The 56,331-nt window shown below is 62.5% G+C and carries 53 protein-coding genes and 2 pseudogenes (2 of these 55 cut by a window edge); 26 read left to right on the plus strand and 29 right to left on the minus strand.

Annotated elements, in window-relative coordinates; genetic code table 11:
• On the plus strand, nt 1–403 hold the end of the coding sequence (locus RVAN_RS03825) for a hypothetical protein (RefSeq protein WP_013418447.1). Its footprint begins 1,991 nt before the window's first position; 403 of the gene's 2,394 nt are visible here — the last part of the coding sequence; its start codon lies off the left edge, out of view; its stop codon occupies nt 401–403.
• Here RVAN_RS03825 and RVAN_RS03830 read toward each other — a convergent pair.
• The 5 genes from RVAN_RS03830 to RVAN_RS03850 form a co-directional block, all read right to left on the minus strand.
• Nucleotides 357–1,160: a ChbG/HpnK family deacetylase gene (locus RVAN_RS03830; RefSeq protein ID WP_013418448.1), complete on the minus strand. Its 804-nt coding sequence runs from the start codon at nt 1,158–1,160 to the stop codon at nt 357–359. The genes RVAN_RS03825 and RVAN_RS03830 overlap by 47 nt on opposite strands.
• A 5-nt stretch (nt 1,161–1,165) precedes the next feature.
• On the minus strand, nt 1,166–1,549 hold the full coding sequence (locus tag RVAN_RS03835; protein WP_013418449.1) for a GtrA family protein: 384 nt from the start codon (nt 1,547–1,549) through the stop codon (nt 1,166–1,168).
• Nucleotides 1,549–2,580 (minus strand): glycosyltransferase family 2 protein, encoded by a 1,032-nt coding sequence (locus RVAN_RS03840; protein ID WP_013418450.1) that lies wholly within the window; start codon nt 2,578–2,580, stop codon nt 1,549–1,551. Before RVAN_RS03840 ends, RVAN_RS03835 begins: the two co-directional genes overlap by 1 nt.
• 87 nt (nt 2,581–2,667) lie before the next feature.
• Nucleotides 2,668–3,792: a YceI family protein gene (locus tag RVAN_RS03845; protein WP_013418451.1), complete on the minus strand. Its 1,125-nt coding sequence runs from the start codon at nt 3,790–3,792 to the stop codon at nt 2,668–2,670.
• Nucleotides 3,793–3,807: 15 nt separating this feature from the next.
• Nucleotides 3,808–4,227: a VOC family protein gene (locus tag RVAN_RS03850; RefSeq protein WP_013418452.1), complete on the minus strand. Its 420-nt coding sequence runs from the start codon at nt 4,225–4,227 to the stop codon at nt 3,808–3,810.
• Nucleotides 4,228–4,705: 478 nt separating this feature from the next.
• On the opposite strand from RVAN_RS03850, the gene RVAN_RS03855 reads away from it, so the two are divergent.
• From RVAN_RS03855 to aguB, 5 genes are all read left to right on the plus strand, one after another.
• On the plus strand, nt 4,706–5,281 hold the full coding sequence (locus tag RVAN_RS03855) for a cold-shock protein (RefSeq protein WP_013418453.1): 576 nt from the start codon (nt 4,706–4,708) through the stop codon (nt 5,279–5,281).
• Between the two features lie 100 nt (nt 5,282–5,381).
• A complete protein-coding gene (locus tag RVAN_RS03860) occupies nt 5,382–5,780 on the plus strand; it encodes a DUF192 domain-containing protein (protein WP_169309513.1) in 399 nt (132 codons plus the stop codon).
• 4 nt (nt 5,781–5,784) lie between these two features.
• Entirely contained in the window at nt 5,785–6,057 is a 273-nt protein-coding gene (locus RVAN_RS03865; protein WP_155942341.1) for a hypothetical protein, read from the plus strand.
• Between the two features lie 136 nt (nt 6,058–6,193).
• Nucleotides 6,194–7,219: an agmatine deiminase family protein gene (locus tag RVAN_RS03870; RefSeq protein WP_013418456.1), complete on the plus strand. Its 1,026-nt coding sequence runs from the start codon at nt 6,194–6,196 to the stop codon at nt 7,217–7,219.
• Nucleotides 7,219–8,073 (plus strand): N-carbamoylputrescine amidase, encoded by an 855-nt coding sequence (gene aguB / locus RVAN_RS03875; RefSeq protein ID WP_013418457.1) that lies wholly within the window; start codon nt 7,219–7,221, stop codon nt 8,071–8,073. Before RVAN_RS03870 ends, aguB begins: the two co-directional genes overlap by 1 nt.
• 71 nt (nt 8,074–8,144) lie before the next feature.
• On the opposite strand, the gene RVAN_RS03880 is transcribed toward aguB, so the two are convergent.
• Nucleotides 8,145–8,450, minus strand: a complete 306-nt coding sequence (locus RVAN_RS03880) for a glycine zipper domain-containing protein (RefSeq protein ID WP_013418458.1) — start codon at nt 8,448–8,450, stop codon at nt 8,145–8,147.
• A 406-nt stretch (nt 8,451–8,856) separates the two neighbouring features.
• Here RVAN_RS03880 and RVAN_RS03885 point away from each other — a divergent pair, with 406 nt between their 5' ends.
• Nucleotides 8,857–9,483 carry a hypothetical protein gene (locus RVAN_RS03885; RefSeq protein ID WP_013418459.1) on the plus strand — a complete coding sequence of 209 codons (627 nt, stop codon included), beginning with the start codon at nt 8,857–8,859 and terminating at the stop codon, nt 9,481–9,483.
• Nucleotides 9,484–9,487: 4 nt separating this feature from the next.
• Here RVAN_RS03885 and RVAN_RS03890 read toward each other — a convergent pair whose 3' ends face one another.
• The 5 genes from RVAN_RS03890 to RVAN_RS03910 all read right to left on the minus strand — a co-directional run bounded on the left by RVAN_RS03890 (nt 9,488) and on the right by RVAN_RS03910 (nt 14,130).
• Nucleotides 9,488–10,939, minus strand: coding sequence for an FAD-binding oxidoreductase (locus RVAN_RS03890; protein ID WP_013418460.1), 1,452 nt, complete (start codon nt 10,937–10,939; stop codon nt 9,488–9,490).
• The gene (locus tag RVAN_RS20665; RefSeq protein ID WP_013418461.1) at nt 10,929–11,609 is read right to left on the minus strand and encodes an HD domain-containing protein; all 681 of its coding nucleotides are present in this window, start codon (nt 11,607–11,609) and stop codon (nt 10,929–10,931) included. Before RVAN_RS20665 ends, RVAN_RS03890 begins: the two co-directional genes overlap by 11 nt.
• A 27-nt stretch (nt 11,610–11,636) precedes the next feature.
• Nucleotides 11,637–12,260, minus strand: coding sequence for a DNA-3-methyladenine glycosylase I (locus RVAN_RS03900; RefSeq protein ID WP_013418462.1), 624 nt, complete (start codon nt 12,258–12,260; stop codon nt 11,637–11,639).
• Complete coding sequence (locus RVAN_RS03905; protein ID WP_013418463.1) at nt 12,257–13,129, minus strand: YgfZ/GcvT domain-containing protein; 873 nt, start codon at nt 13,127–13,129, stop codon at nt 12,257–12,259. Before RVAN_RS03905 ends, RVAN_RS03900 begins: the two co-directional genes overlap by 4 nt.
• A gap of 119 nt (nt 13,130–13,248) precedes the next feature.
• Nucleotides 13,249–14,130, minus strand: coding sequence for a polysaccharide deacetylase family protein (locus RVAN_RS03910; protein ID WP_049779214.1), 882 nt, complete (start codon nt 14,128–14,130; stop codon nt 13,249–13,251).
• Between the two features lie 248 nt (nt 14,131–14,378).
• On the opposite strand from RVAN_RS03910, the gene RVAN_RS03915 reads away from it, so the two are divergent.
• Nucleotides 14,379–14,852, plus strand: coding sequence for an EF-hand domain-containing protein (locus RVAN_RS03915; protein WP_169309514.1), 474 nt, complete (start codon nt 14,379–14,381; stop codon nt 14,850–14,852).
• 170 nt (nt 14,853–15,022) lie between these two features.
• Complete coding sequence (locus RVAN_RS18675; RefSeq protein WP_013418466.1) at nt 15,023–16,147, plus strand: hypothetical protein; 1,125 nt, start codon at nt 15,023–15,025, stop codon at nt 16,145–16,147.
• A gap of 136 nt (nt 16,148–16,283) precedes the next feature.
• Here RVAN_RS18675 and RVAN_RS03925 read toward each other — a convergent pair whose 3' ends face one another.
• On the minus strand, nt 16,284–17,012 hold the full coding sequence (locus tag RVAN_RS03925) for a GntR family transcriptional regulator (protein ID WP_013418467.1): 729 nt from the start codon (nt 17,010–17,012) through the stop codon (nt 16,284–16,286).
• Between the two features lie 215 nt (nt 17,013–17,227).
• Here RVAN_RS03925 and RVAN_RS03930 point away from each other — a divergent pair, with 215 nt between their 5' ends.
• From RVAN_RS03930 to glmS, 5 genes are all read left to right on the plus strand, one after another.
• Nucleotides 17,228–18,598: a malonyl-CoA decarboxylase gene (locus RVAN_RS03930; RefSeq protein WP_013418468.1), complete on the plus strand. Its 1,371-nt coding sequence runs from the start codon at nt 17,228–17,230 to the stop codon at nt 18,596–18,598.
• Nucleotides 18,595–19,515, plus strand: coding sequence for a KPN_02809 family neutral zinc metallopeptidase (ypfJ, locus tag RVAN_RS03935; RefSeq protein WP_013418469.1), 921 nt, complete (start codon nt 18,595–18,597; stop codon nt 19,513–19,515). Before RVAN_RS03930 ends, ypfJ begins: the two co-directional genes overlap by 4 nt.
• Before the next feature lie 191 nt (nt 19,516–19,706).
• Entirely contained in the window at nt 19,707–21,050 is a 1,344-nt protein-coding gene (gene glmU, locus RVAN_RS03940; RefSeq protein ID WP_013418470.1) for a bifunctional UDP-N-acetylglucosamine diphosphorylase/glucosamine-1-phosphate N-acetyltransferase GlmU, read from the plus strand.
• Nucleotides 21,051–21,232: 182 nt separating this feature from the next.
• Nucleotides 21,233–22,462 (plus strand): GTP-binding protein, encoded by a 1,230-nt coding sequence (locus RVAN_RS03945; protein WP_013418471.1) that lies wholly within the window; start codon nt 21,233–21,235, stop codon nt 22,460–22,462.
• Between the two features lie 137 nt (nt 22,463–22,599).
• Entirely contained in the window at nt 22,600–24,420 is a 1,821-nt protein-coding gene (gene glmS, locus RVAN_RS03950) for a glutamine--fructose-6-phosphate transaminase (isomerizing) (RefSeq protein ID WP_013418472.1), read from the plus strand.
• A gap of 299 nt (nt 24,421–24,719) precedes the next feature.
• Here glmS and RVAN_RS03955 read toward each other — a convergent pair whose 3' ends face one another.
• Both RVAN_RS03955 and RVAN_RS03965 read right to left on the minus strand, forming a co-directional pair.
• Complete coding sequence (locus RVAN_RS03955) at nt 24,720–25,574, minus strand: alpha/beta fold hydrolase (RefSeq protein WP_013418473.1); 855 nt, start codon at nt 25,572–25,574, stop codon at nt 24,720–24,722.
• Nucleotides 25,575–25,906: 332 nt separating this feature from the next.
• Entirely contained in the window at nt 25,907–26,842 is a 936-nt protein-coding gene (locus RVAN_RS03965) for a LysR family transcriptional regulator (RefSeq protein ID WP_013418474.1), read from the minus strand.
• Nucleotides 26,843–26,988: 146 nt separating this feature from the next.
• Between RVAN_RS03965 and RVAN_RS03970 the strand changes: the two genes are divergently transcribed.
• A complete protein-coding gene (locus tag RVAN_RS03970) occupies nt 26,989–27,894 on the plus strand; it encodes a DMT family transporter (RefSeq protein WP_013418475.1) in 906 nt (301 codons plus the stop codon).
• Between the two features lie 45 nt (nt 27,895–27,939).
• Here the strand turns inward: RVAN_RS03970 and RVAN_RS03975 are convergent, their stop codons facing one another.
• From RVAN_RS03975 to RVAN_RS04020, 11 genes and pseudogenes are all read right to left on the minus strand, one after another.
• Complete coding sequence (locus RVAN_RS03975) at nt 27,940–29,664, minus strand: hypothetical protein (protein WP_041787265.1); 1,725 nt, start codon at nt 29,662–29,664, stop codon at nt 27,940–27,942.
• Nucleotides 29,661–30,785, minus strand: a complete 1,125-nt coding sequence (locus tag RVAN_RS03980; RefSeq protein ID WP_013418477.1) for a protein-glutamate methylesterase/protein-glutamine glutaminase — start codon at nt 30,783–30,785, stop codon at nt 29,661–29,663. Before RVAN_RS03980 ends, RVAN_RS03975 begins: the two co-directional genes overlap by 4 nt.
• Before the next feature lie 8 nt (nt 30,786–30,793).
• Nucleotides 30,794–31,675 carry a CheR family methyltransferase gene (locus RVAN_RS03985; RefSeq protein WP_013418478.1) on the minus strand — a complete coding sequence of 294 codons (882 nt, stop codon included), beginning with the start codon at nt 31,673–31,675 and terminating at the stop codon, nt 30,794–30,796.
• A gap of 46 nt (nt 31,676–31,721) precedes the next feature.
• The gene (locus RVAN_RS03990; RefSeq protein WP_013418479.1) at nt 31,722–32,204 is read right to left on the minus strand and encodes a chemotaxis protein CheW; all 483 of its coding nucleotides are present in this window, start codon (nt 32,202–32,204) and stop codon (nt 31,722–31,724) included.
• Nucleotides 32,205–32,271: 67 nt separating this feature from the next.
• Nucleotides 32,272–33,192: pseudogene (locus RVAN_RS21095) on the minus strand (methyl-accepting chemotaxis protein); the annotation flags it as partial.
• A gap of 276 nt (nt 33,193–33,468) precedes the next feature.
• Nucleotides 33,469–33,996 (minus strand): annotated as a pseudogene (locus RVAN_RS21100) (MCP four helix bundle domain-containing protein); the annotation flags it as partial.
• Nucleotides 33,997–34,506 carry a chemotaxis protein CheW gene (locus RVAN_RS04000; protein ID WP_013418481.1) on the minus strand — a complete coding sequence of 170 codons (510 nt, stop codon included), beginning with the start codon at nt 34,504–34,506 and terminating at the stop codon, nt 33,997–33,999.
• The gene (locus tag RVAN_RS04005; RefSeq protein ID WP_013418482.1) at nt 34,503–36,554 is read right to left on the minus strand and encodes a chemotaxis protein CheA; all 2,052 of its coding nucleotides are present in this window, start codon (nt 36,552–36,554) and stop codon (nt 34,503–34,505) included. The genes RVAN_RS04000 and RVAN_RS04005 overlap by 4 nt, the downstream gene beginning before the upstream one ends.
• On the minus strand, nt 36,551–36,919 hold the full coding sequence (locus tag RVAN_RS04010; RefSeq protein ID WP_013418483.1) for a response regulator: 369 nt from the start codon (nt 36,917–36,919) through the stop codon (nt 36,551–36,553). The genes RVAN_RS04005 and RVAN_RS04010 overlap by 4 nt, the downstream gene beginning before the upstream one ends.
• Nucleotides 36,920–36,931: 12 nt before the next feature.
• Nucleotides 36,932–37,258, minus strand: a complete 327-nt coding sequence (locus tag RVAN_RS04015) for an STAS domain-containing protein (protein WP_013418484.1) — start codon at nt 37,256–37,258, stop codon at nt 36,932–36,934.
• A gap of 373 nt (nt 37,259–37,631) precedes the next feature.
• A complete protein-coding gene (locus tag RVAN_RS04020; protein ID WP_013418485.1) occupies nt 37,632–38,597 on the minus strand; it encodes an IS481 family transposase in 966 nt (321 codons plus the stop codon).
• A gap of 544 nt (nt 38,598–39,141) precedes the next feature.
• Here RVAN_RS04020 and RVAN_RS04025 point away from each other — a divergent pair.
• The 9 genes from RVAN_RS04025 (at nt 39,142) to pheS (ending at nt 46,889) form a co-directional block, all read left to right on the plus strand.
• On the plus strand, nt 39,142–40,206 hold the full coding sequence (locus RVAN_RS04025; RefSeq protein WP_041787266.1) for an SPOR domain-containing protein: 1,065 nt from the start codon (nt 39,142–39,144) through the stop codon (nt 40,204–40,206).
• Nucleotides 40,207–40,318: 112 nt separating this feature from the next.
• On the plus strand, nt 40,319–41,338 hold the full coding sequence (locus RVAN_RS04030; protein ID WP_013418487.1) for a P1 family peptidase: 1,020 nt from the start codon (nt 40,319–40,321) through the stop codon (nt 41,336–41,338).
• An 88-nt stretch (nt 41,339–41,426) separates the two neighbouring features.
• The gene (murI, locus tag RVAN_RS04035; protein ID WP_013418488.1) at nt 41,427–42,275 is read left to right on the plus strand and encodes a glutamate racemase; all 849 of its coding nucleotides are present in this window, start codon (nt 41,427–41,429) and stop codon (nt 42,273–42,275) included.
• A gap of 10 nt (nt 42,276–42,285) precedes the next feature.
• Complete coding sequence (gene purB / locus RVAN_RS04040) at nt 42,286–43,581, plus strand: adenylosuccinate lyase (RefSeq protein ID WP_013418489.1); 1,296 nt, start codon at nt 42,286–42,288, stop codon at nt 43,579–43,581.
• Between the two features lie 86 nt (nt 43,582–43,667).
• The gene (locus tag RVAN_RS04045; protein ID WP_013418490.1) at nt 43,668–44,501 is read left to right on the plus strand and encodes a glycosyltransferase; all 834 of its coding nucleotides are present in this window, start codon (nt 43,668–43,670) and stop codon (nt 44,499–44,501) included.
• A 216-nt stretch (nt 44,502–44,717) separates the two neighbouring features.
• Complete coding sequence (gene rpmI, locus RVAN_RS04050; RefSeq protein WP_013418491.1) at nt 44,718–44,921, plus strand: 50S ribosomal protein L35; 204 nt, start codon at nt 44,718–44,720, stop codon at nt 44,919–44,921.
• Nucleotides 44,922–44,963: 42 nt separating this feature from the next.
• Nucleotides 44,964–45,338, plus strand: a complete 375-nt coding sequence (gene rplT / locus RVAN_RS04055) for a 50S ribosomal protein L20 (protein ID WP_013418492.1) — start codon at nt 44,964–44,966, stop codon at nt 45,336–45,338.
• Between the two features lie 13 nt (nt 45,339–45,351).
• Complete coding sequence (locus RVAN_RS04060) at nt 45,352–45,540, plus strand: hypothetical protein (protein WP_013418493.1); 189 nt, start codon at nt 45,352–45,354, stop codon at nt 45,538–45,540.
• Between the two features lie 245 nt (nt 45,541–45,785).
• A complete protein-coding gene (gene pheS, locus RVAN_RS04065; RefSeq protein ID WP_013418494.1) occupies nt 45,786–46,889 on the plus strand; it encodes a phenylalanine--tRNA ligase subunit alpha in 1,104 nt (367 codons plus the stop codon).
• Between the two features lie 51 nt (nt 46,890–46,940).
• Here the strand turns inward: pheS and RVAN_RS04070 are convergent, their stop codons facing one another.
• On the minus strand, nt 46,941–47,390 hold the full coding sequence (locus RVAN_RS04070) for a hypothetical protein (RefSeq protein WP_041787268.1): 450 nt from the start codon (nt 47,388–47,390) through the stop codon (nt 46,941–46,943).
• A gap of 9 nt (nt 47,391–47,399) precedes the next feature.
• Nucleotides 47,400–49,619 carry an ATP-dependent DNA helicase RecG gene (gene recG, locus RVAN_RS04075; protein WP_013418495.1) on the minus strand — a complete coding sequence of 740 codons (2,220 nt, stop codon included), beginning with the start codon at nt 49,617–49,619 and terminating at the stop codon, nt 47,400–47,402.
• Between the two features lie 176 nt (nt 49,620–49,795).
• Between recG and RVAN_RS04080 the strand changes: the two genes are divergently transcribed.
• Together RVAN_RS04080 and mfd are read left to right on the plus strand one after the other, a co-directional pair.
• Complete coding sequence (locus RVAN_RS04080; RefSeq protein ID WP_013418496.1) at nt 49,796–50,047, plus strand: succinate dehydrogenase assembly factor 2; 252 nt, start codon at nt 49,796–49,798, stop codon at nt 50,045–50,047.
• 110 nt (nt 50,048–50,157) lie between these two features.
• Nucleotides 50,158–53,907 carry a transcription-repair coupling factor gene (mfd, locus tag RVAN_RS04085; protein ID WP_013418497.1) on the plus strand — a complete coding sequence of 1,250 codons (3,750 nt, stop codon included), beginning with the start codon at nt 50,158–50,160 and terminating at the stop codon, nt 53,905–53,907.
• A 367-nt stretch (nt 53,908–54,274) separates the two neighbouring features.
• On the opposite strand, the gene RVAN_RS04090 is transcribed toward mfd, so the two are convergent.
• On the minus strand, nt 54,275–55,387 hold the full coding sequence (locus RVAN_RS04090) for an acyltransferase family protein (protein WP_013418498.1): 1,113 nt from the start codon (nt 55,385–55,387) through the stop codon (nt 54,275–54,277).
• Nucleotides 55,388–55,616: 229 nt separating this feature from the next.
• On the minus strand, nt 55,617–56,331 hold the 3' portion of the coding sequence (locus RVAN_RS04095; protein ID WP_013418499.1) for a branched-chain amino acid ABC transporter substrate-binding protein. 386 nt of this gene lie beyond the right edge of the window; 715 of the gene's 1,101 nt are visible here — the last part of the coding sequence; the start codon falls outside the window, past its right edge; the stop codon is at nt 55,617–55,619.

The following is a 56,331-nucleotide window of genomic DNA, read 5'->3' on the forward strand; positions in this document are numbered from 1 at the left end:
GTTCCACGCCGAACGTCCGCAAATGGTCATCCTGCCGCCGAAACCTGTGTCCATGCCGGAGGCGCGGACTGCGCTCCGGACCTATCAGAATACTATCGTCGAGGTGGAGGTCGAAACGCCTGCGGCCGGTTTCGTCGTCCTGAATGACAACTGGCATCCCTGGTGGTTTGGAACAGTTGACGGCAAGCCAGCCGACATCTACCGCGCGAACGTCCTGTTCCGTGCGATCCAGGTGCCTGCGGGCAAGCATCTCGTGCGTTTTGAATTCAAGCCGGTGGAAGGCGCGATCAGGGAAGTCCGCGCGCGCCTCGAAGGGAAATCGCTGGAGCCGGGCCTGCCGCAGCGGACGCCGCGGATCAGGCCTGAGGCCAGCCTGCCGGTTGCGCCGAGGCCCGCTGGCTAAGCGCGGCGAAGGCGGGACTGCGCAGCCAGTCATACTCCCGGATGCGGGCGGCTCTGATGGGATCGCTGTCCGCGTCGCCGCCGCCGGGCTTGGCCACATGGCACATGATGAGAGGCCATGCGCCGGCCGCGCTGTCGAGCCATCCCTGCCAGAGTTGCGGAAGGCTCGCTTTTTCTGAGAAGTCGTAAACGCCTGCGAAATCCGTGTTGGTGATGTGGCCGTGCTCCTCGGCTAGCTTCGAGAGCCGCTCGGCCCCAGTTCGGGCGATCACGGCCGCCTTCGTGCCGCGCTTGATCTTCGGCGTGCAGATGCGAAGGCCGATGAGCCGCGCATTGCCTGCGTAACGATCGGACAGCACGTCCACGAGAACTTCCGCCACGCCGGGCAGATGATGCACGTGCTGGTGGCCGTCTACGAAATGCGGCGCTGCGCCCATGCCCTCCTCATAGATAAGAAGCTGCTTCGCGATGGCCTGACGCACGAGCTTGAGATCGAGGCGGCGCGCATGGGACAAGGCGATGAGCGTCGGTAGGCGATGGTCCGCCCTCTTGCCTTCCGCGAACGGACTGGTGAGGTCGAGATGCAGGCCGCGAGACAGCGGCGCGTTCCTCAGCGAGCGCGCCGCGACCATCCATCGCGGCGAAAGCACCATGGCGCTCGCGGCGGTCACGACACCCTTGTCGGCCAGTTCGAGGATCGCGGCGTCTACGCGGTCGTCCAGCGCGTAGTCGTCCGCGTTGATAATGATGTTTTTCATGAGAGCTAGCCTTGCGGCTGAGCGAAGGCCCAGAGCTTCGAGAGGAGGAACGTGGCGACAGCGACACCCAAAATCACGGCCGCAAGCATTGGAAGATAATAGGTCGAGCCGAATACGCGCAAGAGCTCCGCGTAGGCGGCCTGATTGATCGCAAACCCGGCGAAAGCGACAGCGAAGAAGCGCCGCCTGGCCACGCCGAGGCTCTCACGTGACACGGGAAAGGTAAAGCGCGAATGACCTGCGAAACTCACAAAGAAGGCCACGCCGAAACCGATCACGTTCGCGGCGAGCGGCGGAAGGAGGAGAAGTTCAACCACCAGCGCGACGACGCCAAGATGCGTGAGCGCGGCGGCGCAGCCGACGGCGACGAAAATCGCGATCTGCCGCATTACGAATGCCTGCCCGTTTCGGTTTCGGAGGCCCGCGCGTCGGCTACGAAAGCGGACGCGTCGTAGACCGGAGAGGCCGCATGCGGTGGCGACTTCACGCGGCTGTCCTCTGCGACGATGTAGATCGGGCGCTGCTTGGCTTCCTCGAAGGTGCGTCCGAGATATTCCGCGATGACGCCGAGCGCCAGAAGTTGCACCCCCGACAGGAACATCATGCCAACGGCTAGCGTCGGCCAGCCCGGCACGCGGCCGCCCACCACATAGTGCTCGAAAAGGAGGTAGCAGCCGTAAAGGAAGGCGGTGCTCGATATGACGAGCCCGGTCAGTGAGACGAGGCGCAGCGGCACGACGCTGAACGAGGTAAGCCCCGTAAAGGCGAGCTTGAAGAGCTGCCGCCAGGTGAATTTCGTCACGCCCGCGACGCGTGGCTCCGGCTGGAACGGCACGAGAACCGTGCGGAAACCGACCCAGGCGAAAAGCCCCTTCATTTGCCGGTTCCGCTCCGGCAGCGCGTTGATGGCATCGACCACCTTGCGGTCGATGAGCCGGAAGTCGCCCGCGTCCGGTGGGATGACCACATGGCTGCCCGCCTGCATCAGCCAGTAATACCCGGCCTTGAAACGGCGTTTCGTCCAGCTTTCGAGGCGCTCGTTCTGCACGCCCGCAACGACCTCAGCGCCTTCGCGCCATTTATCGAGGAACACCGAGATGAGGGCTGGGGGATGCTGGCCGTCAGAATCCATCAGGATGACGGCATCGCCCGCCGCCGTCCTGAGCCCCGCCGACAACGCCGCCTCCTTGCCGAAATTGCGCGAAAAGCGAACGTAGCGGAGCGAGGGCTGCTTCGCGCAAAGGTCGAGCATCACTTCGCGCGTGCCGTCGGTGCTGCCGTCATCGATGACCACGATTTCATGCGCGAAGCCGGTATTTGCGAGCGCATGCAGAATGGAAGAGACGACAACGGGCAGCCCTTCGCTTTCATTATAGGCGGGAAGGACGACCGAGATCAGTGTGGGGCGACGCGTATCCATGGACACTCTGAGAAAGCGCTCTAGCGCAACTCACTTAGCTTATGACGCGCTCCACTGCAATCAATGGGCGTCGCACCGCCTCTTCGCCTAATTGGTGAGCTTCAGAGCGGCAAGGTCGATCGAAAGCTTCACGTCCTTCTCGACCGCATATCCCGCGACCGATTGCGGACCGACGCCGTATTCGAGGCGGTCGATGACCGTCTCGCCTTTGACGGATGCCGCGCCATTCGCCGCAGCAATCGAGAATGGCAGCGACACCGGCTTCGCGACACCCCTCAGTGTGAGGCGTCCGGCGAGCACATATTTGCCCTTTCCGGCGGGCTTGGCGCCGCTCGCCACGAACTCGGCCGTGGGAAAGCGCGCCGGGTCGAAGAAGTCGGGCGACAGAAGCGCCTGATCGACGTCGGCTTGACCCGTATTAACGCTTCTCACGTCGATCAGGACGCGGACCGACGTCTGCTCGGGCAAGGCCGGATCGAACTCGACTTCCGATTTGAATGCCCTGAACGTGCCTTTCGTAGTGAAGCCGCTGCCGGTCGCCTCGAAGGCAATCGCGCTCTTCTGGGGGTCGACACTCCATTCGGTCGCCCGCGCATCGTTCGCGCCAAGGAGCGCAACCGAGCCCGCAGCCATCACCGCGAAGGCCGCCGCTGCGCTACGGCCGAAAAAGCGCGGTGCCATGCGCGACCAGATGCCGTCACCCCTGATTGCGTGCCAGATCGTCGCCAGCACGTGCAAGCCGATCATCCCGGCAAGGCCGAAGGCCGCGAACTCATGCACTTCTTCAAGCGCGTGATGGATGCTCTTCTTTTCGTCCGGGCCGAGCGCCGCGAACCAAGGCAGGAGCGGGAAGGGTTGGCCGAACAGCAGCGAAGGCTTGTCCGAGGTCGAAATGAGCGCCCAGCCGGAAACCGCGATCAGGAAGATAAGGCCGTAAAGCGCGAGATGGCCCAGCGCCGCGCCGAGCTTTTCCAACCCCGACATGGTTGCTGGCTCAGGCGGCGTCGCGGTGAGCCCGCGCCACAACACGCGCAGAACCATCAGCGCGAGGATCGTGAAGCCGAGCGACTTGTGCAGATTGTAGGCCTGAATTTTTTCGACGACATTCTCGATGCCGCCCATCGTCCAGCCGAGGCCGAGCATGAATAGAATGAGGGCTGCTATCACCCAATGCAGGACTTTCAGCCCTGCGGCATAGTCTTGGCGTATCATGATGACGCTGTCTCCTTACCACTTGCCGATGTTGGGCAACGATTTCCACGGTTCGGCGGGCGCGAGAGGCGCGCCTTTCTGCAAGAGTTCAATGGAAATGCTGTCCGGCGAACGAATGAATGCCATATTCCCGTCTCGCGGCGGCCGGTTGATCGTCACGCCCGCGTCGGCGAGACGTTGGCATGTTTCGTAGATGTTTTCGACTTCGTAGGCGAGATGGCCGAAATTGCGGCCTTCGCCGTATTTTTCCGCATCCCAGTTATAAGTGAGTTCCAAGAGCGCGCTCTCGTCTCCGGGCGCGGCGAGGAACACGAGGGTGAAGCGTCCCTCCGGCCGTTCGAGGCGGCGCACCTCCCGCAGGCCGAGCTTGTTGACATAGAAGTCGAGCGACTGATCGAGGTCCGTCACGCGGACCATGGTATGCAGATATTTCATTCGAGCCTCCAACTTGACCGTCATTTAAGCATGATAGCCCGCGCCGCAACCCGTTTGAGGGCTTAGGTTACAATCATGACCGTTATGCAAATGAGTCTTTCAACAGGTGTGGATAGCGGGGGGCCGCAATCGCCATCGGAAGCCGCATGCCATTGATTCGCTGGCGGTGTCTGGGGTCAAGGATTCCTTTTCGTCATCCGCCACCTGTCAAGAAAGCTTCGCAAAAGGTCCGTCGCCGGGGGCGATGTGGATTTATGTCACATTTTTGTCAAAGTTTAACACGGAATATCAATCACTTGCAGCGGTGAGGGCCGGCTGCAGGTAAGGCAGACCGCGTCGAGCGTTGGGGAAAGAGTTAATTTTCTCTAGCCTCGGTGGCGTGGAATGTTATGTTTCGGATGTGAGTTGGCGGGCGTTGAGGTCTTGGGCGAGATCTTTGCGGTCGCCACGTATTTTCAGTGAAGCGGGGGACTACAAAATGGGGGACAATTTACCTCCAACCATTACTTCGTTTAACGACATCGCAGAGCAACCAAGCATAGACGTCTTCGTGATCGCAGGCCACATCAAGTGGTTCGACGTGTCCAAGGGCTTCGGCTTCATCGTCCCTGACGGTGGTCTGCCCGACATCCTGATTCACGTCACCGTTCTGCGGCGGGACGGATATCAGACTGCGTATGAAGGCGCCCGAATTGTCTGCGAAGTCTTGCGGCGCGACCGTGGACTTCAGGCGTTCCGTGTGATCGAGATGGACGAGAGTACCGCCATCCATCCCTCGCAACTGCCCCAGCGGACACACGTCCATGTGGTTCCGGAAAGCGATTGGCAACGGGCCATGGTGAAGTGGTTCAACCGTCTCAAGGGCTTCGGGTTTCTCACCCGCGGTGCCGGGACGGAAGACATCTTCGTCCATATGGAGACGCTCCGTCGCTTCGGGTTTGCCGAGCTTCGCCCTGGACAAATCGTTCAGGTGCGTTATGGCCATGGCGACAAGGGCCTCATGGCTGCGGAGCTTCGTCCCGACGGCACGATGGGCTACCCGTCCTCGCATTAAGGGATCATGACCCCCAATGACCAAGGGTCGACCAAATATCACGAGGGCCGCGCTTGCGGCCCTTCTCTTTTTGAGCTCTCCTGTTCTCAGCCGGGCAATCATGGCACCAGCATATGGAGACGTTCTTTTCAATCGGGCAAGCCTGACTATCGAGACTGCGAACGGGCCCGTGCTTCTGGATGTCGAAATTGCCGACACCGATCCGAAGCGCGAACAGGGACTCATGTTCCGCCGCTCGCTTTCCGAAAATCAGGGGATGATCTTCCTGTTCGGCCGGGAGCGCGAAATCACGATGTGGATGAAGAATACCTTCATTCCGCTCGACATGGTTTTCATTGGGGATGACTGGCGGGTCGTCTCCATCGCGCAGAACGCCGAGCCATTTTCAACCGACGTGATCTCCTCGCGCCGGCCCGCGTCTCGCGTGCTCGAAATCGGCGCAGGGCAGGCGAAGAAGCTCGGGCTCAAGGTTGGCGACCGCGTTTCACTGAAGAAGTGAGGCTATGATGATGCAGAACCGGCGTTTCAATCTCGAAAGAGAGAAGGCGCCTCCAATCAATTGGCGGCGTGGCATGATCCGGCTTTGGATCCTGGCGTCGGCGGCCTGGATCATGGGCTGGTCTCTCTATTTTGCCATCGAATTCATCAATGGCGAAACCCGGCAGGAACTGCTCAGCATTCCGGTCGTGCTGTTTGGGCCGCCGTTGGCGCTGTTCCTCTTCGGCCTAGCCACCAGATGGGCCTTTCGCGGCTTCGAAACCGACGAACAAGCCTGAGCTTTGAGGTGGCGGATGCCATTCCGCCGCTCGTGATTGTGCGAGTCTTGCAGACGGCCCGCTTTGACCGCTCGGCCTGTCGACTTGAACTCCTCCGCAAACGCTTTAGATGTTGGCGTCAGCGAAGGGGAGAGCAATGAGCGGCGAGACAATTTCGGTTCCGGCGGAGTGGGCGCGGCAGAAGGCGATCTGGACCGCGTGGCCCGCCGATCCGGGTGAGTGGAACGGCGACCTCGCGACGCCGCGCGCCGACGTTGCGGCCTTGGTGCGCGCGTTAGCGGATGGCAATACGGTGCGGTTGCTCGTGAACGGCGCCGAAGCCGAGGCGTCGGCACGTGCGGCGCTTGCCGGCGCGGCCGAGATCGTGCCCGCGCGCTACGGCGACATCTGGCTGCGGGACACCGGGCCGATTTTCGCGCGCCGTTCTGACCGCGCCGGGACAAGCGAAAAGATCGCGCTGCGCTTTGCGACCAACAGTTGGGGCGGCAAGTTCGACCTGCCGGACGACGCGACTGTGGGCGACGAGATCGCGCGGCTCGCGGGCACGCCTGTGCGTCGCTTCGATTTCGTCCTGGAAGGCGGCGCCATCGACCACGACGGCGAGGGCACCGTGCTCACCACGCGCCAGACAACGCTCAACCCCAACCGCAACGGCTGGACGCGACCCGAGGCCGAGGCGGCGCTCGCGACCGCCCTCGGCGCGAAAAAAATCATCTGGATCGACGAGGGTCTGGCGAACGACCACACCGATGGCCATATCGACAACATAGCGCGGTTCGCTGCGCCGGGCGTCGTCGTCTGCCAAGCGCCAGCAGGCGACGACGATCCCAACGCCGCAACGCTAGACGCCATCGCGGCGACGCTCGAAGCGGCAACGGACGCCAGCGGCGCAAAGCTCAATGTGGTGCGCGTGCCGGGCGTCGGCCGCTACCGCAACGCCATCGGCGAAATTTCGCCCGCGTCGCACATGAATTTCATCATCGCGAACGGCGTCGTCGTGGTTCCGGTTTACGGCACAGCTTCCGAGGATGCGGCGCTCGGCGCACTCCGCGAGGTGTTCCGCGGCCGCCGCGTCATAGGCGTGCCCTCGCGCGGGCTCCTCGGCTTCGGCGACGCGGGCGGCGGCTCATTCCATTGCATCACCCAACAGGAACCGGCGTAATGGCAAAGCTCACGGTTGCGGCGATCCAGACCGCCTATGGCCCGGACATCGCTGAGAACATCGCGAAGACGGAACTGTTCGTGCGCGAGGCCGCCGCGCTCGATGCGCAGATCGTGCTGCCGTCTGAGCTGTTTCAGGGCATCTATTTCTGCTCGCGGCAGGATCCGAAATGGTTCGGCACGGCCTACCCGACGCGCGAGCACCCGTGCGTCCGCGCGCTGGCTAAGCTCGCCGGTGAACTCGGCATCGTGATTCCGATCTCCTTCTTCGAGAAGGACGGCCCCGCCTATTACAACAGCGTCGCCATCGCGGACGCGGACGGCGAGGTGCTCGGCGTCTATCGTAAGAGCCACATCCCGGACGGCCCCGGCTATCAGGAAAAATATTACTTCCGGCCTGGCAACACCGGATTCAAGGCGTGGAAGACGCGCTTCGCGACCATAGGCGTCGGCATCTGCTGGGACCAGTGGTTCCCCGAGGCGGCGCGCGCCATGGCGCTACAGGGCGCGGACGTGCTGTTCTACCCCACCGCCATCGGGTCCGAGCCCTACGACACCGCGCTCGACACGCACCGCCGCTGGCAGCGCGCGATGCAGGGCCATGCCGTGTCGAACGCCATCCCCGTGGTGGCGGCGAACCGCATCGGGCTTGAGGATAACGACGGCGCGGTGCAGCGCTTCTACGGCCACAGCTTCATCGCCGACCACACGGGCGAGTTCGCCGCGGACTTCGGCGACACGGACGAGGGCGTGCTGGTGGCAAGCTTCGACCTCGCGGAGATCGAGGAATACCGAGCCGACTGGGGGTTTTTCCGGGATCGGCGCGCCGGGCTTTATGGGGGGTTGGTGGAGTAAAGAGGAGCGCCCCCTTTTTCGTCGCGCGAAACCAGGCGAAGGGGGCGACGTCCAAACCTAACGACCGGCTATCAGTAGCAATAGCGCGGATGCGCCCGGACCCAAACGCCATCGGGGCGTTGCAGATAGCAGCCTTCGCGATAGTAATAATAGCCGCTGCGGCGGCGTTCGCCTTCGGCGGCGATAGCGGCTCCGGTTCCCGCACCGACGATAGCGCCGATGGCGGCTCCGCGGCCACCGCCCACCGCACCACCCAGGATTGCGCCCGCCGCACCGCCAAACAGCGCGCCGCCGAGAGCATCCTGCGCGCTCGCTTCATGCGCCGGCATCGTTGCCGCCAACCCCAACATCGCCGCTAGTCCGATTTTCTTAAGCATTTCTGCTTCCCCTTTCCGACGTTCGCGGCTGCACACCTTGCACCCGCTCGGTGGTCGACGCCTTGAACAGAAGCGAATTCTGTTGAGATGTGCGGTTCACGTTACGTTACTGGCTACAAACCGATTTAACCAAGTGTCGCGCGAAATTTGGTCAAGAGTAAGACTTAGCGGGACGACGCTCATCGCCGAGACACGGGCGAGTTCGTCGCGGACTTCACCGACGCGGACGAGGCTTTATGGGGGGCTGGTGGAGTAGCTTGAAAAGTGCGCGTTCAGTCGTGCGCATACGCGGCCGCCATCAACTCTGCACATGCATCAGCAGCCTCGCTCATGCCGTCTTAAAAAGATGCTGAAACTGGAATGTTCGAACGTTATATTCCCTCCCGGGCTACAGGGATGGGGAATAATGCGCACTTTAGCGATGTTTTTATGTATTGCGGGGCTATGCGGATGCGCTGGCAACACGATTACGCAGCAAGGCTCTTCTTTCAATAGTTCCGAGACCGCAGCTTTGGTGCCGTTCTCGGTGGAACTCGTCGGTGTGCCTTGCAAGAATATTGTCGTCGATTTTGCCGTCAAAACCTCGACGGGGTACCGCTTTGTCCGGAATGCGGGCGTCAAGCTTTGGCTCACCGGAGTCGATGAGGACTCTCCCAGAGTTTACAATTTTGAACCCGGTGAATATTATATCGCTGCAGTTTCATGTAATTGGGATAATAAGAAGGTCGATTTATTTCCCAAAAATGGCATATGGGATGCAGAGTATCGTTATTCTTACGCTTACTTTCTTGTACCGCCGACTAATATGGTCAATATTGGGAAGCTTCGCATCTCTATTGGTTTTGATAACACGATTAAGTCGATAGATGTCGTTGATCTGTCACCTGCTATGCACACGGCCTTAAAACAACAACATCCAAATAAATATGCAAAAATGGAAACGCATTTTATGGCTCCGACTGTAGAGGCCATAGGCACAGAAGTCAAAGCAACGGAAACCGTTCTTTATTATCGAGGTCAGCGTCTCAACTAAATATCTATACCAAAACCTTCCCCGGGTTCATCACCCCCCTCGGATCAAACGCCGCCTTGATACCCCGCAGCAGCGCCATCTCGGCGGGTGATTTGATCGCCGCCAGCGCGTCGACCTTCATGCGGCCGATGCCGTGCTCGGCGCTGATCGAACCGCCATATTTCAGCGCGATACCGTGCACCATCGCCTGCATCTCGTCCCAGCGCGCGAGATAGGCCGCCCTCCGCGCATCCTTGTCCGCAGCCGTGTCGCCGCCCACGGGCTGGCTCACGTTGAAATGGATGTTGCCGTCGCCGAAATGGCCGAACGGCACGGGCCGCGCGCCGGGCACGAGCGCCTCGACGGCGGCAGTCGCCTCGGCAATGAAGGCGGGGATGAGCGCCACCGGCACGGACACATCGTGCTTGATGCTGCCGCCCTCGTATTTCTGCGCTTCGACGATGGCCTCGCGCAGCCGCCAGAAGTCGCGCGCCTGCGCTTCAGATGCGGCGACGGCGGCGTCGGCGACGGTGCCCGCTTCCATCGCAGCTTCGAGGATCGACAGCGCGGCGCGCTGGGCCACGCCGTTAGCCAGCGGCGAGGAAATTTCGACGAGCGCGTACCAGGGATAGTGCGCGGCAAGCGGGTCGCGGTGCTGCGGCAGATGGCGGAAAACGAAATCGAGGATGGCGCGCGGGATCAGCTCGAACGCGGTGAGCAGCGGCCCCGCGCCTTCGCTCGCGCGGCTGAAGAACGCGCCCGCCGCATCGAGCGAGGGCAAGCCGACGAAGGCGGTCGCGACCTCGGCAGGCTGCGGAAACAGCTTCAGCGTCGCCGCCGTGATGACAGCGAGCGTGCCTTCCGAGCCGATGAGCAGGCTTTTCAGATCGTAGCCGGTGTTGTCCTTGCGAAGCCCCTTCAGCCCGCGGATCACCGCGCCGCCGGGCAGCACCGCTTCGAGGCCGAGCACGAGATCGCGCATGTTGCCGTAGCGGAGCACATGCACGCCGCCCGCGTTCGATGCGATGTTGCCGCCGATCTGACACGAGCCTTCCGAACCGAGGCTCAGCGGAAACAGGCGCCCCGCAGCGGCGGCAGCCTCCTGAACGGCTGCGAGCGTTGCGCCCGCCTCGACGGTGAGCGTGTTGCCCGCCGCGTCCACCTCGCGGATGCGATTCATGCGCGAAAGGCTCAGGATGATTTCGCCGCCGAACGGCACCTGTCCGCCGACGAGCCCCGTATTGCCGCCCTGCGGCACGATCGCGATGCGCTCCTCATGGGCGAGATGCAGGATCGCGGAAATCTGCTCGACGGTCGCCGGGCGCAGGACCAGCGGCGACACGCCGTGATAAAGGCCGCGCGGCTCCTGCGTGTAGGGGAGGATCTCCGACGGCGCTTCCAGTGCGCCATGCGGCCCAGCCAGCGAGGCGAATTTTGCGGCGAGGCCAGCCGTCAGCGGCTTCAGATCAGGGTGCACGCGCGCCGCCTTTCGGTCGCTCCGCGCCCGCCCGTCTTTCCGCTTCGAGCGCCTCGAACTGCGCGAGGAAAGCCGCTTGCGCCGCGGATGCGTCCACGGGTTCCGGACGCCGAAGCATCGCCGGCCATTCGATGCCGAGCGTGTCCGGATCGCCGAAGCATGCGCGCGCGTCGGACGCAGCAAACCCCGCAAGCTCGGTCGCCTCGAAGAAGGCCGCGATCTTGTCGGCGCGCTTGATGGCTTGGGTGACGCCTTGGGCAAGCTCCGGCGGCAGGCCGAAACGAATGTGAACCGTTCGCTGGATGCGCAGCTCGAAGGTCTTGTAGGTCTTGCCCATCGCGGCCTTGAAGGGGCTGATGAGATCGCCGACCACATATTCCGGCGCGTCGTGCAGCAGCGCGGCCATGCGAAAATGCGGCCCGGCGGCGGGTTTGATGAGGGCTGCGATCTGTTCCACGAGCACGCAATGCTGCGCGACGGAGAAGGCATGCGCGCCCTTCGTCTGACCGTTCCAGCGGGCGACGCGGGCCAGCCCGTGCGCGATGTCGCCAATCTCGATATCGAGCGGCGAAGGGTCCAGCAGGTCGAGGCGGCGGCCCGAAAGCATGCGCTGCCAGGCGCGGCTTTGGCGGTGCACGACGAGCGGCTGGGGGGCAAGTTTTTGCTGCATCGCGAATCCTTTTCGGGAACAGCGTCTTTATGCCAGAATTTCGGGCCGAGCCAAAGCGGCGCAAGGATCGTGGCGATGGCAGGTCACGATGTGGTCGTTGACGAGGCCCGTCGCCTGCATCAGCGAATAGACCGTGGTCGGACCGCAGAAGCGGAAGCCTCGACGCTTCAGTTCCTTCGAGATCGCGGCGCTGAGCGGCGTCTGCGCGGGCACCTCGGAAATGGCGGCGAAGCGGTTCTGAAGCGCGGCACCGTCCACGAAGCCCCAGAAGAATGAGGCGAGCGATTGCTTCTGTTGCAGGTCGAGGCAGGCTTGCGCATTGGCGATGGCGGCTTCGATCTTGCCGCGATGGCGCACGATTCCCGCATTGGCGACGAGCGCTTCGACCTTTGCGGAGTCGTAGCGCGCGACCTTCTCGGGGTCGAAGCCATCGAAAGCGGCGCGAAAGCCCTCGCGTTTGCGAAGGATCGTGATCCACGACAAGCCGGATTGGAAACCTTCGAGTATGAGCTTTTCGAAGAACGCGCGGTCGCTCGTCTTCGGCACGCCCCATTCCTCATCGTGGTAGCGGACGTAAAGCGCGTTGTCGGCGTTCACCCATGCGCAACGGACCGGCACTGCTACGGCGCACGCGGCTTCGAGCGCGGTCACGCGGCGTCTCCCGCAGGTTCCGGCTCAAGCGAATAGGTTGCCCAGTGCGGCACGGTGAGATCCACGTCTGCCGCGCCGACGGTCAACGCGAGCCCTTTCGCCAGCGCGTCGCGCACGCGGTCGATGCGGGCGAGGGCCACACCGTGAGCACCGTAGACCGAGCCGAGGCGGCCGACCGGGAAACCGCCCGCCACGATATCCGCGCCACCTTCCGGCAAATCCGCCGATGCCGTCACCGACAGAACGCGCGTGCGTGCCGTACCGCGATGCTGCATGCGCGAGACGACTTCCTGCCCCACGAAGCAACCCTTCTTGAAGTCCATGCCATGGAGGAAGTCGAAGCACGCTTCGTGCGGGAAGGCATCGCTGAAGGCATAATCCGCGCCGCCCTCAGGCACGGCGAGCGCGATGCGATGGGCGGCGTAGTCCTCGGGCGTGGCTGTCACGGCAGGCGCGGCGGCGGCAGAGATGAGGATGCGGCTTCCAAGCTCCGGCAGGCGCGGATCGGCATAGGCGAGCCCGCCATTCGCCTTCGCCCACGCGGCTGCGTCCTCGCCCCAGATTGCGCCCGCCGCCGTCTTGTCCGACACATCGGCGACGTCCACCTTGGCGCGCAGCTTGTACATGGTGAGGCGCTTTAAAAGGGCGTCGGCTTGTGCTTTCGGCGCGTCAATGAAATGCGTATCGCCATGGCGAACGACGAAGAAATCGAAAAGGATCTTGCCCTGCGGCGACAGCAGACCTGAGAAGCGCGCCTCGTCATTTCCGAGATGCTCGACATCGTTCGTAATCAGGCCGTGGAGGAAGGAAACGTGGTCGTCGCCCGTAACCTTGAGGACGGCGCGATCGGGTAGAAGAGTGGACGGCATGCAGGAAACCTCGCCAGAGATGAAGCGGTGGCCGGATCATAACACCGTTTGGCGTTCCTGCCATGTTCTGCATGCCGTGGTTCGCCACGGCCGGCGGGCGCATCCGATGCCCGCAGAAACTAATGCTGCGCGGGCCAATCCTCCACCGCTCCGCCATCAAAACTTGGCGAGGCCTTCGCGCGGCTGCTGCGAAGCGGCGCCACTTTCGCGCCCCATGGGTCGATCTTCGCCGCCACCTCGAAATTCACATGAGCGCCGGGCACCGGCACCGCATGCACGATCTTGTAGCCGCGCTTCTTCAATTCCTGAAGAATGATCGGCAGGGCGAGGGCGGTGCGCTGGTGTATGTCGTGCAAAAGGAGAATGCCACGCTTCTTCTGTTCGATCTTGTCGATAGCGCGGTTTGCCAGCACTTCCGGCGTCAGCAAGGTCCAGTCGCTCGCATGGAAATCGATATTCCAGATCACGATGCCCGTCGCGGCGGCATAGGTTTCGGTCGCGCGCGTCGATTCGAGATAGGGAAAGCGGAAGAACGGCGCGACGGCAGTCTGATCGTCGAGGCTCTTGCCGGCCGTCGTGAAGCCGTCGGAGATTTCCTTCGTGGCGGCCTTGTACGGCAGCTTAGGGATATGCGCGTGATGCTCGGAATGCGTGCCGATGGTGTGCCCATCGGCAAGCACGCGCTTCAACAGCGCCGGATGCGCCCGCGCCATCGTGCCCACGGTGAAGAAGGTCGCGTGCACGCATTCGGCCGCGAGTGCGTCCAGCACCTTGCCCGTCCACGGCGGGGTAGGGCCGTCGTCGAAGGTGAGAATCACCTCATGGTCTTCAAGAATGGGCGTGCCATAATCCGGGCCGCCGCCGACGCGGCTCACCTTCGCCGGATCGAGGGTGAGCGTCCGGCTGGTGCCGAGCGCGCCCGCAGGGCATTCAGCCGCGCTGGCCGCGCCCGCTAGCGAAAGGAGTGCGACCAGACCAATGGCCGCATGTCTGTAAATCATGATCCCACCACACATGGCTCTTGCAACTCAGAACCATATTCGCCTGCACGCTTATAGCGCGGCTTAAGACGCGACCGCAAAGTCTTCTTAATCTTGGTTTCGCAGGCGTTGAGGGATTGACGCGCAAATGGCGTTCGCGAGGAAGATTTGTGGCAAAAGCGCCGGACGCGGCGTTTCGGCCTATTCGCACCACAATTCAAAGCTTTGCCTCGGAGCAACGGCGAATGAAAAGGAAGCGGTCGACAAGAATGGCACATCACAAAAAATTGCGTCTCGGGCTCATGGCTGCCAGTGCCACGCTTGCGATCCTTGCCGCCGGGTGTTCATCTCCCGCAGGCTTGAGCGACTCGGTCGAGGGGTCGTTCATCCGTGCCGCCGCGACCTGGGACATCAACCACGACGGCGTCGTTACCTGCGACGAGTGGCGCGCCTATGTCGGCCAGCTGTTCAAGGATGCGGACGTCAACCGTGACGGAAAGCTTTCGCCGGAGGAGTTCGCCCGACTCTCCAAAATGGACCGCCTGTTCGAGACCGCGGACTTCAAATATTACGATGTCGAGCGCAAGGGTTACGTGACCGAATCGGACATGGTCGACCGGCGTAATCCCGCCTTCGTGGAACTCGACAAGCAGAACACCTGCCGTCTGAACACCTACCAGCTTCGCGCGGCCACGGTTGAACAGCCGAAGAAGGAAAACCCCGCAATTCCGGGCTCGCGATAGGCGCGATGACGAGGCACGCCCGCAAGGCTTTGCGATCCGACAAGACTGGCGTCAGGTTGTACTTGTGCGCGAATGCATCCTAAGCTCGGGCTGGTGCATTCGCGCAACAGACAAAACTGCTTCGCCCTGCTAGAAAAAAAGCTGGTCTCAACGTCAGACGCGGCTTTTGCATGCATCGTCTTCTGGCTTCGCTTTTGATCTTCGCCGGGCTTCTCTCCCTTCCAGCCCGCGCCGCCAATATCACGACCGTGACCCATGATGGCGTCACGAGGGTCATCGTCATTGCGGGCGTGATTGCCCCCGGCGATGCGCAGAAATTCGCCAATATCGCGCTGATGACCGACGATGCGGTGGTTGCGCTTGCAAGCGACGGCGGGGCGTTGAAGGAAGCGCTTGAGATAGGCCGCGCGATCCGGCTCAAGGGCTTCTCGACCTATGTCACCGCAAATTCGCGCTGCGCCTCGGCATGCGCGCTGATCTGGCTCGCGGGTGTGCCACGTCTGATGGCAACTTCCGCGCGGGTCGGCTTTCACGCCGCCTATTACGATCTCGCGGGCGTGAAGGAAGTCAGCGCGTCGGGCAACGCGATCGTCGGGTCTTACCTGAACACGCTCGGGCTACCCGAGAAAGCGGTGCTAAGCCTCACCTCCGCGCCGCCGACGAGCGTGCGCTGGTTTTCGCCTGCGCAGGTCCGCGGGAACGGAATCGAGGTCACCGTGAAGGATCTCGACAGCACTTCGGAAGCGGGCGTGACCGAACAGGCCCAGACGCCCAAAACCACCGAGGTTACGAAAGACGTGTCGTCGCTTGGCATCGGTCCCGCCGCAACTCCCGCCGATGTCGAAGCGCAGGCGCGGAATTTCGCAGCGCGTTACCTCACATACGAAAACGAGGAGGCCGCTCGCTCGCTGGCTCTGATCTCGGACGTATATGACGACAAGGTTTCGCATTTTGGCAAGATCAAGACCCGGCAGGAGGTATTGGCCTCGCATGCCCGTTTCGTGACGCGGTGGCCGAACCGAAAGCAGTCTCTGAAGCCCGGTAGCGTGATCGTGCTGTGCAAGGTGCCGCAGGCGCAATGCATGGTTGACGCGCTTATCGACTGGGAAGTCGCGAGCGGCAGCACCCGCTCGAAGGGGGTTTCGACGTGGCACCTCGTGCTCAATCGCCAGTCGGATCGCTTCTCCATTGTCGCCGTGGACGGGAAGGTGATCGAACGGCGCAACCTGTCGTCGGAGCGTAATCGCGGCCCGTGCTTCCGCTCGTTCTGTCCGTTCGATCTCGCTTTGCGCTAAGAAGTGGCGCGCCACTTGGGCGCGGCGCGTTCCGATCAGAGGATGAAGAACGCCAGAATGACGGCTTCGTCGTCAGGCGCAGGGGCACCTGACGACGAGTGTGTGTTAGGCCTCACGAGCGCGGCCCCCAAGGTCCCTATCGCTTGCCCGCGCCCGCGAGGACGTGAAGCGCATCGGCTTCGTCGAACATCATCTGAGTGCGATTCGGGAACGCGTTCTCGCCCTCGGAAATGAGCGCGATCATGCGGCGCAGTTCACCGCCGATGTTGAGGATGTGAACCTGCAACAGCCTGTCGGTCTCGTCGGGAAGCCCATCGCGGATCGTGCGCAGAATGCGGTCGTGCTCCATGACGGAGGGCAGAATGCGGTTGATGTGGTCGAGTTGCAAACGCCGGTAGGCGCCGATCCGGTTGCGGATGCTGAGTGTCATCTTGACGAGGTAGTTATTACGGCTCGCCGCATAGATCGTCTCGTGGAAAACCTCATTAGCGCGCGCGTAGCTTTTCGGATCGTGCGACTCGGCAAAGCGGCGGCAATCTTCCTGCGCGGCGGCCATCGCATCGATGTCGCTGTTAAGGCAGGACTTGGCGGCCAGTCGTCCGCAGGCTCCCTCAAGCTCCGCCATCACTTCGAGCAATTCGACGAGCTCGCGGATACCGAGGCGCGCGACCATTGCGCCTTTGTGAGGCCGGATCTCGACGAGGCCGTTCGCAGAGAGTTGACGAAGTGCTTCCCGAACCGGCGTCCGCGACGTCCCGTATCGCTTCGCAAGACCGCATTCGTCCAGCTTGTCGCCGGGCTTAAGCTGAAAGGAGAGGATCTCCTCCTCAATCAACGATCGCAAGCGTTCCGCTTGGGAACTCATAGGACAGCGCTCCTCGTTTCGTGCTCTCGACGATCCTTCCGTCCATAGTCAAAGCTCGGCGCAATTTTTACCGGGCAGGAAGCCATACCCCGGATAATCCGAACAGTGAAGAACCCGAAACCGCCTTTTCGGGCGTAGACCACGAATTTCATGGTATCATCCCCCTCAGACTGGACCTTTGATCAATCGCAAGCAGCGAGGCGCGCAGCCGGAATATGGATGTTTCTTTCTTCCAGGAAATCCTGAGCAAAATTTCGGACCGAGGCAGGCAGATTCTGGATTTGTCATCCTTGATCGGAACAGACGCTGAAGAGTCATTCGAAGAATTATGTCAGGCTTTGGTTTCGAGCAGGGGCGAAGCATCCGGCGTTGCTCTTGCAAGGCGAATCCTTGACCTCTACCGTTTGACGACAGATAAGGAAAAAGACGCTTTTTTCGTGTTTTTGGCAAGACATTTTCTCCCGAGCACAGAGGCGGTCCAGCGAGCGGCGACCGCTTATCTTGAGCAGCCGGAGATCGGTCGGCTCGAAACCCTCATGGCCGCTGTCGAATCGCCGAGGCAGGAACTTTTCCGCCGCCTCAATCTCGCGCCGGGCGGCACGACGGCTCTCGTGCGCATGCGCGAAGACCTGCTGCGCCGTCTGAAGGATAATCCCCAACTCGCCGGCGTCGACCGCGATTTCGTGCATCTGTTCTCCTCGTGGTTCAATCGCGGCTTCCTCGTGCTCGCGCATCTTTCCTGGTCGAGCCCGGCGTCGATCCTCGAAAAATTGATCGCCTACGAGAAGGTGCACAAGATCCACGGTTTCGAGGATTTGCGGCGCAGGCTCGACCCCAACGACCGCCGCTGCTTCGCGTTCTTCCATCCGGCGCTCGTCGATGAACCGCTCATCTTCGTGCAGGTCGCGCTCGCGAGCGAAATTCCGTCGTCGATCCAGCTGCTCCTCGCCTCCGACGCGGAAGATTTCGACGATCCGGACCCCTCCGTGGCGGTCTTCTATTCCATCTCAAACTGTCAGGATGGCCTGCGCGGAATTTCCTTCGGCAACTTCCTCATCAAGCAGGTGGCGGAGGACATGAAGAAGGAGAAGCCTTCGCTGAAGGCCTTCGTGACGCTATCGCCCGCACCGACTTTCAGGTCGTGGCTCGAAGCGAACAAGGCCGAGCTTTCCTATCTTCCGGCGGCGCAGCGGAAGCTGATCGATGCAGCGCTCGCGGGCCAATTCGGCGAGAGCGAGGAGGAACTCGACGCGCTCGAACCCGCCATTCTCGCCGCCGCCGCTCATTATTATCTGCGCGCGAAGGACAAGAAGGGGAAACCGGTCGACCCGGTGGCGCGTTTCCACCTCGGCAACGGCGCGCGGCTGGAGCGGATCAATTGGCTCGGCGACACGTCGGAGAAGGGTATTCGCGAGTCTCTGAGCGTCATGGTCAACTATTTATACGATCTTAAGGACATCGAGCGTAATCACGAAGCTTATGTGAACCTGAGCCAAGTGGCCGCGTCGAAGGCCGTGAGATCGATCCTTCTCGCACCGGAACCGAACGCCAAGGCCGCGCAGCGTAAAAGCGAGACAATCTCATGAGATGGCAGGGACGCCGCGAAAGCGAGAACGTCGAAGACCGCCGCGATGAGAGCGGCGGGGGCGGTTTTCCGTTCCCCGGCGGCGGCGGCATACAGATCGGGCAGGGCGGCGGCCTCGGCATCGTCGGCGTGATCGTGATCGTCGGCATTGCGCTGTTGTTCGGCATCGATCCGCGCGTCATCCTGCAAGGTGGCGGCGAAGGCTTCCCCGGCGGCGGCATCCAGATCCCGCGCGAAGCTCCGCGCGCGCCCTCGCAAAGCGCGACGACGGACGATCAGGCGAAGCGGTTCGTTTCGGTCGTTCTCGGCGATACAGAAGACACATGGTCGAAGATCTTCGCGAGCCAGGGCGCACGTTATTCGCCGCCGAAACTCGTCCTTTTCCGCGACGGCATCCAGTCCGGCTGCGGACTCGCGAGCGCGCAGATGGGGCCGTTTTATTGTCCCATGAACCGCAAGGTTTATATCGACCTGTCGTTTTTCGATATGCTGAAGCGCCGCTTCCGCGCACCGGGCGAATTCGCGCAAGCCTATGTGATCGCGCATGAAATCGGCCATCACATCCAGAATTTGCAGGGGCGGCTTCAGCAGGCGCAGCGGCTTCAGGCGGCCGCCACCTCGGAAGGTCAGCGCAATGCAATTCAGGTGCGCGTCGAGCTTCAGGCCGACTGCTATGCCGGCGTTTGGGCGCATCACACGGCGAAGCTGAACAACACGCTTGAACCGGGCGACATCGAGTCGGCGCTCCGCGCGGCGGCGGCGATCGGTGACGACGCGATCCAGAAGAGCACGCGCGGCTATGCTGTGCCTGATTCGTTCACGCATGGTTCCTCGGAACAGCGGGCCCGCTGGTTCACGCGCGGTTATCAGACGGGTTCGCTGGCGTCCTGCGATACGTTCAACACCGACGCGATCTGAGGGAGGGCGAGTCCGCCCTTCGTTTTGGCAAGCTCGACACACGCTCTGTCACGCGCTCGCCACAGCTTTCCCCTATCAGCGCAGCCAATGTTTACCCCGCCCCGCTATGTTTGAAGAGCGGGGCGGGGCTTTCCATTTGATCGCCGTCAGGCATAAGAACAGCACCGGCGAAGGCAGAAAAGGATCGACCGATGGCGGGATTTAATGCGGTGGTGCTGGCGGCGGGGCAGGGGACGCGCATGAAATCGGCGCTGCCGAAGGTGCTGCACCCGGTCGGCGGCCTGCCGCTCGTCGCCCATGTCATCAAGGCCGCCGCCGACGCTGGTGCGGAGGCGTGCTCCGTGATAGTGCCGCCCGACGCGAAGGGCTTCGATGCGCTTCGCCTGCCCATCGCCGCGCGGTTCTTCGAGCAGCATGAGCGACTCGGCACGGCGCATGCCGTTTTGCAGGCGAGGCCCGCGCTCGAAACGTCGAGCCTTCCGGTCGTGGTGCTCTGTGGCGACACGCCGCTCGTCACGCCCGACAGCCTCGCCCGCCTCGCTGCGGTCATCGCGAACGGCGCCGACATGGCGGTCATGGGCTTCAATGCGCGCAATCCGAAGGGGTATGGCCGCCTTATCACCGATGCGTCGGGCGCGCTGGTCGCCATCCGCGAGGACAAGGACGCGAGCGAGGCGGAGCGGGCGATCACGCTTTGCAATTCCGGCATCCTCGCGTTTCGCGGCGACCTGATTCTTTCGCTCCTCGACCGCATCGGCAATGACAACGCCCAGCGCGAATTTTACCTCACCGACGCGGTTGAAGTTGCCCGCGCGCGGGGGCTTCACGTGGCCTGCGAGATCATCGACGAGGACGAGGTGCGCGGCGTGAACACGCGCGCCCAGCTCGCGGAGGCCGAAGCCATCTTCCAGCGGCGCGCGCGTGAGGCGGCAATGGCGGGCGGCACGACGCTCATAGCGCCCGACACCGTGACCTTCGCGCATGACACAATCATCGGGCAGGATGTCGTGATCGAGCCGAACGTGATTTTTGCAGCTGGCGTCGTCATCGAGGACGGCGTCACGATCCGCGGCTTCTCGCATCTCGAAGGCGCGCGCGTGGGGCGCGGCTCGACCATCGGCCCGTTCGCGCGGTTCCGCCCCGGTACAGTGCTGGAAGCCGGGGCGCATGTCGGCAATTTCGTGGAACTCAAGGCGTCGCATGTCGGGGAAGGCGCTAAGGTGAACCACCTCAGCTACATCGGCGACGCGAATATCGGCGCGAAAACCAACATCGGCGCGGGCACCATCACCTGCAACTACGACGGCTACAGCAAGTTCAAGACGAATATCGGCGCGGGCGCGTTTATCGGCTCCAACAGCTCGCTCGTCGCACCCGTGACCATCGGCGACGGTGCCTATATCGGCTCGGGTAGTGTAATTTCCGAGGATGTGCCGCCCCACGCATTGGCGCTGACCCGCGCGCCGCAGGTGCACAAGGACGAATGGGCGAAGAAGAAGCGCGCGCGCGCCGAGGCGGAGAAGCGGTCGAAGTGAGGCTCGCCGCTAGAAGCGTGAGGCGGTTTTCCGATAAGATCTAAAACGGAGAGATAGAGCGCGCCTTTGGCGGCTTTCGCTCGCGGCATGTTTTCCCGCCATCTGGAAGCGAGCACCTTGAATGCAGCCGATGTAATAGTATAACATTGCTAGTTGCATTCCACCCGGAGATCCTTCTTCCCATGACGCAGAAAGACAAGCGCCTGCCCGTAACCGTCCTTTCGGGCTTTCTAGGCGCGGGCAAGACCACGCTCCTGAACCACGTGCTGAACAATCGCGACGGACGGCGCGTGGCGGTGATCGTCAACGACATGTCGGAAGTGAACATCGACGCGGACCTCGTTCGGGCGGGCGGCGCGAACCTGTCTCGCATGGAGGAGACGCTCGTCGAAATGTCGAATGGCTGCATATGCTGCACGTTGCGCGATGACCTTCTGAAGGAAGTCGCCCGGCTCGCATCGGAAGGCCGCTTCGACTACCTGCTCATTGAATCGACTGGCGTGTCGGAGCCGTTGCCCGTGGCCGCCACCTTTGAATTTCGCGATGAAGAAGGCTTGAGCCTGTCCGACATCGCTCGCCTCGACACGATGGTGACGGTGGTGGACGCGGCACACCTGCTGAAGGACTACGCGAGCACCGACTTTCTGCGCGATCGGGGCGAAGTCGCGGGCGAGGAGGATAACCGTACGATCGTCAATCTCCTCGTAGAGCAGATCGAATTTGCCGATGTAGTGATCCTCAACAAGGTGTCCGAGGCAACGCCCGCGCAACTCGACGCCGCGCGCAAGATCATCCGTAGCCTCAATCCCGATGCGCGCATCATCGAGACCGATTTCGCCCGCGTCGATCCCGCGCGGATCTTCGACACAGGCCTGTTCGATTTCGACAAGGCGCATCAACACCCGCTCTGGTACAAGGAGCTGTACGGCTTCGCGGAGCATACGCCGGAAGATGTCGAATACGGCATCACGAGCTTCGTCTGGCGCGCGCGCCGACCCCTCGATCCCGCCAAATTTCAGGAGTTCATCCAGACACCGCTGCCGGGCGTCGTGCGTGCGAAGGGCCATTTCTGGCTCGCGACGCGCCCCGATTGGGTGGGCGAGTTCAGCCTTGCGGGCGCTATCGCCGCTACGGGGGGCATGGGTTATTGGTGGGCGGCCGTGCCGGAGGCGCGCCTGGCGCAGGATGAGGAAACGCTCGCGAAGGTCAAATCGCGCTGGGACCCGGTCTTCGGCGACCGGCGGCAGGAGCTCGTCTTCATCGGCGTTCTCGGCGAGATGAATCGCGGGCGCATCGAGGCGATGCTGGATCGCTGCCTTGTGGGCGACGCCGAGAAGCCGGTGTTCAGTCCCAAATCATGGGCGAGGCTGCCGGATCCGTTTCCGTCATGGGGGCTCGGCCCGAACGGGTGACGCCTGCGCGAACCTTTCCGAAGCGCAACTTAAACTTGCCTGAAACAGTCTGTAGTATTGTTTGAATTTGTGCGTTCGCGCGGCGCAGCTACCATCGCGGGCGATCACGTCGTCCGACCTTCGGAAAGGCCAAATCCATGTGCGGAATCATCGGTATCCTCGGAAAAGAACCGGCAGCGCCACGTCTCGTCGATGCGCTGCGTCGGCTTGAATATCGCGGGTACGATTCCGCAGGCGTCGCCACCCTCGAAGGCGGTGTCCTCACACGGCGGCGCGCCGAGGGCAAGCTCGCGTCGCTCGACCGGAAGCTCGGCGCGGAGCCGCTTTACGGCACGTCGGGCATCGGGCATACGCGCTGGGCGACGCATGGCGCGCCGGTCGAGAGGAACGCGCATCCGCACATGGCGGGCGCCGTCGCCATCGTCCACAACGGCATTATCGAGAATTTCCGCGAGCTTCGCGAAGAGCTTGAGAAGGAAGGCGAGACCTTCGAAAGCCAGACCGACAGCGAAGTCGTGGCCCATCTCATCAATCGCGAGCTTCAGCGTGGCGCGGACCCGGTGGCGGCCGTGCATGCGTCGCTCGCCCGTCTCACAGGCGCGTTCGCGCTGGCGATCCTGTTCTCCGGCCGCGACGATCTGATGATCGGGGCCCGGCGGGGCAGCCCGCTCGCCGTCGGTTACGGCAAGGGCGAGATGTTCCTCGGCTCTGACGCCATGGCGCTCGCGCCCTTCACCGACCGTGTGACGTTCCTCGACGAGGGCGATTGGGCCGTGCTCAGCCACGATGGCGTGACGATCCACGACGAGAGCGGCGCAGAAGTGAAGCGCCCCATCGTGCGGACCGCGGTTTCGGCGCTCCTTATCGACAAGGGCAACCACCGCCACTTCATGGCGAAAGAGATCCACGAGCAGCCGGAAGTCATCAGCCGCACGCTCGCGCATTATGTCCGCTTCGACAGTAATTCCATCGAGCTTCCGGGCGGCGGTCTGCCGTTCGACAAGCTGTCAAAGCTCACCATCACGGCCTGCGGTACGGCTTTCTATGCGGCGCTGACCGCGAAATACTGGTTCGAGCGCTATGCGAAGCTTCCGGTGGATGTCGATATCGCGTCCGAGTTCCGCTATCGCGAATCGCCGCTACCGAAGGACGGGCTCGCCGTGTTCGTCTCTCAGTCCGGCGAAACGGCGGACACACTCGCAAGCCTCCGCTATTGCCGCGATAATGGCCAGCTCATCGCCTCCGTGGTGAACGTGCCGGAATCGTCCATCGCGCGCGAATCGGACGCCGTTCTTCAGACGCTCGCCGGGCCGGAAATCGGCGTCGCCTCGACGAAGGCATTCACGTGCCAGCTTTCGGTGCTGGCCTGCATGGCGATCGCGGCGGGGCGCAAGCGCGGCGTGCTGTCGGCTGCCGACGAGGCCGAGCTTGTGAGTGCGCTCGTGCAGGTGCCGCGCCTCATGGCCGATGTACTGAAGCGCGAGGACGAATTCGACGCGCTGGCGCAGACGCTCGCCAAGGCGCCGCTCGTGCTCTATCTCGGGCGCGGATCGAGCTATCCGCTCGCCCTCGAAGGCGCGCTGAAGCTGAAGGAAATTTCCTATCTCCACGCGGAAGGCTTCGCGGCGGGCGAACTGAAGCACGGCCCCATCGCGCTCATCGACGAGACGGTGCCCGTGATCGCGCTCGCTCCCAAGGATGCGTTGTTCGAGAAGACGGTGTCGAACCTTCAGGAAGTGGCGGCGCGCGGCGGCAAGCTCGTCGTGTTCTCCGACGCGCCCGAAGCGCAAGCAGCGGTCAAGGCGCAGGCTAATTTCGTGCTGCCGATGGCGCACAGCCTCGTCAACCCGATCCTCTACGCCGTGCCGATCCAGCTTCTCGCCTATCACACGGCGGTCGCGATGGGCACCGATGTGGATCAGCCGCGGAACCTGGCGAAGTCCGTGACGGTGGAGTAGGCGCGGGCTTTTGACGGACGGAGTTGTTCGGCGACAAAAAAAGTGATCCTTCGCGACCAAAAGGCCGGTGTTCCCCCGCAGGCGCGGGGATAGACCCGCCGTATGCCGTAGTGCTGCGCTCGTTTTTTAGCCCGGCGCGTGACAGCAAACTTCACGTCCGACACGTGACAGGACGGACCGAGTCTGCGCCCCGTGTATGTGTTACAGAGTGATGGCAACGCGGCGCGTCCAGCATTTGATGTTCCCTAAAGCTGGCCACGACCGCGGCTACGACCGATGCCAGCCTTTGCTTCCGGCGCTCACGGGCGGGTGCCAGATGGCGGAGCGACGGAGGCGTTGGGCTGCGCTTTCACCGTAACGGTCTCGTCAATGTCGAAGAAGATCAGGGCGGTGGCGGCAAAGCCTTCCGGCGTCTCGTACATGAGATGGTGCGTGGCACCCTTGAACTGCACCAGCCAGGCGCCGGGAATAGACGATGCCAGCGTCTTCGAACTCTCCGCGCCAACCACATTGTCGGCGGTGCCGACTACCAGCATCACCTGGTTGGTGATCGCAGGTAACTGATCCAGCGGTGTCCTCCAATGCGTCGTGGCTTCGACCTGCCGCGCCACGATCGGATCGCTCGGCACCCGGCCGTGCAGCGCCTTGGCGACGTTGCTACCGTCGGTCGAAGTGGCGTGGATCAGCGCTTTGTTGAAGCGGTCGGGATATTGCAGCAGCAATTGCTGGGTAATGGTGCTGCCCATGGAATAACCCAGCACGTGGGTTTGCTTGACGCCGAGTGCGTCGAGTAGGCCGATCACGTCGGCGGCGAACAGCGGATAGCTGAATGGGGTGTCGTTGGCGCTGCTGTGGCCCATGCCGCGATTGTCCAGAAGGATCAACTGGTAGGTCTTCGACAGTGCCTCGACCACCTGCGGTGGCCAGTTCTCGGCCGTGCCGCCGAGTCCCATGATCATCACGAGCGGCGCGCCAGTGCCGATCAGCTTGTAGCCGATCGAGATACCATTGGCGTCGACCTGATAGATCGCACGGCCCTGCGGATCCTGGCCGATCACCTTACCGGCGGGCGCGATCGGATCGGCGACGGCGCAGCCCGCGCCGATCAGCAGCGCAACGGCGCATGAAACCAACGATGAAGCGAACCTTGCCATGCGAATCACCTTTCAACGCGTTGAATCGCCCCCGAATAACAGTGATTGCTTCAGGCGTCATTGCGTCAGAAGGCGGCGGCGCGCCGAAGGTCGAGCGCGGCGATATCGCGTCGGTCATGTTTGGCAAGAAGATGTCGCACTATGCGGCAGCACTCGCGGCACTCTGTGGCAGAGAGGAGCGGCGTTGGCAGCGTTGTCATGTCGTCTCCGAGGTGTGTGAGCACCGCTATTAGTCGGCGACGGTTTGGATGCCAGCGCTATTTTTGGATCCGGCGGTGTCGGCGCCGGGGGGTGGAGTGGCAAATTAAGCCGCTCACCCTCAAACGCATCGCTCAGGCAGCGGACGAAAGACGCCGCACCGCGTCGGCGACGCTGGGTGAGCTTTCGAGAAACGCCGCGAACTTGCGGTAGAGGTCGTCGCGGGCATTCGCGACCATGACGAGCTCCGCTTCCGGCAGCGGCGGAAAATCCTCCTCCGCGCCGAGGATCACGTGATCGCGCCCGACAGAGCCGCGCGGCAGGACCGCGATGCCGAGCCCTGCCGAGACCGCCTTGCGGATGTTCTCGTAAGACGAGCTTGTGTAGGCGAGGTAGCTCGGCTTGCCCACGCGCTGCATCGCGAGCAGCATCGTCTTGCGGTAGGTGCAGCCGCCGGGGAAGCCAACCAGCGGCACCGTTGAAAACTGCCCGAGCGCCGACTTCTCGCGACCCACCCAGAACAGCGGCTCGCTACGGAGCACCTTTCGCGGCGCGCCGCCCACGTTCGGGCTTTCGCCGCGCGCGCGGTTCAGCAGGGCCACATCGATCTCGCCCGCGTTGAACATGTCTACGATGGTGCCGGACATCGCGGATGTCACCTCGATGCGCAGCTCGGGGTTCATGTCGAGGCAGCGCGAGAGTACGCCGTGGATGTCCAACACGTCGAAATCGTCGGGCACGCCAAGCCGGATGCGTCCCGCCAGTGGCGGACGCTGGAACGAGCCGACCGCGTCGGAGAGGCGGGCGAGGATCTCTTTCGCCATCGGCAGGAAGCGCGCCCCTTCGATCGTGAGGCCGGCGAAATGGCCCTGACGACGCTCCAGGAGCACGCAATCGAGGATCTGCTCAAGCTTCTTCAAGCTTTGCGTCACGGCGGATTGCGTGCGCCCGAGATCGAGGCTCGCACCGGCAAAGCTGCCGCCTTCCGCAACCATTACGAAGGCGCGCAGTTGTTCGAGCGTGATGCGGCGGTCGGTGAGCGTCGACGCGGTGTCGGCGATGTTGGCCAAGGATGCGCTTCCTTTTGCTGCGTCTGGTGGCGACGGATTGCCCAGCCGACGGCGACAATGCCGCGACGGGAGCATATCAATCTGTCTTATTATAGAGCGCCTATTATTAATTTTGCAACGAGCGTTCGGCCTGCGATCCTTCGCTCATGACCCAGATATCGCGCCCCGCCCTTATCGCCCTCGTGCTCCTCTTCAGCCTGATCTGGAGTTCCGCGTTCGTCGCCGGCAAGATCGCCGTGCGCGACGTCGACCCAATTCTGGCGCTGGTGATCCGCTTCGCGTTGAGCGCCGCGATCATGGCGCCGTTCTGCCTCGGGAACCGGGTGGCATGGAACACCCGCATCGTGAAGACTGGTCTGCTCTTCGGCCTGCTGAACAATGCAGTCTATCTCGGCATGAACTTTTCCGCGCTCGCCTTCACCTCGGCCGCCGTGGTGGGTGTGATCGTGAGTTGCGCGCCGTTCCTCGCCATCCTTTTTTCGGTGGCGCTCGGGCAGGAGCGGTTCGATCCCGTCAAGACGCTGGGTGTGTTGATCGGCTTTGCGGGGGTGATCGTCATCATCGGCTTCGATATCGGTGCGGGCGATGCCGTGGGCGTCGCGCTCGCCATCGGCGGCACGACCGCTTTCGCGATGGCAACCGTGTTGTTTCGCGGCCGCGCGACCGGGCTCCCTGTGATCACGCTCAATTTCTGGCAATCGACTGCGGGCGCACTCGCGCTCCTGCCGGTGCTCGCGCTGAAAGGCGTTGCAGCGCCGACCTTTACGGTTTCGGCGACGCTGGCGATCCTTTATCTCACCATCGTGGTAAGCATCGGGGCGAGCGTGCTCTGGCTCCTCCTCATCCGCTGGAGCGGCGCAGCGAGCGCAGCGTCCTATCACCTGCTGAACCCGTTCTGGGTGGTGATCCTGTCCTACATCGCACTCGGCACGCCGCTCGAACCGCGCGCCTTCGTCGGCGCCGCGATTATTGGAGCCGGGCTGCTGCTGACGACCCGAAGCGCCGCCCCGGTTGCGCCGCCTGCGCTGGCGAAATCGGGCGAGCGTTGTTAGGTCTCGCCTTCCGACGCACGGCCACCCGCGAGTTTGCTCGGCAGCTTAAAACAGTAGGCTATCCAGGTCTTCTCCGGCTTCTTCGTGCGTATCGATGCAATCGGACGACACAGTTGCTTCCCCGCAAGCCTTGTCGTGGATGACCCTTTCTTTATGCATCGTGTACCGGGAGCGGATCGCGGCCAGTCTTTCGAGGTCGACGGTCAATGCCGAGAAATCCCGCTCTCCTGCCGCAGCAGTAAGCGTCGAGATGAGATCCGGCCAAACTTCCTGACCGTCAGCGCAATGGCGAACGCGCTCCGCCGCTCCATCGAGAATGCCGATGGTTTTCGGGCCAGCCCGCTTCAAAGTGACCGCCTCCTGTTTGACGCGCCCGAGAACCGCCTCAAGCAGCCTCGCCGCAGCCATGGGATCGCCATTCACCTCATGGACGTCGAAACGTGCCGCGCCCTCGCGCGCGGCCTCGACGGTGTGTTTAAGGTGGCTGAGGATCTGACGCATTCCAGTCGCCGCGCTTCGGGCGCTTTTGGCGACAGCGCCCAGTTCGGCCGCGATCACACGCAGGCCATGCGCGCTTTCTCCGAGACGCGTGCAGCGGATGGCCATGTTCAGACGCAGGAGCTGAACCACATGTTCGGTCGCCTCGATGGCATCCATCTGACCGAGCATCTCCTGCATGGCATCCGCCGTTTCCTCGCCGAGCTTGCGGCCGGCGCGACGCATCTCCGCGTCCTGCTGCAAGAGGGGAACGATGGACTGGAGATTTTTCCCCAGAGCGGTCAGGGCATGGCTGCTGTCTGCGAGGATCTCGTCCGCCCGTTCCCGGCCTTCCTCAAGCACGGCCTCGGCATCGCGGCGAGTCCCGTCGAGCGCGGACGACAAGGCTCCAACCTCGGTGACAAAGTCCTCGTTCGTCGAGGCAAGCTGCACCGCCGCCAGACGAAAAAGCATCGCTTCGGTATCGTCATCGGTGCGATCCCTGATCGAGCCCAGGATGTCCTCGACATGCTCAAGCCGCTGACGCGTGCTGTCACCAATCTGCATGGCCGCAATCGCATCGCCGATCCGCGCGCTGATCGCCGATGTCAGTTCGCCGGATCGCATTGCATGCGCAGCCGCACGACCTTGTTGAAGTTCGATGGTGGCGAGATCGGCCCTGAGCCGTTCCGAGATCGTCGCCATGATCTTCGCCTGTTCGCGGTTGAAGGCGAGGTGGCTCTGCTGCGCGCTCGCGACGGTTTGGCAGACGCGGGTGTGGATGCCGAGAATCGAGCGGACCGTCGCGCGGGCATCACGCCCGATATCGGTCATCTCGGCGACAAAGGCAGCGAGATCTTCGTGGCCTGCGTCGATTCCTGCCGCCACCACGCGTGCGTTGAGTGCGATGAGGCCCAGCATTCGGACGGCATTGCCCAGATCGTCGAGGGGATCCTTCAGCCTCTGAATCGTTTCAGCGAGCTGTTCGATGCCGGTATCGTCGGTCGCAAGATGGCCAACGATGTCGGCCACCTCGTCGCGAAGCGCACGCACGCTCCCGACGACGCTAAGGAAATCGCGGCCCTGAAACTCTGCCCCCATGGCCTCATGAGCGGCTGAAACGGTCCGCAGCAACTTCACGCCGGATATCAGACGTTCGCCCATTTCGAGGAATGTCCGCTCGATCGCCTTCCGAGGCTCGGCAATCTCGGCGATCATCTCAGAAAGATCGTCGCCATCCTGCATGAAAGACGTTCCTGGCCGCTCGATAGCCACCGCGTTCAGTGCCGTCATGACGCCTTCACCATATCGACTGTGTGGTTGCGCGCTTGCATGATCACCTGTGCCATGCGTGACAGAGGTAGAACCTTTACAGCCGCTCCTCGCTGAATCGCTTCCCTCGGCATACCGAAAACGATGCTGCTTTCCTCGTCCTGAGCGATCGTGAAGGCACCCGCCTCGCGCATCTCCAGAAGGCCCTGCGCGCCGTCGTCGCCCATGCCCGTCAACAACATGCCGAGCGCTTGCGGCCCGAGGTGCTGCGCCGCCGACCGAAAGAGCACGTCCACCGAAGGCCGGTGCCGGCAGACCGGGGGTCCGTCCTTGATGGTCACGCTGACGCGGGAGCCTGCGCGCTGGAGGAGCATGTGGCGATTCCCCGGCGCGATCAGCACACGCCCCGGAACCACTGCATCTCCGCTCTGGGCCTCCTTGACCGACACGGCGCACATGCCATCGAGGCGGCGCGCGAATGCGGCGGTGAATTTTTCCGGCATGTGCTGAACGATGACGATTGGGGGACACTCTGCGGGTAGCGCGAAAAGGATATCGCGGAGAGCTTCCGTCCCTCCGGTCGACGCGCCGATGCAGACGATCATGTCGCTGGCGCTCTCCAAGTCGGCGCGCCTTCGAGCCCAACCCTGGGGAATGATCGCGTCCGCCGTGAATTTTCCCTCCACCCGAAGCGGTTGAGCCGCTCGCGGCTTCAGCTTCGCCTGCGCAGCGGCCTTGGCGGTATCGCAGATCCGCATTCGCGAGTGCTGAAGGAACTCGACGGACCCGATGCGCGGCTTGGTCACGACGTCGACGGCCCCGGCCTCCATCGCCTCCATGAGGGTGCTCGACCCCTCTTCGGTCAGGCTCGAACAGATCACAACCGGTAGCGGGCGTTGCGCCATGATCTTGCGCAGAAAAGTCAGGCCGTCCATGCGCGGCATCTCGATATCGAGGAAGATGACGTCGGGCACCTCGCGGCGGATGCGCTCCGCGGCGACATAGGGATCGGAGGCCGTCCCCATCACCTCGAGTTCGGGGTCGCTGGAGATGATATCCGACAGGGCCTGGCGGACAGAAGCAGAGTCGTCCACGATCAGGATTCGTGGCTTCTCGCCGGAGCTTCTTGATGGAGCACGCATCGGTTGCCTCACGAGACCTGGTAGATGGATGGAGCGACCTGTCGGGCGTTCAAACTGTTGCCGACCCATGTCTCGGAATGGCCGAGAAAGAGATAGCCGTTCGGTCTCAGGTGGCTGACCAATCTGCGGGCGACTTCAATCTGTGTGTCCTTTTCGAAATAGATCAGGACGTTGCGCAGGAAGATGGCATCGAAGTTGTGGTCGAAGCGATAGGTGTCCGCCATCAGATTGATGGCGGAAAATTGCATATGCTGCCGCAACTCGGGGACGACACGCACCTCATTGGCTTCAGGATCGCGCGAACGCATGAAGTAACGCCGCTGCATCGGCTCCGGGACAGGAGACACGAAGCCCGCCGGATAAACCGCGCGCCTGGCGGAAGCCAACATTCTTGTCGAGACGTCGGTGCCAAGAATGGAGAAAAGGAAGCGGTGTTTGACGCTTGCCAGTTCGGCGAGGACCATGGCCATGGTGTAGGCCTCGGCGCCATTTGAACTGGCCGCGCTCCAGAGCTTCAGATGTGGGGTTCTCTCGCCATGACGGCGGGCGAGAAGCTCCGGCACGGCTCGATTGGCAAGAAAGCTGAAATGATCAGGCTCGCGGAAGAAGTCCGTCTTGTTTGTCGTCACGACATCGATCAGATGCGTCAACTCGGCCTCAAGAACACCCGTATCGAACAGGTAGCTGCAATAAGCGTCGAAAGTCGGCTTGGCGCAGGCGCGCATGCGCTTGCGAAGTCGCGTCTCGATCATCGTCCTCTTTGATGGCGGCAAGCGGATCCCGGTCTGCCGACTGACCAGGTTTGCGATGCGGACAAAGTCGCGGTCTCCGAGTTGATCGGGATAGGGCAAACTCTTGCGCCGGGCGTCGGCAAGCAGGGCAACGGCCATTCCAAAACTCCACTAAAACAAATCCAGTCCATCGAGTGGACAGCCGTCAGCTAATGTGTTGCGTCTCAACTGCACCGTCTGACGCAAGAGCGTCAGCCAGAAACAGCTGGTCGAGATCGAGGACCGTGACGAAAGCCCCCGCGCGCCGTCCCACGCCCGCCACGCAATCGGCTCGCCAACGCGCGCCAAGATCCGGCGGCGGCTCCAGCGCGCCCTCGTCGAGGCCGGTCACCTCGAAGACCTGGTCTGTTTTCAGAGCGAACCGACGTGTGACACCTCCGACCGCAACGTCGAGGACGATGATGCGGGTATTTTGCGTATCCGCCGCGGCAGGCAACGCGAGCTTTGCCCGCAGATCGATTACAGGTACGTTCTGGCCACGAACGTCGATCAGGCCGATAAAATCGGCCGGGGCGTTCGGCATGGCCGCGATAGGCTGGATCTCAAGAATTTGCTGAACGCTCTCGACGGGCACCGCGAAAAGACCGCCGGCGACGCCAAGCGTGACATAGTGTGTTTGGTCGGCCATCCTGTTCTCCCTGTTTCTCAATTAGGCCCCGGCGAGTCACGGCCGGGGCCAACGGGGTGGAAGAGGCTTACGCCGCTCCGTTGCGCATGAACTGCTTGTCGAGGTCGTCGCCAAGCTCATCCATGTTGAGGGCGAAGCCGTTGTGGCCCGAGGGCTTCGGCTTTCTCGGCGGGTTGTGATTCACCGCGATCGAGGGAGCGGCGTGGCGTAACGCGTCCTGCATTTGAGCGACGCTGAGGCGGCCCGTCGCTTTCGCGGGTTGTCGGCTGCGCTCGGGCCTTGAAGTGCCAGCCTCGTCCAGTTGGAAGTAGCTGACGGCCTGCTGAAGCTGCTCGGCCTGACTTGCCAGTTCTTCGGAAGTCGATGCCATCTCCTCGGAAGCGGCGGTGTTCTGCTGGGTCACCTTGTCGAGCTGCTGGATCGCGATGTTGATCTGCGCCGCGCCCGCGTTCTGCTCCCGGGTCGCGTTCGAGATTTCCAGTACGAGTTCGGCGGTGCGCTGGATGTCGGGCACGAGGCGCGTCAGCATCTCGCCTGCCTGCTGGGCCGCTTTGACCGTGTCGCCGGAAAGACCGGAGATTTCCTGAGCGGCCGCCTGGCTACGCTCGGCAAGCTTGCGGACCTCGGAAGCGACGACCGCAAACCCGCGACCATGCTCGCCAGCCCGGGCCGCTTCGACCGCCGCGTTGAGCGCGAGGAGGTCGGTCTGCCGGGCGATTTCCTGCACGATCAAAATCTTCTGGGCGATAGTCTCCATGGCCTGGACGGCATTACCCACCGCTTCGCCGCTCGTCTTGGCATCAATGGCCGACTGGCGCGCGATCTTCTCGGTTTGAGCAGCATTGTCGGCGTTCTGCTTGATGTTCGACGCCATCTGCTCGACCGAGGACGATGCTTCCTCTGTGGAGGACGCTTGCTCGGTCGCACCCTGGCTCAGTTCCTCGGCCGTCGCCGACAGTTCCTGGCTTCCGGCACCGACATTGCGGGCGGACACTGTAACCTCGGAGATGACGCCCTTGAGCTTCACGACCATATCGCTTGCGGTTGCGAGGAGGCTGTGGGTGTCGCCGTCGCGGGTCGCAACCTTGACATTGAGATTGCCGTCGGCGATTGCCTTGATCACGTCTCGCGCATAGGTCGGCTCGCCGCCGAGCGTGCGGAAGATGTCGCGGATGAGGAAAACCGCCGTGCCGATGCCGATGAGAAGTGCAATGCCTATGACGCTGAAGATGATTGTCTGGGACTGCGCGAAGACAGCGTCGGCTTCCTTGCTCGCGGCATCCGCGCCGGCGGCGTTGTGACGGATCAGTCGATCAAGCTCGGATGTCACCTCATCGAAGGCGCCCCTTGCCTCTAGCAACATATCCCGGCCTTTTTCCTTTTGATTATCTCTGTAATATCCAATCGCCGTCTGAGAAAGGCTCGTGTATTTGTCTAGCTTGCTGACGAAATTATTGTATATATCCCGCTCCTGTTGACTAGAAATCAGGGGCTGATACTTTTCTTGCGCCTTTTTGATATTGTTGCGGAAATCCTTGATGATTTCTTCGTTCTTGCGCGTTTCTTCTGCGTCATCAGACGAAAAATAACGGTATTCAGCTGTCCTGTAGCGTCCCACGGCCGCGTTGATGACGTGCGCGGCATCGACGCTCGGCAACCAGTTCTTCGCGATGTCGGTAGACTGGTCGTTGATCTTGTTCATCTGCAAGATAGCGATGCCGCCGAGGCCGCTTATCAGCAGCAGCAGGGCGCCGAAGGCGAGTGCCAGTTTCGCTTTGAGAGAGAATTGCATTTAAAGCTTCCTTTCATCCGGGGTGGAGGACAGCTCACGCTCCTCCTTCGGCCCAAAGATCCGTGCCATGTCGGGAATGATGATGAAGTCCGTGCCGCGCTTGCCGATGCCGCGGATGAATTCCGCTCGCCAGCGCATGCCCACCGCAGGCGCGTCCTCGACGGAAGCGCCTTCGATTTCCGTGACGTCGTGCACCTTGTCGGCGAGGATGCCGACCAGCGCCGGCTCACCCTCCAGATCGACCTCGATGACCACGATGCGTGTGTTGGTATCCGGTGGCGTCCGTTCCATGCCGAACATCACCCTGAGATCGGCGAGGGGCACGACCTTGCCCCGCACGTTGAGCACCCCGCCGACGAAAGCCCTGGCATTGGGCACCTCGGTGACGGGCACCATGTCGAGGATTTCTCTGACGGACTCGGCCGGAAGCGCGAATATCTCGCTGTTCAGTCCGATGGTCAGTGCCTTCATGCTCGCCGGAACGCCCGCCTTCTCGAACGCGCGGTTCATGCCACCCTCCCGAGGCCTTCGCCTCTCCCAAAGCCTTCGCCTCTCCCGAGGCCTTCGCCTCTCCATTGCCTTTCAACGCCTTGGCCGAAGGCGACGAGCGAGCCGATATCGAGGATGAGCGCCACCGTGCCGTCTCCGAGGATCGTTGCTCCAGAGAAGGTCTCGACATCGAAATGGAGCTTCGACATCGACTTGATGACCGTCTGGCTGTTGCCGATGATCTGGTCGACGACGAAGCCGACCCGGGAATCCCCCGCCGAGACGATGACGACCTTCTGATGCAGCTCCGGCGGCGCATCGACATTGAACAGCTCCCGCAGCCGCAGGAAGGGCACGATCCGATCCCGGATGTTGAGGAAGTTCTTGCCACTTCCCCCGAGTTCGGCTGCGCTCGGCAGCTCGACGCATTCTTCAACTGCCGAGAGCGGGATGGCGTAGCGTCCCCCGCCGACCCGCACGAGCATGCTTTCGATGATCGCCAAAGTCAGGGGCAGGCGGAGCGTCACGACCGTGCCCTGTCCGGGTGTGGTGGTCAGGTCTATCGTGCCGCGCAGCCCTTCGACTGCCCGTTTGACGACATCCATTCCGACGCCGCGTCCAGAGACGGACGTAACTTCGGCCGCCGTCGAGAAGCCGGGATGGAAGATGAGCTGGCAAAGATCGTGGGCGCTGATCTTTTGGTCGGGCGAAAGAATCCCCGCCTCTTCGGCCTTTGCGCGAATGCGCGCGGCGTCGAGACCGGCGCCGTCATCGGTGATCGTGATCGCAACTTCCGCGCCCGTGTGGATCGCAGCGAGGCGGACCTGTCCCCTGGCAGGCTTGCCGTTGCTGGCCCTTTTCTCCGGGCTTTCCAGCCCGTGATCGATTGAGTTGCGAATGATATGCACCAGCGGGTCCGCCAGACGCTCGATCATGGTCTTGTCGAGTTCGGTTTCACCGCCGGTCGTGACGAAATCCACCTCCTTGCCGAGGGTATTCGACAGGTCGTGAACGAGACGGCGAAAGCGCGAGAACACCGTGCCGATCGGCACCATGCGGATGCCCATGGTGGTGTCACGAAGGCCCGAAGAGAGCCTGCCGAGTTCTTCCACGACGGCCTTGAGGTTGAGATCGGCGCTCGCCCCCGCAATCTGGGAGAGACGCGACTGGACGATCACCAGTTCGCCAACCCTGTCCATCAGCTCGTCCAGCCGCTCGGCCGCGACGCGCACGGATGAGTTGGCCTTGTCGGCCTGCGGTGCGGTATCCGCTGTGCGCCGGGCAGGTTCTTGGGCATCCGGCTTCGCGGGCAGGGGAGTTTCGCTGTCTTGATCTTCTGCTGGTTCGGCAGTTGAGGACGCCTCGCCCTGATCGGTCGGCTCGATCAGAAGGTCCATTCCGTCGCGGATGAAAAGAAAGACGTCCTCGATCTTGTCGGAACTGACCTCATTTTCGAAGGTGACTTCCCAACCGAGATAGGACGCCTGAGGATTCATCGCTTCGAGCGGTGGCAACCGATCAGTCAGGGCTGTCACGGAAGAGGCTCCAAGCTCGCGCAATTCATCGAGAAGAAGCAGCGGGTTCGTGCCGAAGGCGATGGCGTCGGAGGGAAGCCAGAAGCGCACACGGCAACCCACGCCGGGCCGCTCGGAAACAGCCGCGGCGACCGCATCCGCATTGCCGGTTTCTCCGCACTCCGCGTTGTTGGCCGCCTCGCGCAGTTCGCCGAGGAGCCTGACCGTGTCGTCGGCATGAAGGGCGGGCTCGACGATGAGTTTATGGATGTGGTCCTTCGCCGCCAGAGCGATGGCCACGAGCGCGGGACTGATCGGCGCGTTGTCCTTGCGGACCCGGTCGAAGGCCGTCTCGAATTCGTGCACGAACTCGGCCATTTCGTCGAAGCCGAACATCGCGCCTGAGCCTTTCAGCGTGTGGAGAGCCCGGAAGCTCCCCGCCACGAGGGCCTTGTCGTCTGGCCTCTGCCCAAGGTCGAGCAGCGTCTCTTCAAGTATGTCCAGGAGCTCGCGCGCTTCCTGACGGAAGGTGTCTGCGGGATCGGAGGCTTTCATGCACCGAGGACCTTTTTCAGGATGGCCAGGATCTGGTCCTGCTTGAAAGGCTTGACGATCCAGCCGGTGGCTCCGGCCGCCTTTGCCTCATTCTTCGAGGTCACGTCCGATTCCGTGGAAAGAAAGATGACTGGCACGCCGGCACTTGATGGGTGGTTGCGATATTTGCGGATGAATTCGAGCCCGTTCAGGCGGGGCATGTTGAGGTCGGTGATCACTGCATCAATGGGATTGGCCACGGCTTTCGCATAGCCGTCTGCGCCATCAACTGCCTCGACCACCCGAAAGCCCGCTGACGACAAGGTGAGTGAGATCATCTGGAGAACTGAGGGTGAATCGTCGATGGCAAGGATTGTTTTCGACATGAGACTTCTCCGCTATCGTGAAAGGGCCGACTGGGTCAGCGAAAAACCGGGCGGAATGGCAAGGCCCGCCCTGGCGAAGGACGCCTCGACAGCACCTTCAGGCACCCGCAGCAGCGTGATCGTGCGCCCGAGTTTCTCGCCGGCGATATCGGCTGCGATCAGCACCTGGAGGATTGAGACGTCGAGTGATGTGACGCGCCTTGCGTCCACTAAGATTTCGTCCTCGCCGCTAAGGGCGACGAGAAGGGCTTCATGCAGTGCGCTTGCATCGCGAGGCCTCAGATCGCCTTCGAGTTCGAGCGATCTCGCTTTCGTCTGGTCGATTGCATCAGAGCTCAACTGGGAAACCTCCGCGTCACGAGCGCATGATCGAAGAAAGAACATATGCCCCCCGTTTATTGGGCTCGACCGATGTCGACACAACCTGAGGCCAAGCTTGATGGTATTACTATTTAGGCCGCTTTTATTAATAGGCACTGAAGGCGCCGCGAAACTGCGAATTTTTTACTTATGAATACTTGCGAAAAAATTTTATTTTAAATTTATATGTTATCTTACGTGCCGTTGATCAGTCGGCAGCCTGCGCTGACTGGGATCAACGAAACGGCAGCTGAAAGCGAGCCGCAGCGAGAGTGCTTGCTTCGTGGCCGCAAGCAAACTCAGCGGATGACGCTGCCGTGCGGATTTGTAAGACTTTCGCGAATGCTGCGTCCTAGCTGTTCAGTCCCGGCATTTGATGGATTGGATCGATCTTGAATCTTTCCGGCTCATTCGTCCAGCATTTACAGATGAACTCATAAGGCGTGAGGCCTTTGAGGGTCTTTAGTCGGCGAGCAAAGTTATAGGCGTTGATGAAGTCCGATAGGTGGGTTTCGAGCTGCTCGTGACGGTCGTAGTGATAGCGTTTGACCGTCGCCTCCTTGATCGTCCGGTTCATTCGCTCGACCTGGCCGTTTGTCCAGGGATGCTTGACCTTGGTGAGGCGGTGCTCAATGCCGTTCTCGCTGCATCGCATGTCGAACATGTGCGTCATGTATCTGGCCGTTGGTCCATCGGCATAACGCGGCGGAAACGTGAACTGGATGCCGTTGTCGGTGAGCACCGTGTGAATCTTGTAGGGAACTGCCTCTATCAGGGCGACGAGGAAGGCTGAAGCGGACGTCCTGCCGGTCTTTTTGACGAGTTGCACGAAGGCGAATTTGCTCGTGCGGTCAATGGCGACGTAGAGATAGAGCTTGCCTTCGGCCGTCTGCACTTCGGCTATGTCGACATGAAAATAGCCGATCGGATAGGACTTGAACTTCTTCCTGGCGGGCTTGTCGCCTTCGACGTCCGGCAGCCGAGAAATACCGTGGCGTTGAAGACAGCGATGCAGCGACGAGCGAGTCAGATGCGGTATCGTCGCCTGTAGCGCATAGAGGCAATCGTCGAGCGGCAAGAGCGTATGCTTGCGGAAGGCGACGATTATCGCCTCTTCCTCGACCGACAGAACCGTGGATTTCGGCTCTTTCGGTCCAGTCGGCACATCGGCGACGGATGAGCGCTTCTTCCATTTCGAGACCGTCTTCGTGTTGATGCCGTAGCGCTTGGCCAGGGCCCTCAAGCTCTCTTGACTATGCTGTATCGCTCGACGGACCGCCTCAGTCGTTGTGGCGCTCCCATGAAGAATTTGTCCCATAGCGCATCCTTCCAGCCGAGGGAGAATAATGCACCATCAAATGCCGGGATCAAACACCTAGCCACCAGCCCGCCAACGCGATGCGGCGGGAGGTGATCCGGGCGCATTTCTCGCGTCGCGCCATCGACGAACACAGCGGGCGCAGGTGCTGCTCAACGACGAAGCCCGCCTTGCGGCAATTCCGCTACTGGTTGGAGAGGGACGACGACTTTTTCAAAGTAGAGCGCGGAGGACGGGGCCGGATGAAACGGGGTAGGCGTGGATGAGCGCTCTGTCAGATTCTTTTTCCGCCCCAATTGCCGGTGATCGCAGCGAAGCACGCATTCGTTCCGCCCGTGATTCCTGTGCAAATCGCGACGATAGCGCCCGGCTTTTGTGGATAGCGTCCTCGCATCGGCGCTTGACCTGTCCGAATCGGGTTACACGGTTAGACATCGCTATGCCCTAATCTTGTGGTTGCGTGCACGTTCGGGTGCGTTAGCGCATGTCTTAAATCGGTGACAGAACGGGCGATTGCTTTTCCATGTGGCTTGGCTGCCTTAGATTGTTTGTCGTTGTTCTCGGCTTGTCCTTCGGTCTTTCCGCCGGACTGTCCGGGGGATCTCTTGGCGCGTTCGCGCAGAGCGGCGATAGTCGCGGGCTGGACCTTCTAAGTCGCGCAACCCGATCCTTCGACGCGGGTGCCTATTCGGACGCGTCGTCTCTGATCGACGCCGCCTTTCGCGCTGGTCTCAGCGGAGAGCTCGCGGCGCGCGCGATCCTGCTCCGTGCCCGCATCAATGAAAGAAGCGGTTCTTATGCTCGCGCGCTTCAGGACTATTCCAACGCGCTCTGGATGGAGAGCCTTCCTGCCGCCGACCGCAAGGTAGCGACGGAGGGCAAGGATCGTGTAATAGCCGCGATGGGTTTGAACCCACAGCAGCAACAGGCTGCCGCTTCACCGCAACCGGCTCAGCCCGCTCAGGGGCGCTCCCGGCAGGCGAGTGCTTCGCAGCCCGTATCGAACGCGGCGTCCGCACCGCAACTCGCGCCACAGCAGGCTGCGTCCTCATCCTCGGGCGGTATCGGCGGGTTCTTCGACAGCATTTTCGGCGGATCGTCCGGCCGTCAACAGGCTGCTCAGGTGCAGCAGCCACAGCAACAGGGCTGGCAGGCCTCCGCCTCGTCACAACAGGCTGCATCGCAACCGGCTGCCGCTGCGGTCGTCGTCAGTGCGGCGCCGACGCGACGCGCTGCGCCGATCCGCGTCGATCCCTCGCTTCAGGCCGATGCCCCCACGAAGCCCGCGCGCGTTGCGAAAGCGACGCCAGCCGCGAAAGTTTCCACGCCCCCCGTGACGCCCGTTTCGACATCGGCATCGGCCGTGGCGGCACCGGCCGATGGCTTCCTCATCGTCTTCGGCTCTGCGCCAAGTCAGCCAGCCGGGCAGGCCACCGCTCGCCAGATCAAGGCGCAGCTTGCCGACATCCTTGTGAACCGCAATCTCGATGTCGAGTCGGGCGCGGGCGGCTATCGCATTCAGGCGGGGCCGTACAAGGCGAAGACTGCGGCGATGGCGTTGTGCCGCGCCATCAAGCAGCGCGGCATCTCCTGCACCGTCACGCCCTGACACGCGTCGGGATCACATCCAATCACGAAACCTTTGCGCCGCTTGGCATTACGCTAAAGCGAGGCGTGCCCTACATTAAGCCGTAGCTTTTCACAGCGAAGGAGCGGGCGGCATGCGCAATCTCATCACCGATGTCGAAGGGCTGCGGGTCGGCAACGCCGAGGATGCGCGGATCGCGAGCGGCACGACGATCATTCTGGCCGACGCGCCGGTGGTGGCTGCGGCGACGGTGATGGGCGGCGGGCCTGGCACACGCGAGCGCGACGCCATCGGCCTCGAAGGCACGGTCGGCGCGGCGGACGCCATCGTGCTTTCCGGCGGGAGCGCCTTCGGCCTCGACGCGGCGAGCGGCGTGCAGACATGGCTTCGCGAAAACGGGCGCGGCTTTCAGGTGGGCCCCGTGCGCGTGCCCATCGTCCCGCAGGCGATCCTGTTCGATCTCATCAACGGCGGCAATAAGGACTGGGGCCGCGAGGCGCCCTATCGCGAGCTTGGCTTCAAGGCGGCCGAGGCGGCGGGCGGCGATTTCGCGCTCGGTTCGGCAGGTGCGGGCTATGGCGCGACGGTTGCACGCGGCGCCGGGCTTTCCATGCGCGGTGGCCTCGGCAGCGCGTCCGAGCGCCTGACGTTCGGCGGCGAATCGGTGGTCGTCGGCGCGCTCACGGCCGTGAATGCGGCAGGCGCGGTGACGGTCGCGGACACGCCGCATTTCTGGGCAGCCCCCTATGAGCACGGTGGCGAGTTCGGCGGGCTCGGCCTGCCATACCCGCTCCCGCCGGAAGCCGCGCGGCCGGTGCTGAAATATGGGGCGCTGGCTGGCGCAAACACGACGCTTTGTGTCGTCGCAACTGACGCTCCGCTGACGCAAACACAGGCGAAGCGCATCGCCACAATGGCGGCGGCAGGCATGGCGCGCGCGATCCATCCGGTATTCTCGCCGCTTGATGGCGACATCGTTTTCGCGCTCGCCACCGGCCGGGCCGCGCTTTCCGACCGCGACACGGCATTGCCCTACATCGGCGCGGCCGCCGCAAACTGCCTCGCCCGGGCCATCGCGCGCGGCGTCTATGAGGCTTCCGCATCCCTGCCGGACGGCACGCAGAGCTATCGCAACCTTTTCGCAAGCGCATGAATGCAGTATGAGTCGCGGACGGCGTTTCGCGAGATGCGGCGGCCTTTGGCTTGCGTCTGCGCGAACGGCTGAAAGCGATGGCGATTCCATGAGCGATAGCAAACGCGCCGCGAGGCTTCTTTTCCTCGACTCGGGCCTCGGCGGTCTCACCGTGCTGAGGGCCGCGCGCGCCGCGATCCCCGAAGCGGAAGTGCTGTTCATCGCCGATGACGCCGCCTTTCCCTACGGTTCGAAGCCGGAGGGCGAACTGGTCGAACGGCTACTCGACCTCGTCGGCGGCGCGCTCGCCGCGTTCGAACCGGATTGCGTCGTGCTCGCCTGCAACACCGCCTCGACGGTCGCGCTTTCGGCGCTGCGGGCCGCCTTTTCGGTGCCCTTTGTCGGTACTGTCCCCGCGATCAAGCCCGCCGCCGCCATCACCCGGAGCGGCCTCGTCTCGGTGCTCGCGACACCCGGAACGGTCGCGCGCGAGTACACTCATACGCTCATCGAAAAATATGCGTTGGGCGCACGCGTAGCGCTCGTCGGCGCGGCGAACCTCGCGGAGCTTGCCGAGGATTACGCCAGCGGCGAGACGGTGTCAGACGCCGCCATCGCGCGGGAGATCGCGCCCTGCTTCGTGGAGGATGCCGACGCGCGCACTGATGTCGTGGTCCTCGGCTGCACGCATTACCCGCTTTTGCTCGAACGCCTCGACGCGCTTTCGCCCTGGCCCGTGACCTGGCTCGACCCCGCGCCGGCCATAGCGCGGCGCATTGCTAACGTGCTTTCGGAGCGCGGCCACATCGTCGGCGTCGGCGCGAAACGCGGTCACGGCACCATCGCTTTCACCTCCGGGCGCACGCCTTTGCCATCGCTGCTTGCGCTTTTGCAGGCTCATCAGCTAAGCATCGCTGCAAAGATCGATGCAAAAGACGGCGCAGCCGCCGCAGCCTGAGAGTTTTTCCATGATCCCGCGCTATTCCCGCCCGCAGATGGCCTCCATCTGGTCCGACCAGTCACGTTATGAAATCTGGCTCGAAATCGAGACGCTCGCCGCTGAGGCGATGGAGCAGCTCGGCACGATCCCCGCAGGCACGTCCAAGGTGCTGCGCGACAAGGGCGCGTTCGACATCCAGCGCATCGACGAGATCGAACGCGAGGTGAAGCACGACGTCATCGCCTTCCTGACGAGCGTCAGCGAACACGCCGGCCCCGAGGCGCGCTTCATGCATCAGGGCATGACCTCGTCCGACGTGCTCGACACCTGCCTCGCCGTGCAATTGACCCGCGCGGCCGACATTCTGCTCGCCGACATCGACGCGTTGCTCGCCGCGTTGAAGCGCCGCGCGCTCGAGCACAAATACACCGTCACCGTCGGCCGCAGCCACGGCATCCACGCGGAGCCGACGACGTTCGGCCTCAAGATGGCGCTCGGCTATGCCGAATTCACCCGCGCGAAGGAGCGTCTCCTGCGCGCGAAGGAGGATGTCGGCACGGCGGCGATTTCCGGCGCAGTCGGCACCTTCGCGCATCTCGATCCGCGCGTGGAAGCTTATGTTGCCGAAAAGCTCGGCCTGAAACCGGAGCCAGTTTCGACGCAGGTCATCCCGCGCGACCGCCACGCCATGTTCTTTGCGACGCTCGGCGTCATCGCGTCGTCGGTGGAGCGGCTTGCGACCGAGATCCGCCACCTCCAGCGCACCGAAGTTGGCGAGGCGGAGGAGTTCTTCTCCGAAGGGCAGAAGGGCTCGTCGGCGATGCCGCACAAGCGCAATCCGGTGCTCACCGAAAACCTCACCGGCCTTGCGCGCCTCGTGCGCGGCTATGCGATCCCCGCGATGGAAAACGTGGCGCTCTGGCATGAACGGGACATCTCACATTCGTCGGTCGAGCGCCTGATCGGCCCGGACGCGACCGTGACGCTCGATTTCGCGCTGGCGCGGCTCGCGAGCGTGATCGACAAGCTCGTGGTCTATCCCGAGAAGATGAAAGAGAACCTCGAACGCGGCGGCGGGCTCGTGCATTCGCAGCAGGTGCTGCTTGCGCTGACCCAGGCTGGCGTCAGCCGCGAGAACGCCTATCGCCTCGTGCAGCGCAACGCCATGCGCGCGTTTCGCGGGGAGGGCGAATTCCTCGCCTTCCTCAAGGCCGACGCGGATGTGACGGCGGCTCTTGCGCCCGAAAAGATCGAGGCGCTGTTCGATCCGCAGCATCACATGCGCAACGTGGATGTGATCTTCGGAAGGGTGTTTGGCGCGTAGACTTCGGAGAGCCGGTTAGGGTTTTGAGTTTTATTGAAGAAACATTAATTGGCCGCCAGCAGAGTGCTCCAATTTAGAGGCGTTTAATGGACCAAATACATATGTTTCATCTATCACGCCGGGCGTTTTTGCAATCTCGGCTAGATATCCCCATCGCTTCGGATGTCATCGTATCGTTGACAAGTTTTCCTCAACGATTTCAGAAACTGCATCTCTGTGTCAGATCGCTTCTTCTGCAAAAAATGAGGCCGGAAAAGGTCGTTCTTTTTCTCTCGCGAGAGGATATAGAAAAAACCGGCATACCCAGGGAAACACAGTCGCTTCAGAGCGACTTATTCGAGATCATTGTCACAGAAGAGAACCTGCGGCCCTACAAAAAACTAATCCCCGCTTACGAACGATACAGTGGCAAGGTTATTATTACAGCTGACGATGACATCATTTATCCGGACGACTATGTCTCACGTCTCGTTGAGACCCGAGACAAGAACCCTGGTTGCGCCATAAGTCTTGAACCTCGTCTGATGCTGGCTAAGAATGACACTGCGTTTCTCGATTATAACCGCTGGCCAATTGTCAACGGCATCGCGGGAATGCAGGTCTTCGGTAGAGGAGGTGCGGGCGTACTGTATCCGCCTGACTGCTTTCATCAGGATATCACTAGGCGTGATCTGTTCATGACCCTTGCGCCGACGACAGATGATGTATGGTTCAAGGTAATGCTCTACTTGGCGGGCACGAGGGTCGCCTCGCCCTACCGAAAAAAGCAGGAGAGATGGAAGAGCCTGAAATACCGACAAAAAAACGCTCTTTGGGATTATAATAGGCTCGGCGTAAACGACAAAAATCTCGCGGCGATCATGCGCCACTACGGTCTTCGAACCCGCGATTTTCTCTTCGCCGAGACATCTGCTTCCTGAACCGGATCTTGAGTTTTCGAGCGCTTCGTTCTGCGCAACGCAAAATCATTGCGTTCGTCGGCGCGTCAACATATTCTCCCCGAACCGAGCCGCCCGGCGCAATTCAGGGCATGCCGTGGCGGCTTTTTCGTGCTTCTCCAAATGCGAGACGCGCAAGCGGCTTCTTCAGCCGCAATTGTCGTCTCGCGAGTGAGACTTAATAAGAAAGGAAGCAAAATGCCCAAGATGAAGACCAAGAGTGGCGTGAAGAAACGCTTCAAGATCACCGGTACCGGTAAGGTTCTCGCCGGGCAGGCCGGCAAGCGTCACGGCATGATCAAGCGGACTCCGAAGTTCATTCGCAACTCGCGCGGCAGCGTCGTCCTCGAGCCGGGCGATGCGAACCATGTGAAGAAGTGGGCTCCCTACGGGCTTGACTGATCACTAGAAAAACGCAACGATTGAGCTTGGAGACGACGAACAATGTCACGTGTGAAACGCGGTGTAGCCGCACACGCCCGTCATAAGAAGGTTCTTGAGCAGGCGAAGGGCTTTTACGGCCGCCGCAAGAACACCATCCGCATCGCGAAGCAGGCGGTCGAAAAGAGCCTGCAATACGCTTATCGCGACCGCCGGACGAAGAAGCGCAATTTCCGCTCGCTGTGGATTCAGCGCATCAACGCCGCCACGCGCGAGCATGGCCTTACCTATGGCCGTTTCATCGACGGCCTCAACAAGGCGGGCATCGAAATCGACCGCAAGGTGCTGTCCGATATGGCCATCACCGATCCGACGGGCTTCGCTGCGCTCGTCGGCAAGGCGCGCGAGGCTCTGCCCGCGGAGCTTCAGTCTGCATGAGGCAAGGGTCTGTATGAGGCTTGACGAACTGACAGTGCCCGAGTTGCTCGCGCTGGCGAACATCCTTCTTCGGATCGCCGATGAAATTCCGAAGGAGGACGCCCGCGCGACACGGGATGCGCGCGACGAAATCACCTATGTTTTGAAGCTGATTTCGGAGAAGGAGGGCAAGATTGAGCCCTCCCACGCGCTCCCCAATTGAAGCGGCGTTGCAACTCGACATTTCTGTCTGTTCCGTGAACAGCCCGTCATCCGCTTTCCCGGCGCATGGCGGGCTTTTTCATCGTCGACGCACAGTTCGCAAGCGGCGATTGTTTAGCATCGGCGGCAAAGGCGTCGCATCGGGCTTTGTCCTGCGCAAACGGCGTTCTGCGGTCTTGACCCCTCCGGCCAAAAGTGGCACGCCAATCGCACATCGCCACATCACTTCCCGAACGAGAAGCACCCATGGAAACGCTTGCGGATTCCGCACCCGATCTTGACGCCCTGTCGAACCGGCTGCTTGAGGCCGTGGGGGGCGCCAGCGACCTCGCCGCGCTCGACGCCATCCGCGTTTCGGCGCTCGGCAAGAAGGGCGAAATCTCGGAGCTGATGAAGAAGCTTGGCGCGCTCCCGGCGGAGGAACGCAAGAGCTTCGGCCAGGCGGTCAACGTCGTGAAGGACGCGGTCGCCGCCGCGCTGGAGGCGCGCAAGGCCGAACTCGAAGCCGCGGCGCTCGCCGAAAAGCTCGCCACCGACCGCGTAGACGTAACTCTGCCGGTGCGCACGAATCCCGCAGCTGAAGGCCGCAGCCATCCCATTTCCCGCGTATGGGAAGAACTGATGGTGATCTTCGCCGACATGGGGTTCTCGGTCGCGGAAGGCCCGGACATCGAGACCGACGATAACAATTTCACGCGGCTGAATTTCCCGGTCGGCCATCCGGCGCGCGAGACGCACGACACGTTTTTCTTCAATCCCGACGAGCAGGGCGAACGCCTGCTGCTGCGCACACACACTTCTCCCGTGCAGGTGCGTACCATGATGGCGAGCCAGCCGCCGATCCGCATCATCGCCCCGGGCCGCGTCTACCGCATGGACTCGGACCAGACGCACACGCCGATGTTTCACCAGGTCGAGGGCCTCGTCATCGACCGCGCCACGCATATGGGGCACCTGAAATGGGTGCTGGAGGAATTCTGCAAGGCGTTTTTCGAGGTGCCGGATGTGAACATGCGCTTCCGCATGTCGCACTTCCCGTTCACGGAGCCATCCGCCGAGGTGGATATCCAGTGCGACCGTTCCGGGCCAGAACTCAAGATCGGGCAGGGCAACGACTGGCTCGAAATCCTCGGCTGCGGCATGGTTCATCCGAACGTGCTGCGCTCCTGCGGCATCGACCCCGACGAGTGGCAGGGCTTCGCCTTCGGCATGGGCATCGACCGCATCGCCATGCTGAAATACGGCATGCCGGATCTGCGCGCGTTCTTCTCCGGCGATCTGCGCTGGCTGAAGCATTACGGCTTCTCGCCGCTCGCGGTGCCGTCGCTCGCTGGCGGCCTTTCGGGCTGACGCGCGGGCGTTCGCGATAAATCCGCAGGATTTGTGAAGCGCCGCCGTGCTTTATTCCCTGATGCTCCACGCCTCCAATTTAGAGCCGCAGGCATCAAAAGCCGTATAAATTTCCAATCCGCGGGAATAAATGTGCGTGTGGACCTCGTCACAGCTGTTTTTTTTGTCCAACGATTTTATCTCTGCTTTTTTATGTTCATCAGCGCAATACAATTTACAGCAGTTCTTATTTTCGGCCAAAAAACGCAACGGTAAATCGGTGCTTTGACCCATTACGCGGTTGGGGTCAAGCGTGCCCGCATTATACAATATTGCTTCGTCCAAGAATTCCCAGTTTCTTAAAAAACCGTTGCGTCCATAACAAAAACCCGGCTTGTGTGGCTCGAAAAATCCCAAATTCACGTTCCAAAAAATATACATTAAGAAAAGAAGAAATATTATCGTCGCAATAAACGTTGCTATGATGCTTACAAATAACATTGCGGCACGAAGTAAAATCATAATGTGCTGCTATCCCGCCTGCAACAGCCGCATTGCCTCGTCGCGCTCGAACAGAGCGAGGCAGGTGCGCGCGGCCAATCCCTGGTCCGATTTGAGGTAAGGATCGCGGCCGAGCAGATAGCGGACGGCGGTCGCGGCGCGCTCGATGAGCGGCGCTGCCTCGGGCCAGCCCGCGATGCGGAAGCCCGGATCGCCGCTCTGCTTCGCGCCCAGAACCTCGCCGCCGCCGCGAAGTCGCAAATCCTCCTCCGCGATCACGAAGCCGTCGTCCACCTGCCGCAAGATGTCGAGCCGCGATTTCGCCGTTTCAGACAGCGGCCCCTTGTAGAGCAGGATGCATGACGACTGCGCCGCGCCGCGCCCGACGCGTCCGCGTAGTTGGTGAAGTTGCGCGAGGCCGAACATCTCCGCGTTCTCGATAATCATCACGGTCGCGTTCGGCACGTTCACGCCAACTTCGATGACGGTGGTGGCGACAAGGATCGTGGTTTCGCGCGCGATGAAGGCGGCAATCGCCGCGTCTTTCTCCGCGCCGGGAAGCTTGCCATGCACAAGGCCGACCCGCTCGCCGAACACCTGGCGCAGATGCGCGGCGCGCTCAGTCACGGCGGTCATGTCGCGCGCGGTCTCGCTTTCGACGGCGGGGCACACCCAATAGACCTGCGCGCCTTCGCCGAGCGCGCGATGCAACCCCTCGATCACATCCTCAAGCCGCTCCTGCGGCACGGTGCGGGTGATGACGGGCTTGCGCCCCGCGGGCTTCTCGGTGAGTTGCGACACGTCGAGGTCGCCGTGCAGCGACAGTTGCAGCGTGCGAGGGATCGGCGTCGCGGTCATGACGAGGATGTCGGCATCGCCCGCGCGCGCCTTCTCCTGCAAGGCGAGGCGCTGCGCTACGCCGAAGCGATGCTGCTCGTCCACGATGGCGAGGCCGAAATCGCGGAAAACCACATCCGGCTGAAACAGGGCGTGGGTGCCGCAGATCGCGCGAATTTCGCCGCTCGCGAGCTTGCCGAGAAGCCGCCCGCGCGTGCGGCCCTGTTCGCGCCCCGAGAGATAGCCGAGCGGGATGCCAGCCGCCTCGCAGAGCGGCGTCAGCGTTTCGAGGTGCTGGCGGGCCAGAACGTCGGTCGGAGCCATGAGCGCGACCTGCGCGCCCGCCTCGACGGCGTTCGCCATGGCCAGCGCCGCAACGACGGTCTTGCCCGCGCCGACGTCGCCCTGAAGCAGCCGCAGCATGCGCCGCGACGACGCCATGTCGGCCTTGATCTCGGCGAGCGCCGTCTCTTGCGAACGCGTCAGCGCGAAGGGCAGGGATGCGCGCATCTTCGCGGCGAGACTGCCTTCGCCGACGAGCGAGCGCCCGGCAAGCTGGCGGTGACTGCGCCGCACCAGCGCGATGGCGAGCTGCGCGCTCGACACTTCGTCATAGGCGAGCCGCTCACGCGCCTTGTGCCACAGCGCGAGGTCGGCGTGGCTTTGCGGGCGGTGCAGCGTCACGAGCGCGTCACGGAAACCCGGCCAGCCCTGCGCTTCGACGAGCGATGCATCGAGCCATTCGGGGAATTCGGGCACTCTCGCGAGGGCGTCGCCGATGACGCGATAGAGAAATTTCTGCGTAAGGCCGAGCGTCAGGGGATAGACCGGCTCGATGGCGGGCAGGCGATGGCGCTCGTTCGGCGCGAGCACATAATCGGGGTGCGTCATCTGCAAGCGCGTGCCGTGGCGCTCGACGCGGCCGGAAACGAGGCGCGGCTCGCCCAGCGGCAGCAGGCGCTTGATCCCCGCGCGGTCGCCGTGGAAGTAGACGATGTCGAGCGCGCCGCTTTCGTCCTCGCACACGATGCGCACCGGCGCGCGCGGTGCCGAGCGCGGCGGCGCGCTGTGCTTCACCGGCGTCACGACGAGCGTGACGATGCCGCCCGGCAGCGCTTCGCTGACGGATGGCGTGAGCCTGCGGTCGAGCGTGCCCGTCGGCAGGTGCCACAGGAGATCGATCACGCGCGGCGGCGTCAGCGGCTTCGCGAGCAGCTTCGTCAGAAGCTCCGCGCCGCGCGGACCGAGGCCCTTGAGGCTCGTCAGCGGCGCCTGAAGCGCGGCAGCATCGGCGCCTTTTTCGGGGCGGTCTTTGTCCGGGGAAGCCATGCGTTCCAGAAATGTGGGCTTGCTAGCGCCCTGCCAAGGAACCGGCGCTTCGAACAACGCCATTTGCGACTGCGATTCGCTCATGCTCGGGAGTTTGGGCACGGAGCGCGCATCGCGCAATCCGCGCGGCGATTTTTGCACCGGCGCGACGGGGATAAGGCGGAAAGTGCGAAAGCCGGGGTATGAATGCGCCCGCTTCGCGACTATATTGCGGGCACGGTGCCACGCGCGCCAACATTCGCGTTCTAAAGGTTTTTTTCATGGACGGGCTTGAGCTGAGGCGCAAGCGCGCGGTTTATCGCGCGCTTCATCGCGGCACGAAGGAACTGGATCTCATTCTCGGGCGCTATGCGGAGGCGCGTGTGCCGCTCATGGAGGAGGCGCAGCTTGCGTCCTTCGAAACGGTGCTCGCCGCGCAAGACCCGGATGTGGACCTCTGGATCAGGAAGGGCGACGCGCCGGGCGAACTCTCGGCCATCGTCGCTGAAATCCGCGACTTCTACAGGCTCTGACGCTTCGAGCATCATCCGCAAAAGTGGACGCCGGTTTTGCGATGAAGATGATGCTCTAACAAAAAACACGCTCGACAGCTCTAACGCGGCGGCCCGAGGCCGCACCCGACATGGCAGGCGAAATCGATACATTGGACAAGAAGGCGGCGGGAAAGCCCACGGCGCTCGACAGGCTTGCAGGCGGCGACGGCGCGATCCGCGCCTCGGGTGTGCCGGAAGGCTACGACGCGTTCCTGATCGCGGCCATCGCGCGCCGCCTCCCGGCCGACACGGCTTTCCAGCAGGCGGTGCTGCACGTCGCGCGAGACGACCAGCGCCTCGCCGAGCTCAAGAGCCAGCTCGAATTCTTCGCACCAGGCGCGGACGTGCTCTCGTTTCCGGCGTGGGACTGCGTGCCCTATGACCGCGTTTCCCCCGACAGCGACATCGAGGCCCGGCGCATCGCAACACTCGCTCGCCTCGCCCACGCTAAGGGCGGCAAGCCTGCGATCATCGTGCTCACCACGGTCAACGCCGCGCTTCAGCGCGTTCCGCCGCTCGCCGCGATGAAAAAATCGGCCGCACGGCTCGCGGCGGGTGGGCGTGTCTCGATGGAGCAGGTGATTGTGCGGCTCGAAGGCTCGGGCTTCATGCGCACCGGCACCGTGATGGAGCCCGGCGAATACGCCGTGCGCGGCGGCATCCTCGACCTCTACGTGCCGGGGCACGCGCGGCCCGCGCGTCTCGACTTCTTCGGCGACACGCTGGAGACGATCCGCACCTTCGATCCCGTCACGCAACGCACGCAGGCCACGCGCGATGGCGTCACGCTGCTTCCCATCAGCGAAATTCCTTCCGGCGATGCTGCGGTGAAGATGTTCCGCCAGCGCTATGTCGAGTTGTTCGGGCCGGGCAAGGGCGACGACGCGCTCTACGAGGCCGTCTCGGCGGGCACGCGCTATCCCGGCGTTGAGCACTGGCTGCCGCTGTTTTATGACGGCATGGACTCGCTGTTCGATTATCTGCCGAACGCGGTCGTGACGCTCGATCATCTGGCCGATGACGCAGCCGCGCGCCGCCTCGAAACCATCGCCGACCATTATGAAGCTCGCCGCGAGGGGTTGGAGCAGCGCTCCTTTGGCGCGCCGCCTTACAAGCCGCTGAAGCCGGAGGCGCTCTATCTCGCGGCGGAAGAATGGGACGCGAAGCTCGGTGAGCGCAAGGTGCGCCGCTTTGAGCCCTTCCCGCAGCCGGATGCGAAGGCGGTCGTGCAGATCGATTTCAAGGGCAAGCAGGGGCGCAGCTTCGCCCTCGAACGCTCCGAATCCTCCGACAAGCTTATCCCCGCCGTCGCCGATCACATCCGCGTCATGCAGAGCCTCGGCAAGCGCGCCGTCATCGCCTGCTGGACGAATGGCGCGCGCGAACGCCTCGGCAACATGCTCTCGACGCACATTTCGCGCATCGAGAAGGTGGCGAACATCGCGGAGGTGCGAAAGGCCGACAAGAGCGCGGTCAGCTTCGCGCTGCTCGGCATCGAGTCGGGCTACGAGACGCCGGACCTCGCGATCATCGCCGAACAGGACATCCTCGGCGACCGCCTCATTCGCCGCCGCAAGGCCAAGAAAGCGAGCGATGTGCTGGTCGAGGCGTCGAGCCTCACGCCGGGCGACCTCATGGTGCACGCCGATCACGGCATCGGTCGGTTCATCGGGCTGAAGACCATCGACGCGGCGGGCGCGCCGCATGACTGCGTCGAACTCGAATATGCGGGCGGCGACAAGCTGTTCCTGCCTATCGAGAATATGGAACTGCTCACGCGCTACGGCTCGGACGAGGGCACGGCCCAGCTCGACAAGCTCGGCGGCGCATCATGGCAGGGCCGCAAGGCGAAGCTCAAGAAGCGCATCCGCGCGATGGCGGAAGAACTGATCAAGGTGGCGGCGCTGCGCGAGATGAAGCCCGCGCCCGTGCTTCAGGTTTCGGACGGCGCCTATAATGAGTTCGTCACGCGCTTTCCCTACGAGGAAACCGACGACCAACTCGCCAGCATCGAGGCGGTGGCGGACGATCTCGCGAAGGGCCGCCCGATGGATCGGCTCGTGTGCGGCGATGTCGGCTTCGGCAAGACCGAAGTGGCGCTCCGCGCGGCCTTCATCGCGGTGATGGAGGGCAAGCAGGTGGCAGTTGTGGTGCCGACGACGCTGCTCGCGCGCCAGCATTATCAAACTTTCGTCAATCGTTTCCAGGGCTTCCCGGTCAAGGTCGCGCAGGCTTCTCGGCTCGTCACGCCGAAGGAAATGACGCTGACGCGCGAAGGGCTGAAGGCGGGCCAGGTCGACATCGTGGTCGGCACGCATGCGCTGCTCGCGAAATCCATCGGCTTCAAGGATCTCGGTCTCCTCATCGTCGACGAGGAGCAGCATTTCGGCGTGGCGCACAAGGAGCGGCTGAAGAACCTGCGCGAGGAAGTGCACGTGCTGACGCTCACCGCGACGCCGATCCCGCGCACGCTGCAACTTGCGCTGACGGGCGTGCGCGAGATGTCGGTGATCGCGACGCCGCCGGTGGACCGGCTCGCGGTGCGCACCTTCATCACGCCGTTCGATCCCGTCACGCTGCGTGAGGCGCTGCTACGCGAGCGTTATCGCGGCGGCCAGAGCTTTTATGTCGTGCCGCGCATTTCCGATCTCGACGAGGTGGCCACGTTCCTGCGCGAACAGGTGCCGGAAATCCGCTTCATGCAGGCGCACGGGCAGATGGCCCCGACGCAGCTTGAAGACATCATGTCGGCCTTTTACGACAAGGAGTTCGACGTGCTGCTGTCCACCACCATCGTGGAATCCGGCCTCGACATTCCGAACGCGAATACGCTGATCGTGCATCGCGCCGACATGTTCGGTCTCGCCCAGCTTTACCAGCTTCGCGGGCGCGTCGGCCGCTCCAAGACGCGCGCCTATGCCATGTTCACCATTCCGCCGAACGGCAAGATCACGCCGCAGGCCGAGAAGCGGCTCAAGGTGCTGCACTCGCTCGACAGCCTTGGCGCGGGCTTTACGCTGGCGAGCCACGACCTCGACCTGCGCGGCGCGGGCAATCTGCTCGGCGATGAGCAGTCCGGCCACATCAAGGAGGTCGGCTACGAGCTTTACCAGTCGATGCTGGAAGAGGCGGTCGCCGCGCTGAAGGCCAATGGCGGCGAGGAGCGCGAGGAGGAGGAGCAGTGGTCGCCGACGATCAATGTCGGCCTGCCGGTGCTGATTCCCGAAGTTTACGTACCCGATCTTCAGGTGCGGCTGGGGCTTTATCGCCGGCTCTCGGGACTGCATGAGAGTGCCGACCTCGAAAACTTCGCGGCCGAGCTTGCGGACCGTTTCGGCCCGCCGCCGGACGAAGTGAAGCACCTTCTCACCGTGGTGCAGATCAAGAATTACTGCCGCAAGGCTGGCATCGCGCAGGTAGACGCCGGGCCGAAGGGTGCGGTGATCACCTTCCGCAACAAGAAGTTCGCCAACCCCCAGGGGCTTGTGAAATTCATGTACGAGCACGGCGTGCAGGTGAAGCTCCAGATCGATCAGAAGCTCGTCTACAAGGAAGAGTGGGACGACGGGGTGGAGCGGCTACGCGGCGCGCGCGCGCTTGTGCGGGAGCTTGCGGCCATCGCAAAGGGCGAGGCCGAAAGCACATCGGGCACGGCGGGCGAGGGGAAAGCCATCCACGAGATGCGCCTTGCGCTGCCGAAGAAGCCCGCGACACCGCCGACGCATGCGAAGCATCAGCAAAGGCCCGGCGCGGGCGCGGCGCAGTTCCGGCACGCGGCAGCGGGGAAGGGCGCACAGCCGAAGCCGCCGTCGAAGGGCGGAAAGCAGCGCTACACTTAGTGTTCTGGCGCAGATTTGCCCACGTTGCCGCACGCGTACCAGCAACCTATTCGCCTCGAACTGCGCCAATTGTTTCCAGTGTAGTTTCAAGTTTACATTTGATGGCGCTGCCACCCGCGGGTGCAAATCAAAATGTAAAATTCAACTCAAGGGAGTTGAATTGATCGGATCAGATCAATCTGATCGGGCGTGCCGCCAACGGCCATCTCGATGCGCCCCCGGAGGTTCCCCGCCGTGTCGCCGACGCCATTTTGCTCAATCGAATTGCGATGCAATCTGATCGAGACGGGCTCTACGCCGCTGTGACGTGACGCTACGCTATAAGTCTGTGTTGTTGATCAGCTTCCCCGATCAAGTCGGTTTCGATTCACGCAGGCTGATCTATGCTGCGACCTTCTCTCTTGCGGGTTCGACTGAGCGCGGCCCTGATCGCCTTTTGCGCGGGCATTTCAAAATGCCGATGCGTGTAGAGAGCCGCTAGAACGATGGCGACGATAAACGCGAGCATGAACCAGGCGCTTGTCGTCATCGAGCGATCCAGCATGCCCCAATCGAACGCAGTCAGTAGAGCGATCTGCACCGGCACATGCAGCAGATAGACGGGATAGGAGATGTCGCCGAGGCGCTTAAGCCATTCCGCCCGGTGGCTCAGCAGAAGATCGAGGCAAACGAAAACCGTAACGGCGCTGGCCGCGAAGGTCCATAGCACGACCGTCTTGTTATCGCTCATCCTTGCCGCAAAGATCGCCAGAACCGCGAGGGCGGCGACCAGCACCGGCGCGACGATCACGCGCCGCCGCATGCCCCGCCATTCCGCCACAGTATAAAGCGATGCGCCGGCGAAGAAGCACACAGCGCACTCTATAGCCACGTGCTTGAAGCCGAGGCCATAGAGCCCGACGAAAGAGAGAGCCGCGAGAAAGCGCAAGAACCGCCGCCGCGTGAGAAACGGGATCAGCGCAAAGAACACGGCATAGATGAGGACTTCCACGGATACCGACCAGATCGGCCCGTTGAAAGACCAATCGCCCCGTTGAAACCAGTTGCTCGCCATGAACAGATGCAACAGGAAATGCTGGGCGTCGTTGTTCTCGTATATCTGGAAGTGCCCCGTCGACCGAATGCTGATCGCCTGAAGGGCGGCGACGGCCAGCAGCGTCGCGAAGTGTAGCGGATAGAGCCGCGCGAAGCGCCGGAGGAAGAAGTCGGCCGCCGTCATCTTTGGCGCGCGCAAGTAGATATGGGCGAATACGAACCCCGATATGATCCAGAAGATCTGAACGCCGATCCACCCGTAGTTGTAGAACGGGTAAGCGATCGAATACAGAGGGAGCCCGTGGATCACGTCCGCCGACGGCATCTCGCCCGCTTTCGGCATGAAGAAATGCTGATAATGGAAAACGAGCACGGAGAGCGCTGCCAGGCCACGTAGCCCATCCACGAAAGCGAAGTGATGCGTCGGTGAAAATGCGGGCCGCATTGAGGCGCCTTCTCGCTGATGTCTCGCGTGAAGGTTGCAGAACGCCAACCGCAATCCAAGATTGCGTGTACCCTATTTCAACAACTATATGGCGGTAGACCGCCGTTTTGCACAGGCGTCGCTGTTTCCTCCTGCCTCGCCCTCAAAAAAAAGCGCTCCGCTGATTCGAAGCGCCGAAAGGTATGCGCCGCGGCGGCCGGTTCGACCGCCACGGGAATGACTTGCAAGGCTACTGGATCTGCTCGTAGTTCTTCTTGCCCCAGCGGTAGAACACATAGGACGGAAGGTTCGGGTCGCCCTTCGCGTCGAACTTGAACTTGCCGAGCGCGGTGTCGAACTCAAGATCCTTCATCGCGACCACGACCTTGTCGCCTTCGATCGAGCCCGCCTTTTCGGCGGCCTGCGCCCAAGTCTGGATCGCCGCATAAGTGTAGACGACATAGCCTTCCGGGTTGATGCCCTTCTTTTCGAGCGCTTCCACAACTTCCTTGGCGGCCGGGTTCTTGCGCGGATCGGGCGAGAAGGTCATCATCGTGCCTTCCACGTCGTCGCCCGCGATCGAGCCGAGTTCAGTCGAGACGAGCGCATCGCCGCCGACGAGGATCGTCTTCATGCCCTGCGCGCGCATCTGGCGGATGATCAGCCCCCCCTCGGTGTGGTAGCCGCCGAGATAAACGACGTCGACGCCGTTTTGCTTCAGCTTGGTGACCACGGCGGTGTAGTCCTTCTCGCCGGGCGTGATTGCCTCGTAGAAGACTTCCTGCTTGCCGGCTGCGTTCAGCGCCTTCTTGGTTTCGTCGGCGAGGCCCTGTCCGTAAGCCGTCTTGTCATGCAGGATCGCGATCTTCTTGTCGGCGAATTCCTTTGCGAGATAGGCACCCGCGACGCCGCCCTGCTGGTCGTCACGACCGCACATGCGATAGGTGAAATCGCCTGGGCGCTCG

This window comes from Rhodomicrobium vannielii ATCC 17100 (assembly GCF_000166055.1).
Taxonomy (GTDB): Bacteria; Pseudomonadota; Alphaproteobacteria; order Rhizobiales; family Rhodomicrobiaceae; genus Rhodomicrobium; species Rhodomicrobium vannielii.

Bases quoted from the DNA above. Each gene is read 5' to 3' on its own strand.
- pheS (WP_013418494.1), top strand. From the start codon at position 45,786: ATGGAAACGCTTGCGGATTCCGCACCCGATCTTGACGCCCTGTCGAAC.
- RVAN_RS03980 (WP_013418477.1), bottom strand. From the start codon at position 30,785: ATGCGTGCTCCATCAAGAAGCTCCGGCGAGAAGCCACGAATCCTGATC.
- RVAN_RS18675 (WP_013418466.1), top strand. From the start codon at position 15,023: ATGCATCGTCTTCTGGCTTCGCTTTTGATCTTCGCCGGGCTTCTCTCC.
- glmU (WP_013418470.1), top strand. From the start codon at position 19,707: ATGGCGGGATTTAATGCGGTGGTGCTGGCGGCGGGGCAGGGGACGCGC.
- RVAN_RS04020 (WP_013418485.1), bottom strand. From the start codon at position 38,597: ATGGGACAAATTCTTCATGGGAGCGCCACAACGACTGAGGCGGTCCGT.
- recG (WP_013418495.1), bottom strand. From the start codon at position 49,619: ATGAGCGAATCGCAGTCGCAAATGGCGTTGTTCGAAGCGCCGGTTCCT.
- RVAN_RS04090 (WP_013418498.1), bottom strand. From the start codon at position 55,387: ATGCGGCCCGCATTTTCACCGACGCATCACTTCGCTTTCGTGGATGGG.
- RVAN_RS04060 (WP_013418493.1), top strand. From the start codon at position 45,352: ATGAGGCTTGACGAACTGACAGTGCCCGAGTTGCTCGCGCTGGCGAAC.
- RVAN_RS03975 (WP_041787265.1), bottom strand. From the start codon at position 29,664: ATGACGGCACTGAACGCGGTGGCTATCGAGCGGCCAGGAACGTCTTTC.
- RVAN_RS03985 (WP_013418478.1), bottom strand. From the start codon at position 31,675: ATGGCCGTTGCCCTGCTTGCCGACGCCCGGCGCAAGAGTTTGCCCTAT.
- RVAN_RS03915 (WP_169309514.1), top strand. From the start codon at position 14,379: ATGGCACATCACAAAAAATTGCGTCTCGGGCTCATGGCTGCCAGTGCC.
- RVAN_RS03850 (WP_013418452.1), bottom strand. From the start codon at position 4,227: ATGAAATATCTGCATACCATGGTCCGCGTGACGGACCTCGATCAGTCG.
- RVAN_RS04045 (WP_013418490.1), top strand. From the start codon at position 43,668: ATGGACCAAATACATATGTTTCATCTATCACGCCGGGCGTTTTTGCAA.
- RVAN_RS03910 (WP_049779214.1), bottom strand. From the start codon at position 14,130: ATGATTTACAGACATGCGGCCATTGGTCTGGTCGCACTCCTTTCGCTA.
- RVAN_RS03885 (WP_013418459.1), top strand. From the start codon at position 8,857: ATGCGCACTTTAGCGATGTTTTTATGTATTGCGGGGCTATGCGGATGC.
- RVAN_RS04005 (WP_013418482.1), bottom strand. From the start codon at position 36,554: ATGAAAGCCTCCGATCCCGCAGACACCTTCCGTCAGGAAGCGCGCGAG.
- murI (WP_013418488.1), top strand. From the start codon at position 41,427: ATGAGCGATAGCAAACGCGCCGCGAGGCTTCTTTTCCTCGACTCGGGC.
- RVAN_RS03840 (WP_013418450.1), bottom strand. From the start codon at position 2,580: ATGGATACGCGTCGCCCCACACTGATCTCGGTCGTCCTTCCCGCCTAT.
- RVAN_RS03880 (WP_013418458.1), bottom strand. From the start codon at position 8,450: ATGCTTAAGAAAATCGGACTAGCGGCGATGTTGGGGTTGGCGGCAACG.
- ypfJ (WP_013418469.1), top strand. From the start codon at position 18,595: ATGAGATGGCAGGGACGCCGCGAAAGCGAGAACGTCGAAGACCGCCGC.
- aguB (WP_013418457.1), top strand. From the start codon at position 7,219: ATGGCAAAGCTCACGGTTGCGGCGATCCAGACCGCCTATGGCCCGGAC.
- RVAN_RS03865 (WP_155942341.1), top strand. From the start codon at position 5,785: ATGATGATGCAGAACCGGCGTTTCAATCTCGAAAGAGAGAAGGCGCCT.
- RVAN_RS03925 (WP_013418467.1), bottom strand. From the start codon at position 17,012: ATGAGTTCCCAAGCGGAACGCTTGCGATCGTTGATTGAGGAGGAGATC.
- RVAN_RS04030 (WP_013418487.1), top strand. From the start codon at position 40,319: ATGCGCAATCTCATCACCGATGTCGAAGGGCTGCGGGTCGGCAACGCC.
- purB (WP_013418489.1), top strand. From the start codon at position 42,286: ATGATCCCGCGCTATTCCCGCCCGCAGATGGCCTCCATCTGGTCCGAC.
- RVAN_RS04070 (WP_041787268.1), bottom strand. From the start codon at position 47,390: ATGATTTTACTTCGTGCCGCAATGTTATTTGTAAGCATCATAGCAACG.
- RVAN_RS03930 (WP_013418468.1), top strand. From the start codon at position 17,228: ATGGATGTTTCTTTCTTCCAGGAAATCCTGAGCAAAATTTCGGACCGA.
- RVAN_RS03835 (WP_013418449.1), bottom strand. From the start codon at position 1,549: ATGCGGCAGATCGCGATTTTCGTCGCCGTCGGCTGCGCCGCCGCGCTC.
- RVAN_RS03830 (WP_013418448.1), bottom strand. From the start codon at position 1,160: ATGAAAAACATCATTATCAACGCGGACGACTACGCGCTGGACGACCGC.
- RVAN_RS03860 (WP_169309513.1), top strand. From the start codon at position 5,382: ATGGCACCAGCATATGGAGACGTTCTTTTCAATCGGGCAAGCCTGACT.
- mfd (WP_013418497.1), top strand. From the start codon at position 50,158: ATGGCAGGCGAAATCGATACATTGGACAAGAAGGCGGCGGGAAAGCCC.
- RVAN_RS03905 (WP_013418463.1), bottom strand. From the start codon at position 13,129: ATGCCGTCCACTCTTCTACCCGATCGCGCCGTCCTCAAGGTTACGGGC.
- RVAN_RS03955 (WP_013418473.1), bottom strand. From the start codon at position 25,574: ATGGCAAGGTTCGCTTCATCGTTGGTTTCATGCGCCGTTGCGCTGCTG.
- RVAN_RS03845 (WP_013418451.1), bottom strand. From the start codon at position 3,792: ATGATACGCCAAGACTATGCCGCAGGGCTGAAAGTCCTGCATTGGGTG.
- rpmI (WP_013418491.1), top strand. From the start codon at position 44,718: ATGCCCAAGATGAAGACCAAGAGTGGCGTGAAGAAACGCTTCAAGATC.
- RVAN_RS03945 (WP_013418471.1), top strand. From the start codon at position 21,233: ATGACGCAGAAAGACAAGCGCCTGCCCGTAACCGTCCTTTCGGGCTTT.
- glmS (WP_013418472.1), top strand. From the start codon at position 22,600: ATGTGCGGAATCATCGGTATCCTCGGAAAAGAACCGGCAGCGCCACGT.
- RVAN_RS03870 (WP_013418456.1), top strand. From the start codon at position 6,194: ATGAGCGGCGAGACAATTTCGGTTCCGGCGGAGTGGGCGCGGCAGAAG.
- RVAN_RS04080 (WP_013418496.1), top strand. From the start codon at position 49,796: ATGGACGGGCTTGAGCTGAGGCGCAAGCGCGCGGTTTATCGCGCGCTT.
- RVAN_RS20665 (WP_013418461.1), bottom strand. From the start codon at position 11,609: ATGCAGCAAAAACTTGCCCCCCAGCCGCTCGTCGTGCACCGCCAAAGC.
- RVAN_RS03855 (WP_013418453.1), top strand. From the start codon at position 4,706: ATGGGGGACAATTTACCTCCAACCATTACTTCGTTTAACGACATCGCA.
- RVAN_RS04000 (WP_013418481.1), bottom strand. From the start codon at position 34,506: ATGAACCGCGCGTTCGAGAAGGCGGGCGTTCCGGCGAGCATGAAGGCA.
- rplT (WP_013418492.1), top strand. From the start codon at position 44,964: ATGTCACGTGTGAAACGCGGTGTAGCCGCACACGCCCGTCATAAGAAG.
- RVAN_RS03990 (WP_013418479.1), bottom strand. From the start codon at position 32,204: ATGGCCGACCAAACACACTATGTCACGCTTGGCGTCGCCGGCGGTCTT.
- RVAN_RS04010 (WP_013418483.1), bottom strand. From the start codon at position 36,919: ATGTCGAAAACAATCCTTGCCATCGACGATTCACCCTCAGTTCTCCAG.
- RVAN_RS03970 (WP_013418475.1), top strand. From the start codon at position 26,989: ATGACCCAGATATCGCGCCCCGCCCTTATCGCCCTCGTGCTCCTCTTC.